This window comes from Gandjariella thermophila (genome assembly GCF_005405885.1).
Classification (GTDB): domain Bacteria; phylum Actinomycetota; class Actinomycetes; order Mycobacteriales; family Pseudonocardiaceae; genus Gandjariella; species Gandjariella thermophila.
Map to the genome: position 1 here is coordinate 1 of NZ_BJFL01000009.1, position 55125 is coordinate 55125.

Below are 55125 nucleotides of genomic sequence, written 5' to 3' on the forward strand. Positions count from 1 at the left end.
GCGGCCACTCCGCCCGAACCCACGGCCACGGAACTGGAATCCAACCGGATCGCCGGCAACCTGGGATGCTTCGGAAACACCGTCAACGGTGTCGTGGTGGCCAACAACCCGACCAACGACGGTCAGCCGAACATTGTCGCTGGCACCCGCAGTGGGCAGTGCGTGGGCCTGTAGCTGAACCCTCCCACGACATCTGACCACGCGAAACCGCCGGTCTCCGGCGGCCGAGTGCGCACCTCCTCACGCCCGGCCGCCGGAGACCCGCGTTGCACCCGGTTGGCGTATGTCTGTCCTGCGTTGTCGGACGGTTCCTGTCGTCAACATGCCCGGCTGCTGATCCACCCCGGCCGCGATTCGTTTCATTTTTTTCCGAAAACCGGTTGAAATGTCAAAAGTTTCTGGAGAGAACACAATGCGACTCAGGACCTGTCTGCGCGGTGCCGCCGCCACCGCCGGCGCGATGGTGGCCGTGCTGGCCATTCCGTCGACCGCGCAGGCCGCCGTGACCAACGTCATCTGTGACCCGGTTGCCCTGCAGACAGCCATCACCTCGGCCGCCAGCGGCGACACCCTGGTGCTTGCGCCGGGCTGCACCTACACGTACACGGACCTCAACAAGGCCACGGCCGACAACGCCCTGCCGGTCATCAACAAGACACTCACCATCCTCGGAAGCGGCGACACCATCCAACGTGCCTCAACCGCCGCCACCAAGTTCCGCCTCTTCCAGATCGACAATCCCGGAAACCTGACCCTGACCAACCTCACCATCCGCAATGGTCACTCGGCGGGTGATGGTGGTGGCATCCTGCTGAACGGTGCCGGCACGGCACTCAAGGCCAGCGTCGTCACGGTTACCAACAACTTCGCCGACATTGTGGGCGGCGGTATCGCCGACCTCGGTGGTGCGGCAACATTCAACAGCAGTACTGTCACCAGCAATACCGCGGGTTTGGATGGCGGTGGATTCTTTGTGACGGGTCCGGGTGCCACTGGTACGTTCAACAGCAGTTCCGTGGTCGGCAATATGTCCGTCGGTACCGGGTTTGCCGAGGGCGGAGGACTTGAGGTCCTCTTTGGTTCCAAAGTGACCCTGAACAGCACCCGCGTGGCCGGAAACACCGTAAGCGTTACCGCGGCTGGTGGTTCTGTCGACGGCGCTGGTATTGCCATGAACGCCACGGTGACGCTGAACAGCAGCCCGGTGGAGAACAATACCGCCACTGGCTCGGGTGGCGGGGCCGAGGGCGGCGGAGTTTTCAACTTCGGCGGGACGCTGAACGTCACCAGCAGCCGCTTCAGCGGCAACACCGCGAACGATCCGGTGATCGGTGGTAAGGGCGGTGGCCTCTTCAACAACGGCGGGGGCACGGCGACGTTCAGGAGCAGCCCGGTGACGGGCAACAGTGCCCTTGGCCCAACGGCCACCGCTGGTGGGATCTTCCGAGCCTCGGGCACGGTGACGCTGATCTCCAGCCCGGTGACCGGCAACATCCCGAACAACTGTGGTAGCCCGAGCACCGTTCCCGGCTGCTCCTGACCACATTCCCCGACGGATTGCGCGCCCCGCCGCGGTTCGCCGCGGCGGGGCGCACGGCGTCGTGCGGGTGCCCGGCGGCGGGGGAATGTTTACGGTCGGTGGTGACGGCGACGTACGGGGAGTGGCGAGGATGAGCGCGACGGAGCGGAGCGATCGAGCCACCGCCGCCGGTCTGCTGGTGCGGTGCCTGGAGAACGAGGGCGTGTCGGTGATCTTCGGCATTCCCGGCGAGGAGAACATCCACCTGATCCAGGCGCTGGAGAAGTCGCCCATCCGGTACGTGCTGACCCGGCACGAGCAGGCCGCGTCGTTCATGGCCGAGATGTACGGCCGGGTCACCGGCAGCGCGGGCGTGGTGTCCGCGACGCTCGGGCCCGGCGCGATCAACATGCAACTCGGGGTGGCCGACGCCACCACGAACAGCACCCCGGTCGTCGCGCTGTCCGCGCAGGTCGGCCACGACCGCGACTACAAGGAGTCGCACCAGTTCATCGACCTGGTGAACCTGTTCCGGCCGATCACGCAGTGGTCGGCGAGCGTGCCGAGCGCGGCGGCGATCCCGGAGATGGTGCGCAAGGCGTTCAAGACGGCGGAGACCGAGCGGCCCGGCGCGGTGTACCTGGCCGTGCCGGAGGACGTGGAGTCCGGCGACGCCGATCCGGTCCTGGCGCCGCTGCCGCGCAACGTGGTCCGGCCGGACGCGCCCGCTCCCGGCCAGGTGCGCCGCGCCGCCGCGCTGCTACGGGAATCCCGCCGGCCGATCGTGCTGGCCGGGCACGGCGCCGCCCGCAACGGGGCGGGTGCGGCGCTGGTGGACTTCGCGCACCGGATGCGGATTCCGGTCGCCACCACGTTCCACGGCAAGGGCGTGATCCCGGACGACGATCCGCACGCCATCGGCACGATCGGCTTCATGCGGCGGGACTACGTGAACTTCGGGTTCGACGACGCGGACCTGGTCATCTCCGTCGGCTACGAGTTGCAGGAGTTCGACCCCGCGCGGATCAACCCGGATGCCACGAAGAAGATCATCCACGTGCACCGGTTCCCGGCCGAGGTGGACGCGCACTACTCGGTCGGCGTCGGTATCGAGGGCGACATCGGCGCGTCGCTGCGCGCCCTCGCGGACGCCGCCGAGCCGCACGGCGGGGAACCCCGGCCGGTCGCCGCGTCCTGCGCACTGCTCCGCGAGGAGTTCGAGCGCGGCCAGCGGGACGACCGGTACCCGCTGGCGCCGCAGCGGATCGTCGCGGACACCCGCGCCGCGCTCGGCCGGGAGGACGTCGTCCTGGTGGACACCGGGGCGGTGAAGATGTGGATGGCCCGGCTGTATCCCACCTACGCGCCGAACACCTGCCTGATCTCCAACGGGCTGTCGACCATGGGCTTCGCCCTGCCCGGCGCGCTCGGCGTGCGCCTGGCCCGCCCGGAGACCACGGTGCTGGCCGCGGTCGGCGACGGCGCGTTCCTGATGCATGCCCAGGAGATCGAGACGGCGGTCCGCGAGAACATTCCGCTGACCGTGCTGGTCTGGGAGGACAACGCGTACGGGCTGATCGAGTGGAAGATGGACCTCGACCTCGGCACGCACAGCAACGTGGCGTTCACCAACCCGGACGTGGTGCGGTTCGCGGAGAGCTTCGGCGCCCGGGGCTACCGGATCCGTAGCGCCTCCGAGCTGCTGCCCACGTTGCGGGCCGCCCTCGCTGACGACGGCGTGTCGATCATCTCCTGCTCGGTCGACTACTCGGAGAACCTGCGGCTCACCGAGCGCCTCGGTGAGCTGGACGCCGCGCTGTAAGCCGGCGGAGGCGACGACAAGAGCGGCGACGCAGGCCGCGACAAGCGCCGCGACGAACCCAGGACGGCGAAACGGTCGCGCAGCGTTGCAGATTCGTCTTCCTTCGTTCACCCATGTGGGGGAAGATTTCGAGATGGTGTGACGACGGGAGGATGACGTGCCCGCATGTCCGTGCCACAGCGCCCACCCCGGTCGGCTCCGCTGTCACCCCGCCGGTCACCGACGGCCCGCTTCCGGTCCCGACCTGGTCGGCTGATGCGGGTGCGGGCGCAGCTCGGCTGCGCCGGGTTGCTCACGTTGTTCGGCCTCGCCCTGATGGTGGCGCCGGAGGAAGCCGGATGCGACTGCACCTTCCGGCCCGGTGGGCTCGGTCCCGCGCTGGCCGGGCTGACCTGGTTGGCCCTGCTCGAACTGCGCTACCTGCCGGCGGCGCGGCAGCGGGTCGGCGACCGGGTGGTGTTCCTGTTCGCGCTGATCGCCGGGTTCGGCATCGGGTTGATCGTGTTCGCCTCGCTGGCCCGGGTCAACGGCTGGTGGCAGGCCGGCATGGTGCTCACCGCGGCGGCGCTCGGCGTGCTCGGCTTCGTGCTGGCCACCATCACCCCGGGCTGACCGGCCGGGTCAGTCGCCCGCGACCTCGGGACCGGCCCGGCGCGCCAGCAGTTCCTCGGCCCGCGCGGCGATCTCGCTCTCGTCCCGCGCGTCCCGGACGGACACCACGAAGTCGCCCGGCTCGCCGGACGAGGCCGGTGGCGGTTCCATGGTGAGCCCGGACAGCAGGGCGGCCGCGTCGTCCAGCCGGTCATCGGGCAGTTCGTCGATCATCCAGTGGAGGTCGTCACGACTCGCTGGCACGGCGTCGAGTCTGGCCCCCGCCCGGCCGGCCGGCAAGGAGTCACGGGCGCTCGCGCTTCCCGTCGTACCGCTGACGCGTTCAGGACGCGTGCCGCAGCGGGCTGGCCGCCGGCTCCGCGCAGCCACACCCGCCGGCCACCTCGTCGCACCCGATGGTGAGGGCGTGCCGGGCCCGGTCCAGGTCGGCGCACTGGCCGTCGGTGCACTCGGCGAGGCCGTCGCCGTGGACGATCAGCGTGCCGTGGCAGTGATTGAGCCCGGTGGTGCAGGTGGAGCAAGCCATGTTCGAGTGCCTTCCGTTGCCGCTCGCCACCGTCCGCCCCGGATCGCGGAGCAGATCCCGGTCCATCCCTCTCATCTATCACCACCGGCCGGGCGGTTCGGGGACGGCACGCGGCGTGTCCAGGCCCGCTGATGCGGGCCCACCCGCTTACCGCCCCTGGGCGGAACCTGAGCGGACCGGTTAGCTACCCGGGTGAGCCGGGGGCGGCCAGCGGTGAGGCCGCGCCTCGCGTGGACGGGTGCAAGGGCGGTCGGCGTGGCGCCGAGCGATGCGAATGGACGTGAGACGGTGGGACGGGACGTTCTCGACGATGTCACCGCCGCGCTGGAAGCCCTCGTCGGCCTGCTGGAGCGCGGGAGGACGACCTGGAGGTGATCCTGCGGCAGGTGTGCCGCCAGGTGCTCGGGGCGGTACCCGAGGCCGACGCCGCCGGGGTGACGATTCTCCGCGACGGTCGGCCGGAAACCGTCGCCTGCATCCGGGACCTGGTCCTCGACGTGGAGCGCGAACAGCGGCGGTGCGGGGACGGCCCCGGCATGGTCGCGGTGTCCACCGGCGAGGTGGTGCACGTCAGCGGGGACGAGGCCGAGCGGTGATGGCCGGAGTTCGCCCGCCGCGAAGATCGGCGTTACCGGCTACCTCTCCACCCCGATGATGATCGACTCGGAGTGTGTCGGCAGCCTGAACCTCTACAGCCGGTCCGGCCACGGTTTCGGCGGCATCGACGCGGCGCTGCTCCAGTTGTTCACCACCGCCGCCGAGGGGGCGCTGCGCGGCGCCCGCCGCCACCTCGCCGCCCGCCAGCTTGCCGAGCAGTTACGGCATGCGCTGCAGTCCCGGTCCGTGATCGACCAGGCGAAGGGCATCCTGATGGCGGCCCGCGGGTTGACCGGCGGACGAGGCGTTCGCCGAGCTGACGAAGCAGTCCCAGCGGGAGAACGTCAAGGTCCGGGACCTGGCCGCCCGGTTCGTCGGCAAGGTCACCCGCTCCGCCGCCGGCAACTCGCGGCAGCGTCTCTGGCCCGCCTCGCAGGCCAGCGCGCGGTTGTTCCCCTGCGGCCGCCAGTGCGGGCGGATACCGCACTCACGGCCGCAGCAGTTGCCGCACCCGTGCGGCCTCTCGAGTGAGGTGGTCACGCTCCGGCACGCTGGTCGCCGCGCGGGAGGCCTCGGCATACAGCTCGGCGGCGAGCTCGAGGTCACCGGCGCGCTCGAGCAGGTATGCCCGCACCGCGGCGTAACGGGGCAGGTCGTGGTTCACCTCAGCCAGCGCCGCCAGGCCGGCCTGCGGTCCGTCGGCCTCGCCGACCGCCACCGCGCGGTTGAGCCGCACCACCGGGCTCCCGGTGAGGCGCAGCAGTTCGTCATACCACTCCACGATCTGTACCCAGTCCGTCTCGGAGGTGCTCCGAGCGTCCGCGTGCAGGGCGGCGATCGCGGCCTGCGCCTGGTATTCGCCCAGCCGGTCGCGGACCAGCGCGGCCTGCAGGATCGCCACCCCCTCGGTGATCAGGCCGGTGTCCCAGCGCGATCGGTCCTGCTCGGCAAGCGGCACCAGGCGACCTCCGGGGCCGGTGCGAGACGTGCGGCGCGCATGGTGCAGCAGCATGAGTGCGAGCAGCCCCGCGACCTCGGGCTCGTCGGTCAGGGCGACGAGCTGGCGGGTGAGGCGCAACGCCTCGGCCGCCAGGTCAACGTCCCCGCCATACCCCTCGTTGAACACGAGGTAGAGCACCCGCAGCACCGTCCCGAGATCGCCGGGCTGGTCGAGCCGCAGCCCCGCGATCCGCCGCTTGGCCCGGCTGATCCGTTGTGCCATGGTCGGCTCGGGGACGAGGTATGCCGCCGCGATCTGCCGCGTGGTCAGGCCACCGACCGCGCGCAGCGTCAGGGCGACCGCCGAGGCCGGGGGCAGGGACGGGTGCGCGCACAGGAAGTAGAGCCGCAGCGTGTCGTCCGTGGCGGGCACCGGGCCGGCCGGGGGCTCGCCCTCCACGGCAAGCTCCCGTCCCCGCCGTGACGCATCGGCGCGGGCGGCGTCGAGGAACCTGCGCCACGCGACCGTGACCAGCCATCCCTTCGGATCGCGCGGTGGATCGTCCGACCAGGTCTCCAGCGCCCGGATCAGGGCCTCCTGCACGGCATCCTCGGCCGACGCGAAGTCGGCTCCGCGCCGGACGAGGACACCGATCACCGCGGGCACCAGCTCCCGCAGCAGCGAGGAGTTCACTCGGTCACCGTGGGCGGCTCGGTCAGGAACGGGCGCACCTCGAGCCACTCGTGGATCGGCTCGCCGCCGGCCCCGGGAGCGGCGGACAGCTCCCCGGCCAGCTGGACCGCGCGGTCCCAGGACTCCACGTCGATGACCATCCAGCCGGCGATGAGGTCCTTGGTCTCGGCGAACGGACCGTCGGTCACCGGTGGGCGCCCCTCGCCGTCATATCGCACGAACGCGCCGTCGGGCGCCAGTGCCTGGGCGTCGACGAACTCACCCGTCTCCTCCAGGCGGGCGGCGAAGTCGCGCATGAACTGGATGTGCGCGTCGACCTCCTCCGGCGTCCACTGGTCCATCGGCACGTCGTTGACCGAAGCCGGGGCGCCGCGGTAGTGCTTCAGCAGCAGGTATTTCACGGCGGTTCTCCTTCTCTGTCGCGCGGCCCGTCGTGGCCACTCGTGCCCCTGGGACGGAGCCAGCGCCACATTCTCGACACCCGGAAGCGTGCTGAGTTCCAGCTCCGCGCCGCGGGCTCGCGGGCGGCGACGACGGCGAAGCCGCGACAGCCGCGGTCGCACCGGCACGATGTGGAGCTAGGGCGCAAAGGGCAGAGGCCCGGACGCGCGGCGTCCGGGCCTCTGCCTCCTGCGGAGGATGCGGGATTTGAACCCGCGAGGGGCTATCAACCCCAACACGATTTCCAATCGTGCGCCCTAGGCCACTAGGCGAATCCTCCGCGGAAGAGTGTAGCCGGGGCCGATCTGGCCGCCAAAAGGCATCCCCACCTGCGAGGACGTGCGCAGTCGTCGATCAGGTCGGCCCCGCCGGTGTGCCGCACCGGTGTCTCAGGCCGGCCCGCCGCGGGCCGCCTCGGCCAGTTCCTTGATGCCCCGCACGGTGGCGGTCATGTTGCGGCGCAACTCGCTCATCCGGCGGTCGAGGATGCGTGCCTCCTTCTCCGGTGCCGCCTCGATGGCGCTGCGCAGCGGGGAGGGGCCGGGGCCGATCCGCATCCACTGCCGCAGCCGGGTCCGGTCGCCTTCCGGCTCCAGCGTGATCCGCCAACGTGCCGCGGGCTGCGCCGGGTCCTGCACGGCGTATTCGAGGCACCGGCCGGGCTGGTACTCGACGATGGTGGACGTGGTCTGCCAGGTGCCGATCGCGGGATGCTCGTTGGTGCCGACGAAGCGCGCGCCCACCGCCGGGCCGGTGGCGCCGTCCAGCCACTCGGCGCCCTGGAACTCGCCGCTGAACCGCGACGGCAGGCTCATGTCGGTGACCAGCTCCCACACTGCCTCGGTGGGTGCGTCGATGAGCACGTCCACCTCGACGGTCGGTCCGTCCGTGTACCGCAGGCCGGCGCTGTCCACTTGGCCCTCCCCACGTCGTTGTGTGCCGCGGGTTCCAGCACGGGGCCGTTCCGGATCACGCGACGTCAGCCAAGCTAGAAAAGTGGGTTCACTAGCGCAACCCACTGCGGGGTGATGCGCGTCCATGCGAGAGAGGACACGAGTCGAGATGATCTCGCCAGGGTGCTGGCGGACTGAACGCCGGGCGCCGGAGTGACGTATTCCGGAACGGCGCCGGTCCTGTCGATCAGGCGCCCTGCGCGGTTCCGGGCGCGGCGAGGAGGGCGGCACGTGGCGGACCCGATGGAGGATGTGACCAGAGCGTTCGAACGGTTCAACGCGTCCGCCCGGCGCGCCCGGGACGCGATGGCGAGATACGTTGGGATGCGCGAGCGGATCGCCGAGGCCGTGGCGCATTCCGCCGATCACGGTGTCGCCGGGGTCGCCGGCCCGGGCGGCGCGATCAAGGACATCCGGTTCACCGCGGACGCGCTGCGCCAGCGCCCCCAGGCGTTACGCGGTGCGGTGCTGTCCACGCTTCGCGCGGCGGTGGCCGACGCGGCCCGCACCGCCGAGGTGCCGGCCACCTCGTGGGGGCTGGTCGGGCAGCCGCTCGGCTGGACGGCGTAGAAGTCCACATTGGATGAATTCGTCGATCACCTGGACCGGATCGGCGAGAACGTCGGGCGCATGGGTGAGGAACTGGCGGACACCGCCGAGCAGTACCGCACCGCCGAGGACGCCAACCGGGACGTGCTGAACCGGATCGCGGCGTGGCTGGGCCGCCGCACCGCCACGGTTCGGTCCGAGCGTCACCCGGAGGTGGCCGCCGAGATCGGGCGGTCCGACTTCACCCGGTGGATGCGGCGGAACCGGTGGGTGGCCCGCAGCATCCGGGTGGAGCGCGACGCCCTGTCCGCGCAGTGGCGGCACGGCCTGTACGGGGCGGCGCTGCTGCGGCGGCTGCGGTTCCTGATGGCGGCGGGTGACCGGCTCGACCGGGTGGTGGGCGCCCGGTAGCGGCGGGTCAGCGGTCGAAGCGGCCGGCCTTGACGCTGGTGAGGAAGTCCATGACGCGCTGCGGCTCGAAGGTGAGCATCGGCCCGGCCGGGTTCTTGGAGTCCCGGATCGCGGCGGCCTCCGGGTGCCGGCCCAATTCCACGCAGTCGGCGTGATTGGCGCTGCGGCTGCTCTTCAGCCACATGAAGGCCAGCTCGACGCAGGTGGCCTGGTTGGCGCTGCGGCTGCTCTTGCGCCAGGCGAGGCTGCCGGGGTCAGGAGCTGTCATCGGGTTCCTCTCGGGTGCCGCCGAACTCGGATGCCACGTGGGAGATCAGCTTCCGGGATTGTGGCAGGTCGAGTGCGGTGAGGTCGAGCGAGGTGAGGATGGCGAGGTAGGCGGCTAGCTCCGCGGTTTCCTCCAGGAACAGGCTTGCCGTGTCGTGCTCCAGGTAAACCACCGGCGGGGTCTCGGCGAACTCCAGCAGTTGGAATGCCCCGCACGCGCCCGCATGCGCCCCGGCGGCGGCCGGAATCACCCGAAGGGCCACATAGGGGCGCACGGACATGCGCAGCAGGTGGTGCAGTTGGTCGGACATCACCTCGGGACCGCCGACCGGTAACGGCAGCGCGAACTCGTGCACGAAGTAGGTGAACCGGGGCGACCGGAACCGGTCGAAGATGGCCTGCCGGGCCAGCCGCGCGGCGACCCGCTCCTCGGTTTCGTCCACCGGGAAGGTGGCCGAGGCACGCATGACCGCACGCATGTAGTCGGCGGTCTGCAGCAGCCCGGGCACGAGTTGCGGCTGGAAGCTGTGGATGGCCACCGCCGCGCTCTCGTGGTCGATGAAGGTGCGCAGTTCCTTCGGCAGGTGCGAACCGTGCCGTTGCCACCAGCCGACCTGTTTCGCCTCGCGGCAGAGTCGCAGAAGTCGTTTGCGTTCCTCGCCTTTCACGCCGCAAATTGCAAGTACGGCGGAAACGTCCTCCACCGGCGTGCTGCGCTCGCCGCTGAGCATGAGACTGACCTTGGTGTCCGACCAGCCCAGCCTGCGCGCCACGGTCCGGTTGTCGAAACCGGCCTCGTTCATCGCTCTGCGCAGTGCGGCGCCCAGTTCGCGGGCGCGAACCGTCGACTTCCGCTCCACGACCATGCGCCAAACATATGGGTGCATACGGACGATTCCAGACGTTCATCCGATGATCACCCGAAGAGAACTGGTTTGACGAATAGTGAAAACGCCTGGATTACGCCAGCGCGGTGGGACGGAGGTACGACGTGGATGCCGGAGTCGCCTCGGTACTGGTCGTGGTGGCGGGCGCGGTGGTGATCGCGGTGGTGGCGGCGGCCGTCGAGATCGTCCGCACGGTGCGGGAACGGCGGGCCGTGGAGCGGCCGCACCGGCGATCCGGCTGAACGGGGCGTTTCTCGCGGCGGCGGGCAGACCCCCGGCGGGCCCACCGCGGAACCCGCCGGGGGCCGGACGCGGACCTATCGGATCAGGAACACGGCGACCGCCGCGAGGGCGACAACCGCCACCAGGATCACGGCCAGGACGATGCCCTTGCTGGACCTGCGCTCTGCCGGGTCGTCGTTGGCCCGGGCGCGCTCGCGCTTGCGCCAGTCGACGAAGCTGGTCTCCTCACTCATGCGCTGCCTCCTGCGTTCGCTCGCAGCCGGACGGAGATGCCGGCCAGCGTAGAGGGCGGGACAATCCCCACGGCGCCTGCATGCTTTTCCCGGAGACGGCGGTCGGCCTTGCCCGGGGACAACTCGGGGTCTTCCCCGAGTGCGGCGGCATCGCGGGCGGCCACACTGGGGATATGCGCGTGCTGCTCAACATCATCTGGCTGGTGTTCTGCGGGTTCTGGATGGCCGTGGGGTACGCCTTCGCGGGCCTGCTGTTGGCGATCACGGTGATCGGCATCCCGTTCGCCATCGCCTCGTTCCGGATGGCCAACTTCGCGTTGTGGCCGTTCGGGCGGCGCCTCGTCCACGAGCCGGGCGCCGGTGCCTTCTCCACCCTGGGCAACATCCTCTGGCTGGTGCTCGCCGGATGGTGGCTGGCGCTGGGCCACATTCTCACCGGCATCGTGCTGTGCCTGACGATCATCGGGATCCCGCTGGCGGCGGCGAACTTCAAGCTGGTGCCGGTGTCGCTGATGCCGCTGGGCAAGCGGATCGCGGACGTGGAGGGGCCGGGCATGTTCGCCGTCGACGCGGCGGGCCGGCCGCGGGTCCGGGTGTGACGCCGGGCCGCCGTTGATCCGTCGGGTGTGGGGGCGGCCGGCGCGGTCGGTACGGACCGGTAGACTGTTCGTGGACCCCGCGCGGCGTCCATCCCGTGAACCTCCCCAGGGCCGGAAGGCAGCAAGGATAAGCGGGCTCTGGCGGGTGCGCGGGGTCCCCTTGTGCCTGTTGTGTCGGTGGTCCCCAGTAGGGTCGGTGCCGTGGCGCTCGCGCTCTACCGCAAGTACCGCCCGGCGAGCTTCGCCGAGGTGGTCGGGCAGGAGCACGTCACCGAGCCGTTGCGCACGGCGCTCGCGGCCGGGCGGGTCAACCACGCCTACCTCTTCTCCGGGCCGCGCGGCTGCGGCAAGACGAGCAGCGCCCGCATCCTGGCCCGCTCGCTGAACTGCGTGCAGGGCCCCACGCCGGACCCGTGCGGCGAGTGCGACTCCTGCATCGCGCTGGCCCCGGAGGGCAGCGGCAGCGTCGACGTGGTGGAACTCGACGCGGCCAGCCACGGCGGCGTGGACGACGCCCGTGAACTGCGCGACCGCGCGTTCTACGCGCCGGCCCAGTCCCGGTACCGGGTGTTCATCATCGACGAGGCGCACATGGTCACCACGCAGGGCTTCAACGCCCTGCTGAAGATCGTGGAGGAGCCGCCCGAGCACCTGGTCTTCATCTTCGCCACCACCGAGCCGGACAAGGTGCTGCCCACCATCCGCTCGCGCACCCACCACTACCCGTTCCGGCTGATCCCGCCCGGCCCGATGCGGGCGCTGCTGGAGAAGAACTGCGCGAACGAGGGCGTCACCGTCGAGCCCACGGTGTACCCGCTGGTCATCCGGGCCGGTGGCGGCTCGGCGCGGGACACCCAGTCGATCATGGATCAGTTGCTCGCCGGTGCCGGTCCGGAGGGTGTCACCTACGAGCGCGCGGTCGCGCTGCTCGGGGTCACCGACGTGGCGCTGATCGACGACATGGTGGACGGCCTGGCCGCGGGGGACGGCGCGGCCGTGTTCGGCACGGTCGACCGGCTGGTCGAGGCCGGCCACGATCCGCGCCGGTTCGCGGCCGACCTGCTGGACCGCTTCCGCGACCTGGTGCTGCTCAGGTCGGTGCCGGACGCGGCGCAGCGCGGGCTGGTGGCCTCCCCACAGAGCGAGCTGGACCGGATGGCGGCGCAGGCGGAGCGGATCGGCGCGGCCACGCTGTCCCGGTACGCGGAGATCCTGCACACCGGGCTCACCGAGATGCGCGGCGCGACCGCCCCGCGGCTGCTGCTGGAACTGCTGTGCGCCCGGATGCTGCTGCCGGCCGCGTCGGATTCCGAGGCGGCGCTGCTGCAACGGCTGGAGCGGCTGGAACGCCGGGTGACGCTGTCCGGCGGCGAGCCGGGCGGGGCCGGGGGTGCCGCGCCGCCGGCCGGGTTCGCGCGGCCGGGAGCGGCCGGTGGCGCCGCGGCCGCCGGGCCCGCAGCCGCTCCCGAAGCCGCCGGATCCGCCGCTGGTTCGGCCGCGCCGGCGCGGGACCGGCCCACCTACCGGCGGCCCTCGCAGCGCGCGGCCGCCGACGCGGAGCAGCCCGCGCCTCCCGCCGACGCGGAACAGGGGCCGTCCGCCGCGGCACGGGGTGCGCCGGCCGAAAGCGCCGCCCCGCCCGCCCCGGGCCGGGAGTCCGCACCGGCGCGGCCCGCTGGTGAGGCCGCCGGCCCCGAGCCGTGGCCGGCCGAGGCCGGCGCGGCGCAGGGCGCGGCCGGGGTGTCCGGACCGCCCGCCGAGGGCGCGCAGGCACCCGGCGGGATCGACGCGACCAGGCTGCGCCAGGTCTGGCCGGAGCTGCTGCGCGAGGTCGGCCAGCGCAGCAAGCCGGCCTACACGCTGCTGTCCAACGCCACGGTGCAGGCCGTCGAGGGCAACACGCTGGTGCTGGCCATGCCGACCGCCGGGCTGGCCCGGCAACTCGGCCAGGAGTCCCGCACCGAGGTGATTCGCGCGGCCCTGCAGGCCCTCCTGCTCGGCGAGGACTGGGTGATCCGCTGCGTGCACGCCGACACCACCGGCCCGGGCGCGGCCACCGCGCCCACCGCGGCGGTGCGGCCCCGGCCGGTGCCCGCGCGGTCGAGCCAGCAGCGTTCCGCCGAGCCCCCGCAGCGGCGGGAGCCCCCGCCCCGGCCGGCGGCCCCGGTCGACGACGTGCCCCCTCCGCCGGAGCCTCCCGAGCCCGACGAGCCGCCGCCACCGGACGAGGATCCCGGCGCACCGCCGGGGCCGTCCGCACAGGCCGGCGCGGAGCCGGAGGGCACGCCGGCGGTACCCCCGCGGGAGGCCGCGATCCGGCTGCTCACCACGCAACTCGGCGCCCGCCCGGTGGACGGCGGCTGACCGCCGGGTCCGGCCGGGTCGGTGTCGCGCGAGGTGGCTGCCCAGCAGGCGCGTCAGTGCCGGGCGAGGTGGCGGCCCAGGAAGGCGATCGCCTTGGGGAAGGCGTCCAGCCGGTTCGCCCGCCTGGCCAGCCCGTGGCCCTCGTCGGAGTACACCAGCAGCTCGCACTCGATCCCGTTCTCCGCCAGCGCGTCGGCCACCTGCTGCGCCTCGGACAGCGGCACCCTCGGGTCGTTCGCGCCGTGGATCAGGAACAGCGGGGCACGCACGTCGTCCACCCTGGTCAGCGGGGAGATCTTGTGCAGGAACTCGCGGTCGTGCGCGAGCGAGCCGTACTCCCGCTCGCGGTGCGCCCGCCGGTACGGCGAGGTGTTCTCCAGGAACGTGACCAGTGAAGAGATGCCGACGATGCTTACCCCGGCCGCCCAGCGTTCCGGCTGGAACGCCAGCCCGGCGAGCACCATGTAACCGCCGTACGAGCCGCCCCACAGCGCCGCCCGGCGCGGGTCGAGACCCAGCGACGGCAGCCAGTCGTGCAGCGCGGCCAGGTCGGCCACCGCGTCCGGGCGCTTGTACACGTCGTCCGCGGCGTACCAGCGCTTGCCGTAGCCGATGGAGCCGCGCACGTTCGGCGCCAGCACGGTGTGCCCGGTGGCGGTGAGCGCCTGCACCACCGGGTTGAAGTAGCGCACCGCGTGACCCTCCGGCCCACCGTGCACAAGCACCACCGCCGACCCGTCCAGCTCTGCGCCGCAGCCGGTGGGCGGGTAGCGGAAGCACGGGATGCGCTCGCCGTCCGGCGCCTCGATGCGGTGCGTGTCCGGGGTGGAGAGCGGTACGCCGGCAAGCTGCTCCGCCGAGTTGGTCAGCGGCGTGCACCGCACCACCGAGGCGCTCTCGCCCGCCGAGACGGCGGAGGGCGCGGGCGACGTGCGCTGCTCCGCGGAGGTGGCAGCCGGCACCGCCGAGGCGGCGGCCAACCCGGTGGCAACGTCCAGCCGCAGCACGTCGCCGGGCACCGTGGGGGCGCTGAACGACAGCGCGACGAACCGGGAGTCCGGCGACCACACCGGCTCCGGCTGCGGGTAGCGCACCCAGCCGTCGGTGGGCAGCTCCACGTCCCGCAGCCGCTCGCCGGTGCCGGCGTCGTGCAGGCTGAGCCGGGAGGCGCCGTCGTCGTCCGCCATCACCAGCAGCAGCCGCCCGTCCGGCGAGGGCCAGGCGAGCAGGTCGTGCTCGTCGGAGGTGACCAGCCAGGTCCACTCCCCGGTGTGCACGTCGTAGCGGGCCACGCCGGTGAAGTCGCGATCGCGGTTGCTGCTCACCAGCAGCGTGCGGCCGTCCGGCAGCCAGTGCGGGTGGGTGTTGCGCGCGTGCTCACCCTCCCCGGTGAGCGGGCGGACCCGGAGGTTCTCGGTCTCCGGCATGGTGTCCACCAGGACGAGCTGGTCGGACAGCGGCGGGATCGCCGGCCGGGCCAGTACCACGTACCGGCTGTCCGCGGACACGGTGGCCGCGCTGACCATGCCGCCCCGGTCGTAAACGGTTTCTTCCTCGCCGGTGAAGACGTTGCGGATGACGATGTCGAAGTCCACGCCGTTGCGCCGGTTGGTCCGGTAGACCACCCGGCCGGGTAGCACGTCGACCATGTCGTGCTTGTGCTCCGGATCGTGGACCAGCGGTTGCAGCGCGTCCGGCGGGGCGGGCAGGTCCGCGCCGTCCGGGCGGAGCAGGGAGAGTTGGCTGCGCTCGTTGCCCTCGGCGTCGTGCTGTACCACGATCGCCCGCTGGCCCGGCAGGTAGCGCCCGGAGCAGGGGCCGGGCAGCGCGGTGAGCGGTGTGTTGGCCCCGTCCGGGCCGATCTCGACCAGTTGCACCGACCCCGACTCGTCCCACCCGGCAAGGACGCGCCCCTCGCCGTCCACGTCGAACGCCCGCCACGTGCGCACTTCCAGCAGCCGCGCGATGTCCAGCCCCATGACTCCACGATGTCACACAGCCGGGTGAAACAGCTGCGCTCCGTTTTCACCGACGTGGGCGTGTCTTCACAGTTGCCCGAGCACGGTCAGCGACCGAGGTAGGCCAGGACGGCCATGGTGATCGCGTCGGCGTAGCGCTGCCGGCCCACCGGGCTGGACAGCACCGCCCCCTCCCGCGCGTCGCGCATGTTGCCGCACTCCACCAGGGCGGCGGGCCGGGTGGACAGGTTCAGCCCGGCCAGGTCGGCGCGGGGCGCCAGGCCGTCGGCGCCGATGTAGTTGGCCGGCGTGAACCCCGCACCGCGCAGCGCGTCCCGCAGCGCCCGGGCCAGCGCCGCCGACGGCGCGCCCTGCGCGTCGTTCAGTGGCGGCGCGGCGTAGGCGACGTGGAAGCCCCGCGCCCCGGCGGCGTCCGAGCCGTCGGCGTGGATGGACACCACCGCGGCAGCTCCGGCCCGGTTGCCGATCGCCGCCCGGTCGTTGACGCACGGACCGACCCCGGCGTCGTCCGGCCGGGTCGTCACCGCCCGGACGCCCCTCGCGATGAGCGCGTCCCGCACCCGCACGGCCACGTCCCAGGTGAACGCGTGCTCCGGGTAGCCGGCGGCGGTCGAGGTGCCGGTGGTGTTGCACGGCTTGGTCTCGCCGCGGCCGGCCGGCACCGGCCGGTTGATCTCCGCCGGGTGGGCCGCGTTGCCGCCGTCGTGCCCGGGGTCGAGCACCACCACCGGCGCGTTCGCCGGGCGGCTGGCCGCCGCCGCGGCGGGGGAACCGGGTACCCCGGGCCCAGACGAACTCGTGGCCGGCGGCGCGGTGGGCATCGGTGCCGGCGTGGCCGCCGATCCGCAGGCGGCCAGCGTCGCCACGGCGGCCAGGACGGCGCCGGTCACCCGGGCGGTGCGCCGGGGATGCGGCGGTCTCAGCACGTCCGACAGTCTCCCAGCGTCCGGCACGACTACCCTGACGAGTAGGTCAAGGGCGGCGCGACGAACGACGAGAGGAACCGCGGTGCAACCCGGTCAGCCGAACATGCAACAGATCGTCCAGCAGGCGCAGAAGATGCAGGAGCAGCTCATGGCTGCCCAGCAGGAGCTTGCCGACGCGGAGGTGACCGGCAGCGCCGGCGGTGGGCTGGTCACCGCGACCGTCTCCGGCACCGGCGAGCTGAAGGGCCTGGTCATCGACCCCAAGGCGGTGGACCCGGAGGACACCGAGACGCTGGCTGACCTGGTCGTGGCCGCGGTTCGCGACGCCGGGCACAACGCGCAGCAGTTGGCCTCGGAGAAGATGGGGCCGCTCGCCGGCGGCCTGGGTGACCTGGGCGGCCTCGGCCTGCCCGGCATGTAACGCGGGAATCCTGGGGTGTACGAGGGACCGGTTCAGGACCTGATCGACGAACTGGGGCGGCTGCCCGGGATCGGTCCGAAGAGTGCCCAGCGCATCGCCTTCCACCTGCTCGCGGCGGACCCGGCGGACATCGGGCGGCTGCAGGACGCGCTGCAGCGAGTGCGCGAGGGCGTGGTGTTCTGCGAGGTGTGCGGCAACGTCGCGGAGCAGAGCATCTGCCGGATCTGTGCGGACCCGCGGCGGGATCCGAAGCTGGTGTGCGTGGTCGAGGAGCCTAAGGACGTCCTGGCCATCGAGCGGACCCGCGAGTACCGGGGCCGCTACCACGTGCTGGGCGGTGCGCTGGACCCGCTGTCCGGGGTCGGCCCGGACCAGTTGCGCATCCGCGAGTTGCTCAACCGGATCGGCACCGACGAGATCACCGAGATCATCCTCGCCACCGATCCGAACACCGAGGGTGAGGCCACCGCGACCTACCTGGTACGGCTGCTGCGCGACTTCCCCGGGCTCGCCGTGACCCGGCTGGCCTCGGGCCTGCCGATGGGCGGTGACCTGGAGTTCGCCGACGAGTTGACGCTCGGCCGCGCGCTCACCGGCCGCCGGGCGGTGTGACCGTCCCGCCCGGCGAACGCGCACTGTGAGCGTTCTCACCCGCCTGGTGTTCGATTTGCGGACGGTGCCGGTCACAGTCTTGTTTCGGACGGCTAACGGTCCCTCGTTGATCCGGATTACTGACGGCCGCCATCTGGCCGCGAGAGCGCTGGTCCGGCCGTCTTGGGTACAGACCACCACCGTTAACAGTTCACCGGGCGCCACTGCCTGGTGATTTGCGTGGCCGGATCGTGACCTTCGGGAACTCAGCGGGGCTTGTGGATGCGGTTAGTGTCACCGACCACCGGTGCGGGTGCCGCAGAACCGTCCGCGACCACGGGCAACAGACCGTGCGAGCGGCGGGTCGCCCGAACCGCCACACGAGCACAGAGACGCCCAGACTCTCGAGGGGTGCGCGATGGTCCATACCCGGACGGCGCGATGGCGCCGGCTCGCCGTGATCGGCGTGACCGCTGCCGTCGCACTCTCGTTGTCTGCCTGCGCCCAGTCCCAGCGCGGGGCTGGCGGCTCGGGCAACGTCGGCGGCACGATGGTCTTCGGTGTCGCGGGTGCGCCGAAGAACTTCGATCCGATCTTCAACGATGACGGAGAGAGCTTCCGGCCGATCCGGCAGATGTACGAGACCCTGGTCACGTACAAGCCCGGCACCGCCGACCTCGCGCCCGGCCTGGCGAAGAGTTGGGAGTCCACACCGGACGGCAAGACCTGGACCTTCCACCTGCAACAGGGCGTGAAGTTCCACGACGGCACCCCGTTCAACGCGGCCGCGGTCTGCTTCAACTTCGACCGCTGGTTCAACATGAAGGGCGCCGCCGCCCAGAGCCAGATGATCTACTACGGCGACGTCTTCGAGGGCTTCGCGCACAACGAGGGCGACACCACCGGCCAGCCGTTGTACAAGTCCTGCGAGGCCAAGGACGACGGCACCGCCGTGATCAACCTGAACAAGTACAAGGGTGCGCTGCCCGCCGCCTTCGGGCTGACCTCGCTGTCCATCTCCAGCCCCGACGCGCTGAAGAAGTACGACGCGGACAAGGTCACCCAGAGCGGGGACTCGTTCGAGTACAGCTCGTACGCCACCGAGCACCCCACCGGTACCGGGCCGTTCAAGTTCGGCGGCTTCGACAAGGCCAACGGCACGATCACCCTGGTCCGCAACGACGACTACTGGGGCCAGAAGGCCAAGCTGGACAAGGTCATCTTCAAGATCATCCCAGATGAGAACGCGCGCAAGCAGGAGCTGCGCTCGGGCACGATCGACGGCTACGACTACCCGTCGCCCGCCGACTACAAGTCGCTGAAGGACGACGGTTTCAACGTCGCGGTCCGCCCCGCGTTCAACATCCTCTACCTGGGCATCAACCAGAAGAACAACCCGGCGCTACGGGACCTGCGGGTGCGCCAGGCCATCGCCTACGCGCTGGACCGCGACTCGCTGGTGCGTAACAAGCTGCCCGAGGGCGCGACCGTGGCCACCCAGTTCATGCCCAAGGCGGTGGCCGGCTACGCGGACGACGTGCAGCAGTATCCGCACGACGTGAACAAGGCCAAGCAACTGCTCGCCGAGGCCGGCGCGTCGAATCTGACGCTGCAGTTCTACTACCCGACCGAGGTCACCCGGCCGTACATGCCCAACCCGCAGGAGATCGCCACGGTGCTGGCCGAGAGCCTCAAGGAGGCCGGCATCAACGTCCAGCTCGTGCCCCGGCCATGGAACGGCGGCTACAAGGACGACGTGCAGAAGGCCGGCAAGCAGGACCTGCACCTGCTGGGCTGGACCGGCGACTACAACGACGCGGGCAACTTCGTCGGCACCTTCTTCGGCCGGGAGAAGGCCGAGTTCGGGTTCAACGACCCCTCGCTGTTCGCCGAGATCGCCGCCGCGGACGGCACGGTCGACCCGGCCCAGCACGCCGCGGCCTACCAGCAGGTCAGCCGCGACCTGATGAGCAGGTACCTGCCCGCTATCCCGATCTCGAACTCGCCGCCGGCGTTCGTGGTGAACAAGAAGATCCACGGTCTGGTGCCCAGCCCGCTGACCGACGAGAGGTGGGGCCCGGTCAGCAAGGACTGATCGGCTGACGGAGAACCCCGCGGGGGCGGCACCCGGCCACACCGACACGTGGCCGGGTGCCGCCGCCCGCCGGTCGTCGAGGATGGCTCATGCTCCGATTCGTTGTTCGCCGACTGCTCCAGGCGGTTCCGACCCTGCTGGTGCTGTCGATCCTGCTGTTCGCCTGGCTGCGATCGCTGCCGGGCGGGCCGGCCACCGCGATGCTGGGGGACAAGGCGACACCCGCCAAGATCGCCCAGCTCAACCAGGTTCTCGGCCTGGACCAACCGATATACCTGCAGTACCTCCGCTTCCTCCGCAGGGTGCTCACCGGGGATTTCGGCAACTCGCTGGTCTCCGGTGACCCGGTCGTCGAAGAGATCGGCCGGGCCTTCCCGGCCACCATCGAACTGTCCGTGGTGGCACTGATCATCGCCGTCGGGCTGGGCATCCCGCTGGGCTACCTGGCCGCCCGGTACCGCGGCCGGATGCTGGACAACGTCACCGTGGTCGGCACCCTGGTGGGCGTCGCGGTGCCGGTGTTCTTCCTCGGATACCTGCTCAAGTACGTGTTCGCCAACACGCTCGGCTGGTTCCCGCCGTCCGGCCGCCAGGCGGTCGACATCGACGCCACCCACGTCACCGGTTTCTTCGTGCTGGACGGGATGATGACCGGCGAGTGGGACGCGGCCTGGGACGCCCTGGTGCACCTGGTTCTCCCGGGCCTGGCCCTGGCCACCATCCCGCTCGCGGTGATCGTCCGGATCACCCGGGCATCCGTGCTGGACGTGGTCAACGAGGACTACGTCCGCACGGCCAACGCCAAGGGGCTGGCACCGGGCACGATCCGGGGGCGGCACGTGCTGCGCAACGCGCTGCTCCCGGTGTCCACCACGATCGGCCTGCAGACCGGCCTGCTGCTGGCCGGGGCCGTGCTCACCGAGAAGGTGTTCAACTGGGGCGGCCTGGGATCGCTGCTCGCCGAGGGCATCGACCGCAAGGACTATCCGCGCCTGCAGGCCCTCATCCTGCTCGCCGCGTTCGTCTACGTGGTGGTGAACCTGCTGGTGGACATCTCCTACGCGATCATTGATCCGAGGGTGCGGGTGCGATGACCTCTCTGCTGAACATCCGCAGGCGGCGGGTGGACGAACTCGCCGAGACGGCCGAGGGCGGCACCAGCCTCACCGTCGACGCGCTGCGCCGGATGGCACGCAACCCGGTGGCGATCATCGGCGCGGTCATCGTGGCCGTGTTCGTGCTGCTCGCGCTGTTCGCGCCGTGGATAGCGCCCGAGGACCCGTACACCCCGTTCCAGGTGCTCAAGGACCAGTTGCGGGCGGACTCGATTCCGGGGCCGCAGCCGGGCTTCCCGCTGGGCAGCGACGAGTTCGGCCGCGACTTCCTCAGCCGGCTCATCGTCGGCGCGCAGCAGTCCCTGGTGGTCGGCGTGATGGCCACGCTGATCGGCCTGGCGGTGGGCATGGTGATCGGCGGCCTGGCCGGCGCGCTCGGCGGCTGGGTGGACACCCTGCTGATGCGGTTGACCGACATCATGCTCTCGGTGCCCAGCCTGCTGCTGGCGATCTCCATCGCCGCGCTGGCCCGCCACCCCAGCCAGTGGACGGTGATCATCGCGGTGGCCATGGTCAGCGTGCCGATCTTCGCGCGGCTGCTGCGTGGCTCGATGCTGGCCCAGCGGGCGAGTGACCACGTGCTCGCGGCGACCGCGCTGGGCGTGCGGCGGCGGACGATCGTGTTCCGACACATGCTGCCGAACTCGGTCGGCCCGGTGATCGTTCAGGCCACGCTGACCCTGGCCACCTCGATCATCGACGCCGCCGCGCTGTCCTTCCTCGGCCTCGGCGATCCCGACCCGGCGCGCGCCGAGTGGGGCCTGATGCTCGGCAACGCGCAGCGCTACCTCGACGTCCGGCCCGAGTTGGCGTTCTACCCGGCCGTCGCGATCATCGTGGTGGCGCTCGGGTTCACCCTGCTCGGCGAGTCGATGCGGGAAGCCCTCGACCCCAAGAACCGGCGGTGAGTTCCTTGGCACTGCTCGACGTACGCGACCTCACCGTCACCTTCCACCGCAAGGGCGCACGGCCGTTCACCGCGGTGGACGGGGTGAGCTTCGACGTGGAACCCGGCCGCACGGTCGGGCTGGTCGGCGAGTCTGGCTGCGGCAAGTCGGTCACCTCGCTGGCGATCATGGGATTGCTGCCCCGGCGCGGGGCCACGGTGGGCGGCTCGGTCACCTTCGAGGGCACCGACCTGCTCACGCTGTCCGCCTCGGCGATGCGCGAGCGCCGCGGCCGCGACCTCGGCATGGTGTTCCAGGACCCGCTGTCCTCGCTCAACCCGGTGGTGTCCATCGGGTTGCAGGTCAGCGAGGTGCTGGAGCGGCACCGTGGCCTGCCGCGCAAGAAGGCCATGGTGGAGGCAGCCGACCTGCTGGACAAGGTCGGCATCCCGGATCCGCGGCGGCGGCTGTCCGAGTACCCGCACCAGCTTTCCGGCGGCATGCGGCAGCGCGCGCTGATCGCCATGGCGCTGGCCTGCCGGCCGCGGCTGCTGATCGCCGACGAGCCGACCACCGCGCTGGACGTGACCATCCAGGCGCAGATCCTGGCGCTGCTCGCCGAGCTGGTTCGGGACACCGGCACCGCGCTCATCCTCATCACCCACGACCTCGGCGTGGTCGCCGGGCTGTGCGACGAGGTCAACGTGCTCTACGCCGGCCGGGTGGTGGAACGCGCCGAGCGGCACGCCCTGTTCGCCCGGCCCAGGCATCCGTACACCAACGGGCTGCTCGCCTCGATTCCCCGGCTGGACGGGGCCCGTGGCGAGCGGCTGCGCCCGGTGCGCGGCTCGGTGAACGACAACATCCCGTGGCGCAGCGGGTGCGCGTTCGCCCCGCGCTGCCCGAACGCGCTGGACGTCTGCCGCCTGGTCACCCCGGAGATGGTCGCCGACGGTCCGGGTGGCCTGCTGCGCTGCCACAACCCGGTGGTGCACACCGAGGAGGTGACCGCATGACCGAGTCCACCGAACCCACCTCGTCCACTGTGGACGGCGATGTGCTGGTCGACGTGCAGGGCCTCGAGGTGCACTTCCCGATCAAGGGTGGGCTGGTGCTGGACCGCACCATCGGCCATGTCCTCGCGGTGGACGGGGTCAGCCTGCGGGTCACCCGCGGCGAGACCTACGGCCTGGTCGGCGAGTCCGGCTGCGGCAAGTCCACGCTGGGCCGGGCGATGCTGCGGCTGGTCGAGCCGACCGGTGGCCGGGTGGTCTTCGACGGCACCGACCTGTCCGCCCTGCGCGGCGAGAGCCTGCGCCGCATGCGTCGCCGGATGCAGATGGTCTTCCAGGACCCGCTGTCCAGTTTGGACCCTCGGCAGTCGGTGGAGTCGATCCTGGTCGAGGGCATGCGGGCGCACGGGCTGGACCGGGACCGGGCCGCCACCGCGACCCGGCTGCGCGAGCTGCTGTCCTCGGTCGGCCTGCCGGCGAGTGCGCTGCGCAAGTACCCGCACGAGTTCTCCGGCGGGCAGCGTCAGCGCATCGGCATCGCGCGGGCCCTGACCGTGCGCCCCGACCTGATCATCGCCGACGAGCCGGTGTCCGCGCTGGACGTCTCGGTGCAGGCCCAGGTCATCAACCTGATGGCCGACCTGCAGCAGGAGTTCGGCCTGACCTACCTGGTCATCGCGCACGACCTGGCGGTGGTCCGGCACATCTCCGACCGGGTCGGCGTGATGTACCTGGGCGGCCTGGTCGAGGAGGCCGGCTCCGAGGCGCTGTACGCGGACCCGCTGCACCCGTACACCCGGGCGCTGCTGTCCGCGGTGCCGGTGCCCGACCCGGCGGTGGAGGACCGGCGGGAACGCATCCTGCTCGCCGGTGACCTGCCCTCGCCGGCCGCGCCGCCGCCCGGCTGCCGGTTCCACACCCGCTGCCCGTGGCGGCAGCCCGAGCGGTGCGACACCGAGCGGCCGGAACTGCGCGAGGTGCTGCCCGGGCAGCGGGTGGCCTGCCATTACGCCGAGGACATCCGGGCCGGCCGGATCCAGCCGCACGAGGTGCGCCCAGAACTGGTCGAGGCCGGTGCCACCGGCCCGCTGGACACCTCGGCCGCTGGCCCCGCGTCGGTCACCGAGATCCTCGGCGGTCCCTGAGGGGCGGCGGTCCCGCATGCGGCCGGGTGCGCCACCCCGGTGCAGGATGGCGGCGTGCGGTACGCGGAGGAGCGGGCGGCCGTGGTGGCGACCTGCCGGCGGATGGTGGCCGAACGGCTGGTCGTGGGCACCGCCGGCAACGTCAGCGTGCGGGCCGGTGAGCTGGTCGCGGTGACGCCCAGTGGGCTGGACTACGCCGAGCTCACCCCGGAACTGGTCGGCCTGCACCGGCTGGACGGCGAGCCGGTGGACGCCCCGCTGGCGCCGACCAGTGAGCTGCCCATGCACCTCGCGGTCTACGCCGGCACGGGCGCGACCGCCGTGGTGCACACCCACTCCACCGCGGCCACCGCGCTGTCCTGCCTGGTCGACGAGGTCCCGGCGGTGCACTACTACCTCGCCCCGCTGGGCGGCGGCGTGCGGGTCGCGCCGTACGCCCCGTACGGCACCCCGGAGCTGGCCGACGCCGTGCTGCACGCCCTGCACGGCCGGGTCGCGTGCCTGCTGGCCAACCACGGCGCGGTCACCGTCGGCCCCAGCCTCTCCGCCGCGTACGAGCGAGCCCGGCAGCTCGAATGGGTCTGCGAGGTGGCGCTGCGGGTGCTGGCCACGCCAGGCCCACCGCGGTTGCTCACCCCAGACCAGCTCGCCGACGCCGCCGCCCGGCTGGCCGGCTACGGTCAGCGCCCACCCGGCCGCTGACCCGGCGCGGAGCCTCAGGCGGGCAGCGAGCCGGCGGTCGCGGGTGCGGGCACCTCGTCGTCAACGCCGGAACCGGCGCGGGAGCCGGCCCGGACCAGCGCTCCGGCCAGCACGCTCAGCGCGGTGGCGACGGACACGGAGAGCAACATGCCCAGCACCGGGTCCTCCAGCAGCGTGCCGCCGGCGTACCCGAGCATGAAGGCGTACACCGTCCACAGGGTCGATCCGGCCGCGGAGATGGGCAGGAACCGGCGCAGCGGCCAGCCCAGCGCCCCGGTCAGCACCGCGCCGGCGATCCCACCGCCGGGCACGAACCGCGCGGCGACCAGGATCGGCGCGCCGTGCCTGGCCAGCCGCCTGGTCAGCCAGTCGAGGGCGGCACGGCCGGCGGGCTTGCGCCGCAGCCGCCTTAACGCCCCGCCGCCGACGATCCGGCCGACCCGGTAGTTGATCAGGTCGGACGCCGCGCAGCCGAGGGCGGCGACGGTGAGCACCGGAAGCAGCGACAGCCGCCCCGACGCGGCCAGCACGCCGCAGCCGACCAGTACGGCCTCGGTGGGGGCGAGCGGCACGACGGCGACGAGAAAGACGGCGGGCAGGGAGACGGCGGCGGAAAGGCTCACAACCAGGCCAACGTTCCGACCCCTCCCACCGACGCCCGAGTTCGGCAAAAGCTCAGCCAACGCACAGCTCGCCGTCAACCCGCGTTCGGCCGGCACCGTGCGAAGGCAGCGGCGGATCGACGCACCGGCACCGGGCCGCCCCGCACCCCGTGACGATCGGCCAGCGGCACCGGCCGATCCGCACGCCGCCGCGATCCGCCAGCCGCGCCGGTCGGGCGACACCAGGGGCGGTGACCGCGCCGGACAGCCGGCCGGGTTCGGCTACTCTGGCGGATGTCTTCTTCCACTCGCCGGGCTGCCCCCGACCTGGCACGACATCGGAGAGCGTCGCACGCGGAGGTAGCTTTCGAGTGCAGGTCCACGACATCCTTCAGGCCATCCCACCGCTGGCGGTGTACGCGCTGGTCGGTTTCGTGATCGGCCTGGAGAGCATGGGCATCCCGCTCCCCGGCGAGGTGGCACTGGTCAGCGCCGCGCTGCTCTCCACGCAGCACTTCGTGAGCCCGCTGTGGGTGGGGGTGGCGGCCAGCGCCGGCGCGATCGTCGGCGACTCCATCGGGTTCGCCATCGGCCGTAAGGGCGGCCGCCCGCTGCTGGACCGGCTCGGCCGCCGCTTCCCGAAGCACTTCGGCCCGGCCCACATCGCCAAGGCGGAGCACGTCTTCGCCCGCTACGGCATGTGGACCGTGTTCTTCGGGCGGTTCGTCGCGCTGCTGCGCATCCTGGCCGGCCCGCTCGCCGGCGCGCTCCGCATGCGCTACCCGCGGTTCCTGCTGGCCAACGCCTCGGGTGGGATCTGCTGGGCGGGCGGCACCACGGCGGTCATCTACTACCTGGGCATCGCCGCGGAGAAATGGCTGTCCGGCTTCTCCTGGGTGGCCCTGGTCGTCGCCCTGCTGTTCGGCGCCGGCGTCACCCTCTTCCTGCGGCACCGGGCCAGGCATCTGGTTCCGCCGGCACCGCCCGCGACCGAGGCGGACGGCGACCGGGTGAGCAGCCACTGACCATCCGCGGGCACGCGTTCGCGGCGCAGGCACCGAACCCGCCCGGACCCCGGCGCCGGCCCCGGGCCCGGGCGGGATGGTGGTCAACGGGAGGCGCGGTTCACCGCGGAGATCACCGCGCGCAGCGAGGCGGTGACGATCGAGCTGTCCACCGCCACGCCGTAGAGCACCCGGTCGTCCACCGCGCACTCCACGTACGCCGCGGCGGCGGCGTCGTCCCCGGCGGTCAGCGCGTGCTCGGAGTAGTCCAGCACCCGGGCGTCGTAGCCGATGCTGGCCAGCGCGTCCACGAACGCCGCGATCGGGCCGTTGCCCACCCCGGTGATCTCGTGCTCCTCGTCCTCCACCCGGACGGTCGCGGTCAGCTCGTCGCGGCCGGCGCCGTCGTCGGTGATCCGGTGCCGCAGCAGCGACAGCGGGCCGCGCGGCTCGAGGTACTCGGCGGCGAACGCGTCCCACATCCGCTGCGGGTCGACCTCGCCGCCGTTGGTGTCGGTGTAGGCCTGGATCACCTTGGAGAACTCGATCTGCAGCCGGCGGGGCAGGTCGAGGTGGTGCTCGGTCTTCATCACGTAGGCCACGCCGCCCTTGCCGGACTGCGAGTTGACCCGGATCACCGCCTCGTAGGTGCGGCCGACGTCCTTCGGGTCGATCGGCAGGTACGGGACCTCCCACGGGTACTCGTCCACGACCATGCCGGCGTCCTTGGCCTCGGCCTCCAGTGCGGCGAGCCCCTTGTTGATCGCGTCCTGGTGGCTGCCGGAGAACGCGGTGTAGACCAGGTCACCGCCGTACGGGTGCCGCTCGTGCACCGGAAGCTGGTTGCAGTACTCCACGGTGCGCCGGATCTCGTCGATGTCGGAGAAGTCGATCTGCGGGTCGATGCCCTGGCTGAACAGGTTCATGCCGAGGGTGACCAGGCAGACGTTGCCGGTGCGTTCGCCGTTGCCGAACAGGCAGCCCTCGATCCGGTCCGCCCCGGCGGCGTAGCCCAGCTCGGCGGCGGCCACCGCGGTGCCCCGGTCGTTGTGCGGGTGCAGCGAGAGCACCACCGCGTCCCGCCGCTCCAGGTTGCGGTGCATCCACTCGATCGAGTCGGCGTAGACGTTCGGGGTGGCCATCTCCACCGTGGCCGGCAGGTTCACGATCGCCGGCTTTTCCGGCGTGGGCTGCCAGATCTCGGTGACCGCGTTGCAGATCTCCGCGGCGAAGGACAGCTCGGTGCCGGTGTAGGACTCCGGCGAGTACTCGAACCGGAAGTCGGTGTCCGGCTGGCGGGCGGCCAGGTCCAGCACGTAGCTGGCGGCCTCGGTGGCGATCTTCTTGATGCCCTCCTGCTCCTCGCGGAACACCACCCGCCGCTGCAGGATCGAGGTCGAGTTGTAGATGTGCACGATCGCCCTGGGCGCGCCGCGCAGCGCCTCGAAGGTGCGCTCCAGCAGCTCGGCGCGGCACTGGCTGAGCACCTGGATGCTGACGTCCTCCGGGATCACGCCGTCCTCGATGATCTCGCGGACGAAGGTGAAGTCCGTCTGGCTGGCCGCCGGGAAGCCGACCTCGATCTCCTTGTAACCCATCCGGACCAGCAGCTCGAACATCCGCCGCTTGCGGGCCGGGGACATCGGGTCGATCAGCGCCTGGTTGCCGTCCCGCAGGTCGACCGCGCACCACTGCGGGGCGCGCGTGATGACCCTGTCCGGCCACGTGCGGTCGGGTACCGATACCCGCTCCACCAGTTCGTGGAACGGCCGGTAGCGGCGGAACGGCATGGACGAGCCGCGCTGGGTATTCCAGGCCGGCTGGTCGTCCGGCGCGGGCCGGCTCGGACCGGTGAGGTTGCTGGCCGAGGCGACGGTGTACGCGTCGGGATTGGTGGTCACTGTTCAGAACTCCTGCTGTGTCGACGGGTGCGAGGTGACCGGCGACAACGCTGAACTCCGCGACGGGGTGCCGGTCTGATCAGGCCCCGTCACGGCAGCGAAGCAGCAGGAGGGCGAAAGCCACGAGACCCAGGGTAACCATGACGGCGAGTGATCGTGAAACCGGTGTTCCAGATCGTGGACGGGATGGTTACGCGAGACGCGAAACCGGGTACCAACGGCTCGATCGACAGCCGAAGGGGGAACAGCCCGCGGGGGTATGAGTCTCAGGATTGAGGTGGACTCGATGATCGCCCGTTCCGTCCACAGCGGTCGCGGCACCGCCGCGGCCATCATCAACGCCATCGGCACCATCGTCGCGGTGATTCTCGCGTTGCACATCATCTTCGGGCTCACCGGAGCGAACCCGGCGAATCCCGTGGTGACCTTCATCGCGCAGTGGGCCGGCGCGTTCGCGCTGTGGTTCCGCGACCTGTTCGCCACCGGAAACGCCACCGTGGACATGATCGTGAACTACGGGATCGCCGCGGTGTTCTGGTTGTTCGTCACCGGCCTGCTGGCCCGCCTGGTGCGCCGGGTGGGGTAACCCCGATCGGGTGGTTACCGGGCCGTAGCGCCCGGCTTTCCCGACGTGCCAGACTTCCTGACATGGCCGAGGAGACCAGGTCTGCCGCCCGCGTCGGCGCGGATGTGCGTCGCACCATCGTGGGCATCGTGGCCGGCGTGGTGCGGTGGGCCGGCGCGATCTTCGCGCTGTTGCTCGCCGCCCACGTCGTGCTCACCGTCGGCGGCGCCAACCCGAGCAACGGCATCACCCGCTTCGTGGCCAACTGGGCTGACCCGCTGACCCTCGGCTTCCGTGACCTGTTCACCCCGGACGACCTCAAACTTCGGGTACTGGTCAACTACGGCCTCGCCGCGCTGTTCTGGTTGATCATCTCCGCGGTGATCGCCCGCCTGGTGCGCCGCCTCGGGTGAGCCGAGCTAGATCGCGTACGGCCAGCCGGTGAGGGCGTAGGCGCCGAACCACGCGCTGAACAGCGCCAGCCCGGCCAGCACTGCCACCGCGGTACTCGGCCGGCGTTTGGCCAGTGCCAGCGCGACCGGCAGGAGCAGGGTGAACGCCGGCAGGGCCAGCCGCGCCTTGGAGTTCATCAGCCCGTTCGAGCCCAGGTCGATGGCCAGCACCAGCGCGCCGTAGAGCAGCAGCGGCCAGTCCAGCCGCTGCCGAAGCCCGATCACCAGCAGCAGAATCAGGCCCAGCAACAGCCACACGGTGGTGGCCTCCAGCACCGAGCGGCCGGTGGCCAGGGTGTCCAGGCCGAACCGGACGGTGGCCGCGCCGCCGTCGAAGCGGGAGTCCCAGCCGCGCTGCTGGAGCACGAACCAGCCGTCCCAGCGCCCGGTCCGCATCGCGACCCAGGCCAGGTAGCCGACCAGGCCGAGCGGGGCGAGCAGCGCGGCGGCCAGCGGCCGCCAGCGGTCCCTGCCGTGCAGCAGGGCGGCACCCGCGGCGGCGCCGACGGCCAGCATCACCGCCACCGCGGTCGGCCGGACCAGCCCGGCCGCCGCGCAGCACGCGCCGGCCGGCAGCCACCGCCGCCGCAGCACCGCGACCAGCGACCAGGCGGCCAGCGCGCAGAACGTGGCCTCGGAGTAGGTCATGGACAGCACGACCGCCATCGGCGACGCGGCGAACAGCGCGACCAGCGCGAGACCGGCCCCCGGCGACCCGCCGCGCACCAGCCGGCCGATCCGGTCCAGCGCGTAGGCGCACGCCACCCCGCTGCCCAGGGTCACCACGAACGCGCAGGCGAGTGGGGCGACGCCGGTGAGCTCGGACAGCAGACGCACCAGCAGCGGGTAGCCGGGGAAGAACGCCAGCGGCGTCTCCGGCCGGCGCTGGCCGAAGGCGTCCACCAGGCCGGGCGGCACCTTCGCGTACCCGCCGGTCGCGATGCCCAGGTACCACTGGCCGTCCCAGGACGTCAGCGCGGAGGTGGCCGAGACGTGGTGCCGGCCGGCCATCCAGTCCAGGACGAGCAGCCCCAGCTCGCGTACTGTGAGGAAGACCACGGCCGGCGTGAGCGAGGTTACGATCGGGTGACGCAGCAGGTTGGTCCATCGGCCCAGGACGGAGTGCGCGGCGCGGCCCCGTCCGGCCCGGCCGTTCGGGTGTATGCGCTCGTCCTCAGTGGTGTCCGTGGCCCGCTCCGGCACCGGCTCCGGCGCCACCTGTGTTGCCGACACCCCGATCCTCCGAGAGCCCGATCGTTTGCTCTCCGAGGGTAATGCCCACGGCCCGTGGGGTGAGCCAACCGCGGTTCGCCGGTACGCTGCGTCGGCGACGTGGGACGACCTGAGCCCTCGACCTTGTAGTCGGCCAGAGGAGGTTCGATCGCGTGGCGGTCGTGGTCCAGAAGTACGGCGGTTCCTCACTGGAGAACGCCGACCGGATCAAACGAGTCGCCGAGCGCATCGTCAACGCTCGCAAGGCCGGCGACGAGGTAGTGGTGGTCTGCTCCGCGATGGGCGACACCACGGACGAGTTGCTCGACCTCGCCGAGCGGGTGAACCCGGTCCCGCCGGAGCGGGAGATGGACATGCTGCTCACCGCGGGTGAGCGCATCTCCAACGCGCTGGTCGCGATGGCCATCAGCGCGCTGGGCGCGGAGGCGCGGTCCTTCTCCGGCTCGCAGGCCGGCGTGATCACCGACTCCGCGCACGGCAAGGCGCGGATCATCGACGTAACCCCTGGGCGGGTGCAGCAGGCCCTCGACGAGGGTTACATCGTGCTGGTCGCCGGCTTCCAGGGAGTGAGCCAGGACACCAAGGACATCACGACGCTCGGGCGGGGTGGCTCGGACACCACCGCGGTGGCGCTGGCCGCCGCGTTGAAGGCGGACGTCTGTGAGATCTACACCGACGTCGACGGCGTCTACTCGGCCGATCCGCGGATCGTGCCGAACGCCAAGCACCTGAAGACCATCACCTACGAGGAAATGCTGGAGATGGCCGCGGCCGGCGCGAAGGTGTTGCACCTGCGCGCCGTCGAGTACGCGCGCCGCTACGGCGTTCCCATCCACGTCCGCTCGTCGTACAGCAACAAGCCCGGAACGACGGTGTCCGGGTCAGTGGAGGCACTTCCCGTGGAACAGGCACTGATCACCGGTGTGGCGCACGACCGGTCCGAGGCCAAGATCACCGTCACCAGCGTGCCGGACCACCCCGGCCAGGCTGCGCAGATCTTCCGGGTCGTCGCCGACGCCGAGATCGACATCGACATGGTGGTGCAGAACGTCTCCGGCGCCACCAGCGGCCGCACCGACATCACCTTCACCCTGTCCAAGAGCGAGGGGCCGCGCGCGGTGGCCGCGCTGGAGAAGGCCAAGCCGCAGATCGGCTTCGACCAGGTCCTCTACGACGAGCACGTGGGCAAGGTGTCGCTGATCGGCGCCGGCATGCGGTCCCATCCCGGGGTGACCGCCACGTTCTGCGAGGCGCTGGCCCGCGCCGGGGTGAACATCGAGATCATCTCCACCTCGGAGATCCGGATCTCGGTGATCTGCCGGGATACCGAACTGGACGACGCGGTGCGCGCCCTGCACGGCGCCTTCGACCTCGGCGGCGAGGAAGAGGCCGTCGTCTACGCCGGGACGGGGAGGTGACCGGGATGGCTCCCACCCTGGCACTGGTCGGTGCCACCGGCGCGGTCGGCACCGTGATGATCGACATCGTCAACGCCCGCGAGTCCGTGCCGTGGGGCGACATCCGGCTGATCGCCTCGCCGCGCTCGGCCGGGAAGAAGATCGTCGTCCGCGGCGAGGAGCGCACCGTGCAGGCGCTCGGCCCGGAGGCCTTCGACGGCGTCGACGTGGCCATGTTCGACGTGCCCGACGAGGTGTCCGCGCAGTGGGCGCCGATCGCCGCCGAGCGGGGCGCGGTCGCGGTGGACAACTCCGGAGCGTTCCGGATGGACCCGGACGTGCCGCTGGTGGTGCCCGAGGTGAACGCGGGCGCCATCGCCGACCGGCCACGCGGCATCATCGCCAACCCGAACTGCACGACGCTGTCCATGATGGCCGCGCTCGGCGCGCTGCACCGCGAGTTCGGCCTGCGCGAACTGGTGGTCGCCTCCTACCAGGCGGCCTCCGGTGCCGGTCAGGCCGGGGTGGACCGGCTGTACGCGGAGCTGGCCGCGGTGGGCGGCAAGAACGTGGGCGTGCGCGCCGGCGACGTGCGCGAGGCGCTCGCCGCCGCCGGGCTGACCGACGACTCGCCGTTCCCCGCGCCGCTCGCGTTGAACGTGGTGCCCTGGGCGGGCTCGCTCAAGCAGGACGGCTGGGCCAGCGAGGAACTGAAGGTCCGCAACGAGTCGCGGAAGATCCTCGGCATCCCGGACCTGCGGGTGTCCGCCACCTGCGTGCGGGTCCCGGTGGTCACCACACACGCGCTCGCGGTGCACGCCACCTTCGAGCGCGAGGTGACCGTCGACGGCGCGCACAAGGTGTTCGCCGCGCAGCCGTCGATCGTGCTGCAGGACGACCCGGCGGCGGGCGTGTTCCCCACCCCGGCGGACGTGGTCGGCAACGACCCCACCTACGTCGGCCGGGTGCGCCAGGCCGTGGACTTCCCGAACACGCTGGACTTCTTCGTGTGCGGGGACAACCTGCGCAAGGGTGCCGCGCTGAACACCTACGAGATCGCCGAGGTGGTCGCCCGCGAGTTCGCCTAGCTTGCCGAACGTCCGTTCAGCGGGCTCGATGGCGGTTTCGGCAGCCCACGAAACCCCGTTGAGCCCGCTGAATGCGGTGTGACGACGCCGCCGGCCGGGTGCGCGGCCTGGCCGAGCACGGTTACCCGCTGCGCGCCGAGCACCCCGGGGAGGCGGTGCAGGACCCGGACCGGGTGCTGCACACCGCGTGGCGGGCGGTGCGGGAGTGCGCCGAGGACGTCACCGCGGCCGGGTACCGGGTAGCCGGCCTGTCGTTCAGCGCGGCCATGCACACGCTGCTCGCGCTGGACCCGGACGGCCGGCCGCGGCCGCCGCGCTGCACCGGGCCACCGGCACCCCGGTGCACCCGATGTCCCCGCTGGCCAAGCTGGCGTGGTTCGGCGAGCACCGGCCGGAACTGCTGCGATCCGCCGCGCGCTGGGTGGCGCTCAAGGACTACCTGCTGCTGGCGTTCACCGGACGGCTGGTGGCCGACCACTCGTCCGCATCCGGCAGCGGCCTGCTCGCCCTGGACGGCCCGCGCTGGTACCCGCCGTCGCTGGCCGTGGCGGGGGTGCGCGAGGAGCAGCTACCCGACCTGGTGCCGCCGACCGAGGTGCTGCGGCTGTCCGCCGCGGCGGCCGAGGCGACCGGGCTGCCCGCCGGCCTGCCGGTGGTGGCCGGCGGCGGCGACGGCCCGATGGCCAACCTCGGCGTCGGCGCCGTGCTGCCCGGCATGGCCGCGCTGTCCCTGGGCACCAGCGGCGCGCTCCGGGTGGTGCGCGACCGCCCCGGAGTGGACAAGCGGGGCCGGGTGTTCTGCTACGCGCTGGCCGACGGGCTGTGGGTGCTCGGCGGCGCGGTGAGCAACGGCGGCGTGGTCGCCCAGTGGGCGGCGGACGCCTTCGACGTCAAGGTGGGGGATCTGCTCGCCGAGGCGGAGGCGGTGCCAGCCGGGGCGCGCGGCGTGTTCGCCCTGCCCTACCTGCTCGGCGAGCGGGCGCCGTGGTGGGACCCGGACCTGCGCGCCGCGCTGGTCGGGCTGCGCCGCGAGCACGGCCGCGCGGAGATCGCCCGTGCCCTGGTCGAGGGGGTGGCCCAGCAGCTTGCCCTGGTCCAGGACGCGGTGGCCGCGACCGGTGCGCCGGTCGAGTCCGTCCGGGTCACCGGTGGCGCGTTCCGCAGCCCGCTGTGGTCGGCGGTGCTCGCCGCCGCGTTGGACCGGGAACTGGCGGTGGCCGAGGAGTCGGAGGGCTCCGGGATGGGCGCGGTGCTGCTCGGCTGGCGCGCACTCGGCGGCCTGGCCTCGCTCACCGACGCCGCGGCGCTGGTCACGCCGACCAGAACGGTCCGACCGGATGCCACCACGGCCGCGCGGCTGGCCAGGGTGCGGCCGATGATCGAGCGCGCCCACGGCGTGCTGCACGAGTTGGTGGTCGAACTGTCTGCTCTGGACGACGCCTGGGACTAACGGCCCTTCACCCCTGCGAAGCGCCGCTCGCACGATGGGGACGCAGGGGGTGACCGGGGCGTTTGCCTGATCGTGCCGGTGCAGGGCGAGGGCGTGTACCACTCGGCGGCAGGGGGACCGCCGGTGATGAGGTACCACCGGAGCGCGCCCGGCGTGCCCGGCCGGCACGGTCACGGCCGTCCGTGGTTCCGGGGGGAGGCAGCCTGATGCGTGAGTCGAGCCGCGACGCCGTGGCTGACCGCGGGCGAGACCATGTCGATTCGCTTGAAGTGCCCGAGATCACTTTCTTGACTGATTCCAGAAAACATGGTGGGCTGGGATGGCCATGACCCAAGACGTGACCAGGGGATTCGAGTCACCGCGCGACCGGCTGCGGGCGGAGGGGCTGCGGGTCACCGCGCCTCGGCTCGCCGCGCTCGAGTGGCTGGCCGATCACCCGCATTCCACGGCCGAGCAGGTCGCCGCCGGGGTGCGGGAACGGCTCGGCGCGGTGTCCACCCAGGCGGTTTACGACGTGCTGAACACCTGCACCCGGGCGAGCCTGATCCGGCGGATCGAGCCGGCGGGGCACCCGGCCAGGTACGAGACGCGGACCGGGGACAACCACCACCACCTGGTGTGCCGGCGGTGCGGGCGGACCGAGGACGTGGACTGCGCGGTCGGCGCCGCCCCGTGCCTCGAACCGTCCAATGTGGATGGTTTTGCGGTGGACGAGGCCGAGGTCGTGTTCTGGGGTCTGTGCCCCGACTGCCGCTACGGTGGGCAGCCAGGCAGCAGCCATCGCCCGGAGGTGACGCGGTCCGCGGTCAGGACGTGACCTGGTCCGCTCCGTCGCCCGGGGAACCCCGGTCCGCGGCGGCACCGGCCGCCGGGCCACCGTTGCCCGTCGCGCCGGCCGGGCTCAGGGCCAGCCCGGCGCGCAGCGCACCGACCGCCTCGAACACCGCCTCGCGGAACCGCCGGCCCACGCCGAGCATGTTGGCGTAGCCGTGGATGAGGTCGTCGTGCCGGCGCACCACCACAGACACTCCGGACTCGGCGAGCCGCTTGGCGAACTCCTCGTCCTCGTCGCGCAGCGGGTCGAATCCGGACATGGCCAGGTAGGTCGGCGGCAGCACGCCGAGGTCCTCGGCGAGCAGGATGGACAGCCGCGGGTCGCGGTGCGACTCCGGGTCCGGGCAGTAGTGGCCCATGAACCAGTCCATGTCGGAGTCGGTGAGCAGGAACCCGTGCCCGAACAGTTCCCGCGACCGCCGGCGGGTGCTCGCGTCCACCGCCGGGTAGATCAGCAGCAGGAAGGTCGGCCGGGGCTCGCCGCGGGTGGCCGCGCCGTGCGCGGTGACCGCGGCCAGGTTGCCGCCCGCGCTGTCCCCGCCGAGCGCGATCCGCGCCGGGTCGACGCCGAGTTCCTCGGCGTGCGCGACGGCGTAGCGGTAGGCGGCCAGCGCGTCGTCCACCGCGGCCGGGAACGGGTGCTCCGGGGCCAGCCGGTAGTCCACCGCGAGCACCCGCACACCGGCGTGCTTGGCCAGGAACCGGCACAGGTTGTCATGGCTTTCCAGGTCGCCGATCACCCAGCCGCCGCCGTGGTAGTAGACCAGCAGCGGGGAACCCTCGGCCAACCCCTCCGGTTGGTACAGGCGGGCCGGGATCGGCCCGGCATCGCCGGGAATCAGCAGGTCCCGCGCATCCACCGGCTCGATGCGCTCGCCCGCGACCATGGGCACCGACGCGGCCATGGCGGCGCGCGCCGCCTCCGGCGTGTCCGCGGCCAAGCCGTCCTGCTCGACCAGGCTCTGCAGGCGCAGCAGCAACTGCGCGTCCAGGGCGAGTTCCTGCCCGTCGATGCGGAGCGGTGGCCCAGCGATCAGCCGCCGCACCGGCTCCGGGAGGGCGAACACGGCGCGCAGCACGGCGGCCTGCACGCGGTACGGAATCGAGCGAGGCAGTGTCGGCATCGGCCCCTCCTCCTTCTCCCACCGCGGCTCCGCGCCGCCGCGATCGTGTCCGCGGGGCGGCCCGTGCCGGTCGCGCACCCGCCAGTCCACCCCCGGATGCTACTCGCCGGTAATGCCGTTCGTCCGCCCCCGGCGACCGATCTCCACCGACCGCGAACTGTGCGTTACGCCACGCGATGGCGTCGAGGTGATGCGCGGAGTATGCGGTCCTCGCCGGTCAGGGCACGCCGACGCCTCGTCCGGGTGACACCGCCCTTCCTCGGCGACCGCGGAACGCGTTTGGCAGGATCGGCGGCCATGACGGTCACCGTGGTGGGCATCGGCGGTTCCCTCCGCGCGGACTCGCAGTCCGAGCGGGCCCTGCGCATCGCCCTGGGCGGAGCGGAGCGGGCCGGTGCCCGGACGGTCGCGGTCACCGGCGCCGACCTGGTGCTGCCCTTCTACGACCCGGCGGTGCCCGAGCGCCCGGACGCGGCCCGGCGGCTGGTGGCGGCGCTGCGTGACGCGGATGGCGTGGTGCTGGTCTCGCCCGGCTACCACGGCACGGTGTCCGGGCTGGTGAAGAACGCCCTGGACTACGTGGAGGACCTGCGCGAGGACCGCCGCCCGTACCTGGACAGCCGCGCGATCGGCTGCGTCGCCACCGCGCAGGGCTGGCAGGCGGCGGTCACCACGCTCACCGCGCTGCGGTCCATCGTGCACGCCCTGCGCGGCTGGCCGACCCCGCTCGGCGCGGCGCTGAACTCCCGGCAGGTCGAGTTCGACGCCGAGGGCGGCTGCTCGGACCCCACCGTGGCGGACAACCTGCGCACCATCGGCGCCCAGGTCGTCGAGTTCGCCCGCTCCCGCGGCGGGGTGTGACCAAGGACCTGGTTCTGCGGGACCAGTAGCCGGGTACGTCCCTGGTGTCGAACAAGACTCCAGGGAGGTGTGTCGACATGTCCCACCCGATCACCACCGCACTGGGTCCCGGCGAACGCGACGCCACCGGCGGCGTACTGCAGGGCGCGCTGGTCGACCTGATCGACCTGACGTTGATCGCCAAGCAGGCGCACTGGAACGTGGTGGGCACCCACTTCCGCAGCGTCCACCTGCAACTCGACGAACTTGTCAGCGCCGCGCGCACCTACACCGACCAGGTCGCCGAGCGGGCGGCCGCGATCGGGTGCTCGCCGGACGGCCGCGCGAAGACCGTGGTCGACCAGTCCGGGCTGCCCGAGTTCCCGAGTGACTGGCAGAAGGACAACGACGTGATCCGGGCGATCGTCGACAGCCTGGAGGTGGTGGTGCGCCGCATGCGCCAGCGGATCGAGGAGACCGACAAGACCGACCTGGTCACCCAGGACCTGCTGCTGGACCTCACCGCCAAGCTGGAGGAGGCCCACTGGATGTGGCAGGCCCAGCTCGCCTGACGGCGGGTGGTCAGCGGCCGAGCGCCCGGCGGGCGAAGGCCACCTCGACCGCGGCCTGCGTGATCGTCTCCGCGACGACGAGGGAGCCGTGCCCGGCGTCGTACCGGTACACCTCGTACCGGGCGCCGCGCTCGGCCAGCCGGTCCAGGTAGTTCTCGATCTGCCGGATCGGGCAGCGCGGGTCGTTCTCCCCGGCCAGCAGCAGCACCGGCGCCCGCACCCGGTCCACGTAGGTCAGCGGCGAGCACTCCCGGTACAGCTCCGGCTTCTCGTCCGGGGAGCCGCCGAACAGCGCGCGGTCGAAGGCCCGCAGCGGCTCCATCTCGTCGGCGTAGGCCGCCAGGTAGTCGGCCACCGGCACGCCGGCCACCCCGGCGGCCCACCGCTCCGGTTGGGTGCCCAGGGCGAGCAGGGTGAGGTACCCGCCCCAGGAGGAGCCGGCGACCACGCAGGCCCGCGGATCGGCCAGGCCGGTGGACACCGCCCAGTCGTGCACCGCCGCCGTGTCCGCCAACTCGGTCAGGCCGGGCCGGCCCTCGATCGCGTCCCGCCACGCCGAGCCGTAGCCGGTGGAGCCGCGGTAGTTGACGTGCACGACGGCGAACCCGGCGTCCAGCCACACGGCGCGGTAGGCGGAGTAGCGGTCCTCGTCGGCGTGGTGCGGCCCGCCGTGCAGCAGGAACACGGTGGGCAGCGGCCCGCCGGGCGCGCCGTCCGGTCGCGCGTGCAGCGCGTGCACCTCGCCGGCCGGGCCGGGCACGAACGCGTCGGCCAGCGGGTAGGCGGGTGGTGCCTTCGCACCGGGCGGCGCCAGCACCACGCCACCGGTGCCGTCCGGGTACAGCGCGCGCACCACGGGCGGCCGCTCCCCCGACGACCAGGAGTACTCGACCGTCCCATCCGGACGGACGGCCGCCGAGCCGATCGTCCCCTTCGGAACATCCAAAGTGGTCAGTTTGCCGGTGCTCAGGTCGAACCGGTGCAACGTGTTGCGGGCCTGGAAGGTGTGCACCACCAGCAGCGCCGAGCCGTCCGGGTACCAGTCCGCGACCAGCTCACCGGGCAGGTCGATGGAAAGCTCCGTCTCGGTGTCCGCCTCGACGTCCCAGATCAGCAGCTCCTCGCGGCCCCGCCGCTCGTGCAGCACCAGCAGCCTGGGATCGCCGGCGACCGGGCTGAACGCCAGCGCTTCCAGCCCCTTGCCCGGGCCGTCCCACCGGTCCGCCACCGTCGAACCGTCCACCGAGGACACCACCCGCAGCGCCGGATGCCGGCTGTCCCCGTGCTCGGAGTGTGAGATCGCCACCAGCCGCTCGTCGCGGCTCAGCGCGCCCACCCCGCCGTCGTGCTCGTTCTGGTACACCACCTCGGCCGTGCCGCCGTTGCGGGAGATCCAGATGGTGGTGCCGTCGTCGGTCGACGCGCCCACCACGGCCAGGCTCCGGCCCAGTTCCACGCCGGCCGGGTAGCCGGGGCGCGCGCCCGGCACGGCGTGCGCGGCCGCCGCGCCCGCCGGTGGCCCGGCGAAGGACTCGGACCGCCAGATGCCGAACTCGTCCCCGTCGGTGTCGTCAAACCACCAGACCCGCTCACCGTCCGGGCTCACCGTCGCGTGCGACGTGCCGTTCGGCCGGTCGGTGAGCTGCCGGTGGGTGTCGGTGAACCGGTCCCAGGCGTAGACCTCCCACACCCCGCTGGCGTTGGACAGGTACACGCAGCGATCCGGGGCGTCCAGCGCCCAGTCGGGCCGGCTGACCCGGGGCGCGGTGAACCGGGCGCGCCAGCGCCCCTCGGCCGCCGGGTCGTCGAACAGCCGCTCGGGTACCTCGGTCCTCGGGTGGTCGGTCACATCCCGCATCCTGCCTCACCCACCGCGCGTGCCTCGACCGGCCCGACCCGCACCGGGCACCCGCGAACGGGGACCGCCGGGTTAACCCGTGCAGCGGGATGGTGACCAGTATCGAGGTGCCCTGGCCCAGCGGGCTGGTGACGCGCAGGTGGCCTGCCAACGCCTCGGCGCGCTCCCGCAGCCCGAGCAGCCCCGACCCGCGCGCGGGATCGGCGCCGCCCACGCCGTTGTCCCGGACGCGGAGCCGAAGGGTGGATCCCTCGGTCCCGAGTTCGACGCTGACCGCGGTGGCGTGCGAGTGCTTGACCGCGTTGGTGAGCGCCTCGGACACGATGTAGTAGACGGCGGTCTCGACCCGGTCGGAGAGTTCACGGTCGATACGGACGTCGAGTTCCACCGGCAGCGGGCAGCGCTGGGCGAGCATCCGCACGACGGGTTGGAGTCCGCCCAGGGTGAGCATCCGGGGCCGCAGTCCCCGGGAGATCTGCCGAAGGTCGCTGACCAGGCCGGACAGCAGCCGATCGATCTCGGACAGCTGCTCGATCCGCTGCTGCGGTTCCACCTCGTCGCGCTGCGCGGCGCGGACCCGGAGGGCGAGGGCGAACAGGTTCTGCTGGACGCCGTCGTGCAGGTCCCGTTCCAGACGGTGCCGCGTGTCGTCGACGGCGGCGACCACGCGGGCCCGCGCCTCGACGAGTTCGCTGCGGTGCTCGGCGTTGGCGATCGCGGTCGCGGTGAGCCTGGTGAACTGCGCCATGCGCGCCTCGGTGCCCTCCGGCTGCGGGGCGGGCGCGGAGAAGCCGCACAGCATCACGCCCCACACCCGCCCCTCCACCACGATCGGGCAGCCCACCGCGGCCCCGATCTCCGGGCCGTGCGGGAACGGCACCATGCGGTCGCCGATGTCGCCGTCCCCGAGACGGTCGATCCGCACCGCCTGGCCGGTCCGCCACACCGACTCGACCAGCGTCTCCGCGGCCGTCGGCCAGCGCGAACCGACGTCGGGCAGGTCCTTGCGGCCGGGATCGTCGCTCCACGCCCCGACCACGGTCACCGTGGCGTCGGGGGAGCACCGGCCCAGCGCGGTGTACCGCGCCGCCAGGACGCGGCCAACCTCGCGGCACACCGCGGCGAAGACCTCCTGCGGCGCGGCCTCCCGCGCGGCCAGCGTCGCCACCCGGTGCAGCGTGGCATGCTCCCCGGCCAGCCGGTGGGCGTACTCGGCGGCCTCCCTGGCCTCCCGGCGAAGCTCGCCCGCCTCGACGGCCCGGGACCGCGCCGCGTACGCGATTGCCGCCACCACAACCGCTACCAGCAGGAACAGCGGGATCACCGGCCACTGGCCGGTGTAGTAGATGCCGATGCTGCCGAGGGGAGCGGAATGGAAGTAGTCGAAGGCGAGCGCGCTGGCGACCGCGGTCACCGCACCCGGCCACCAGCCCCAGAGCGCCGATACCAGCACCACACCCAGCAGGTAGAGAGCGCTCAGCGGTTCCGGGGTCGCGGCATGCCTGAGCGGGTAACTGAGCAGGGTCACCGCGGCGACCAGGATGGCCCCGGTCGTGACTCCCAGGGCCAGCCGCGCCCACGGCCGGCTCGGGCGCCACACCGGCGGGAGAGGGAAGCGTCGAAGGACCGTCACGGTCCGTGACAGGCGTGCGGCCGGCGGCCCGATGCGCAACCTCAGCGGCATGGCCACACTCCTTGCCGGGGTCCCGAGCTCACGAAGCCAACCTACGCCTGGTCAACGGCACGCAACCACGAACGGCCGTGGCGGAGCGTCGGCGGCCGCCGGCCGGAAAGAACGACCCACGCGGCGTTACCGACGGTATTGGCCCGCCTCGCCTCGGCCGGCACCGCGTGGGGTCAGCCCGGCAGGTCGGGCCAGCCGATCATGGCTGCCCGCTCGGCCTGCCGGGACGACCTCTCGGCTCACCGGGCTCACGGCGTGGCAACGGTCGGTCGAGAGTGGGGTCATGGGCATTCTGGACGGCAGGGCCGTGGTGATCACCGGAGCCGGCCGGGGGCTCGGCCGGGCGTACGCGATGCACGCCGCCGAGTCCGGGGCGGCGGTCGTGGTCAACGACGTGGCCGGCGACCTCGCCGAGCAGGTGGTCGAGACCATCCGGGCATCCGGTGGCCGCGCGGTCGCCGGTGTCGGGTCGGTGGCCGACCCGGGGCAGGCCGCCGCACTGGTGGAAAGCTGCGTCGCACACTTCGGCGCGATCGACGGCCTGGTCAACAATGCCAGGGTCCGGCACGACGCGGTGTCCTGGGAGGACGATCCCGACCGGATTCGCCAACTCTTCGACGTCAACGTGCTGGGCACGATGTACTGCGGTCACGCGGCGGCGAGGGCGATGCGCGGGCGGGGCGGCGTGATCGTCAACGTGGCGTCCGGCTCGATGCTGGGCCAGCCCCGGGCCGTCGCGTACTCCGCGTCCAAGGCCGCTGTCGCCTCGCTGACCTCGGCCTGGGCGGTGGAGTTCGCCGAGCACGGCATCCGGGTCAACGCCGTCTGCCCGCTGGCCTGGACCCCGATGGCGGCGGCCGATCCCAGGGCACGTACCACCCCGCAGGACTCGCCGGAGCGGATCGCGCCGCTGGTCACCTACCTGCTCAGCGACCTGGCCTCGGGAGTCACCGGGCAGATCGTCCGGTTCGTCGGCGACAAGCTGTGCGTCGTTCGGCAACCCGCGATCAAGGAACCCGTGCTGGTGCGCGACTCCTGGGACGTGGAACAGATCGCCAAGGCCTTCGACGGCGACCTCGCGGGTGCCTTCGAACCGCCACCGACCGACCGATGGACCGTCACCGCCGGGGGAGACTCCGCATGGCCAGGCTGATCTACTCGGCGATCGTCTTGGCCGGGCGTGGCTACTGGCCGCGGCGTGGGGCGACGGGGACCGGGGTGCCGGCGAACTCCAGCAGGTCCGCGTTGAGCGTGTCCTTGTGCGTGGCGGTCAGCCCGTGTGGTGCGCCCGGATAGACCTTCAGGGTGGCGTCCGGGATGATCTCAGCCGACCGGCGGCCCGCGGCGTCGATGGGCACGATCTGGTCGTCGTCGCCCTGCACGATCAGCGTCGGGACGTCAACGCGCCGCAGGTCGTCGGTGAAGTCGGTCTCGGAGAACTCCCTGACGCAGTCGTACGCGGCCTTCAGCCCCACGGTCATGCTCATCAGCCAGAACGCGTCCCGGACGCCCTGCGACACCGTCGCGCCCGGCCGGTTGGCGCCGTAGAAGGGCGCGCTGAGGTCCTGGTAGTACTGCGACCGATCGGTGGCAACCCCGTACCGGATCGCGTCGAAGACCTCGATCGGCTGGCCGGCGGGATTGGTCGCCGTCTTCAGCATCAGCGGCGGCACGGCGGAAACCAGCACGGCCTTCGCCACCCGGGACGAGCCGTGGCGACCGAGGTAGCGCACCACCTCGCCACCGCCGGTCGAATGGCCCACCAGGATCGCGCCGTGGAGATCCAGCGCCTCCAGCAGTTGCCCGAGGTCGTCGGCGTAGGTGTCCATGTCGTTGCCGTTCCACGGCTGGCCGGAGCGGCCGTGACCACGGCGGTCGTGTGCGATGACCCGGTAGCCGTTGGAGGCCATGAACATCAACTGGTCGTCCCAGGCGTCGGCGGTGAGCGGCCAGCCATGGCTGAACACCATGGGCGGCCCGGATCCCCAGTCCTTGTAGTAGATCGGCGTGCCGTCGGTGGTGGTGATCGTGCTCATCGGTGCCCCCAGAGCAGGTGAGCGGTCTGGCACTACCGACGCTCGCACAGCGCCCACTCCGCGGCCCGGGTCCTCGGTTGGGTTCGCGGCGGGCCGTTGGTCATGGGTGACGTGGAGCAGGCGGCCCCTGATGACCCGGCATGGCCGGCCGCGGCAGTTGGCCGTCGTTACCTACCTGGGAGGCACTCCGCCGGCAATGATGCCGCTGATGACTCGGTAGAAGTCACCGCATCCCAGCGCGGTGAAGATTCCGCCAAGCCCACCCGGGGTCGTGGCGTATCTGGATGTCCACGCCACCAGTGCGCGGCGAACATCATTGAACCGGCCCTGTCGCAGGAGATCAATCGCCGCGGTGAGCGTGTTTCGAAGAGCGATAATTGCGGTCCGCTGTGCCGGCGTCATGTTCGGGAGCCTGTTATGCGCAATGATGGCAACAAGGTTCTGGCCGCATCTTTTACTGGACTCCGACCACGAGTCATGGACGGCGCCGCCACCCCCACGATCGCGACCCCTGACGAGCTGGTGGCCCCTGTCCCCGCCCGGCGGCAGCAGGGTCGCGCTCGGTGTTCCGGCGTGCTGTTGAGTGTCGGTGGGGCCGCCGTCGACTCCTTGTTGATCGTCATCGCCCGCCGCTACGGGCGCTGGCTCAGCCGTCGATGCGGCGGCGGAACCTGAACCTGCCGTAACAACGAGCGTGGTAATCAGGCACAATGCGAGAATGTTGATGAACCTGCCCCAGAAGCTTGAGAACATCACTCCAACCGCCCCCGCGGATCGCGCCCTGCATGGGCGTCGGGTTATGTGGCCAGAATGCCAGCGACTCGATACTCATCCAGGGCATTTGGTCCTCTGGAAAGGGGTCTCCGCGTCATCCCGTAGACCTGGGCGCCCCATCACGTCGCCGGTAGGGAGCAGCCCCTGGTCAGGTAGCGCGGCCGGTATCCGCCTCCGGTGCAGAAACCGGAGACGATCCGTGCTCCGCACCGACTCCGGCACCGACGGCGAGGGGGACCTTCGCCTCTGTGCGCCGCATGCCATCGTCGGTGACGGTGGGCGTCAGTCTCGCGGGGTGACGAGAATGCTCGACTTGTCCACCCGGTTGTCGAACCTGCCGGCGGTACGGGGTCAGGCGCACTGGGCAAACCATGAGTACGTCAGGGGTTGGGGCGTGTTCGGGTTGCCGTTCGACTCCGGTCACGTGCTCGTACTTCGCGTCTTCCCGGAGAACGACTTCGGTCCTTACCGCACGGTGTGGTATCGCGACCCGGGCGGCAGTTGGTCGATCTACGTCGATGAGGCACGACTCGACACGGTATGTCCCAGGTACTATGGCGCCGCGTCCAAGCACGTGGGACACGCCGATATCTCGCTCACCTGGACGGGCCCTACGTCCCTGCGGGTGACGATGGAATCTCCGGCGCTGGACTGGACACTTACCGCTTCGTCGACCCGACTTCTCGACTTCCTCAACACCATCAGCACGGCACTACCACTGACCACGTGGCGATCGCGGTCCATTATTCGGGCCCGGGAAGCACCGGCTCGCGCGCTGGGAATGGATCACATGCGCCTGTCGGGCGTGATGCCAAGCGGACACCGGAACAATCACGCCTCAGCGGATGTACTTTATCGATGACTCACGAGCCACCCTCGACGGCGTCGACCTCGGACGCCCGGTCCGGTTGCGGGAGAATCCGCGTATCGGTGACGTGACCCTGCCGGCCCGCGGTGTCCTGGCAATCGGGCAGGCAGCCTAGGTAGGGGGCACCGCCGCCACCGCAGCCGGCGCTTCCACTGCAGCCGCCGCGTGGACATGCTTTCCTGTCTATTACGTCTTCGATGACCCAGGCGTGCTCAGCCCGCACGATGTGCCGAGCATGGTCGGATTGGCCCGCACACTCGGGGGCGGCTCAGGCACGCCTACTACCTCGGCCCGGCGTCGCTGGCCCGACCATGCCCCAAGACGTGCCAGGGGCCGTCCACCTCGCGGTGAACGGCCCCTGGCCTGCAGTGTCCCTTGTCGGGGTGGCGGGATTTGAACCCACGACCTCTTCGACCCGAACGAAGCGCGCTCCCAAGCTGCGCCACACCCCGTTGGACGCCGGAAAGTTTAACGGATGTCCGCGTCCGCCTCGAAACCGACCCCGCGCATCGCGGGATCATCGTCGTGACCAGCGGGATTGCGCCGCGGCACGAGGGTGAGCAGGCTCGCCTCGGGCGGGCACGCGAACCGGACCGGCGCGTACGGCGAGGTGCCCAGGCCGGCGGAGACGTGCAGCCACATGTGCGCGCCCCAGCGGGAGGCCCCGCGGGCCCGGGAGCGGTCCAGCTCACAGTTGGTCACGATCGCGCCGTAGCCGGGCAGCCGGAGCTGGCCGCCATGCGTGTGGCCGGCCATCACCAGGTCGTAGCCGTCGTCGGCGAAGGCGTCCAGCACCCGCGGCTCGGGGGAGTGGGTCAGGCCCAGCCGCAGCGCCGCGGACGGGTCCGGGGTGCCGGCGATGTCGGCGTAACGGTCCCGCCGGAGGTGCGGGTCGTCCACCCCGGCGACGGCGATCTTCTGGCGGTTCACCGTCAGCGTGCGCCGGGTGTGGGTCATGTCGTGCCAGCCTCGCTCGACGAACGCCGCGCGCAGGTCCCGCCAGGGGAGCGGCACGCCGTGGATGCGCTTGCGGCTCTTGGTCAGGTACCGCACCGGGTTCTTCGGCCTGGGCGCGTAGTAGTCGTTGCTACCGAAGACGAACAACCCGGGACGGTCCAGCAGCGGACCCAGCGCGCGCAGCACGGCGGGGACGGCCTGCCGGTGCGCGAGGTTGTCACCGGTGTTGACGACCAGGTCCGGTTCCAGATCGGCGAGCTCCGCCACCCAGCGCTGCTTGGACTTCTGTCCCGGCATCATATGCAGGTCCGAGATGTGCAGCACGCGCAGCGGCGGAGCGCCCTCCGCCAGCACCGGCAGCGTCGCCTGGCGCAGTGTCCAGCGCCGCCGCTCCAGTCCGGCGGCGTAGGCGAGCGTGCCCGTGCCGAGGGCGAACGTCCCAAGGATGACCCGGCCAAGCGTGTTCACGACGTGGCAGCCTACGGTGCGTGGGCACCTGTTGGGCAAGTCGACCCCGCTCGGGGTCCGGCACGCCCGGCCGGGTGACGGCATCGGGTAAACCTCCGGCCCGGCCGTGGCGGCGGGTAACTTTTGTGGTCATGGCGGAGCTCAAGGCACGGCTGCAGGCGGATCTCGCCCACTCGATCAAGACGCGTGACACCACCAGCGTCGACACCCTCCGGATGGCGCTCGCCGCGGTGACCAACGAGGAGGTTTCCGGCGCGCAGGCCCGCGCGCTCAGCGACGACGAGGTCGTCCGGGTGCTGGCCAGAGAGGCGAAGCGGCGCCGGGAGGCCGCCGAGGCGTTCGCCGCGGCCGGGCGGGAGGACCTGGCGGCCAAGGAACGTGCCGAGGGCGAGGTGCTGCAGCGGTACCTGCCGGCGCAGCTCTCCGACGAGGAGTTGGGCGAACTGGTCGGTCAGGCGATCGAGGAGGTCACCGCCCGGCTCGGGGAGCGGCCGGGGCCGAAGCAGATGGGCCAGGTGATGAAGGCGGCGCAGGCGAAGGTCGCCGGCCGTGCGGAGGGCGGCCGGGTGGCCGGGCTGGTCCGCGCCCGCCTGCACGGCTGAGCCGCCCATCCAGGGTGCCGCCGATGCCGCACGGCCGCGCCTCGACCCCGGCGGTGCCGCCACGGCCGGGTTCGACACTGGTGGGCCGCTACCGGCCGCGCCCTGGCCACCAGCCGAACGGGCCCGGCGGTGGGATGCCGGGACCGGGACCGGGAACCACGACCGGTGGCGGTGGCGGTGGCGGCGCGGCCGTGGTCTGCGGCACCGGCAGGTACCCGGTGCTGACGAACAGCGTGACCGTGGTGCCGGGCAGGGCGTTGCCGCGCGGGCTCTGCGCGACCACCGTGCCGCCGGGAGCTGCGGAGTTGCGGGCCCGGGTGACCACGTCGTAACCGGCCTGGTGCAGCCGGTTGGTGGCGTCCTCGACGTCCTCGCCGACCACGTTCGGGATCTGCGTCTCGTCGCCGCCGTGCTCGTAGCGCGGGTCGCCGGGCGGCAGCGGCAGCACCGGCTGCCCGGCGAGGATCTTCGTCATGGCGTCGTACCAGGTCGGCGCCGGCACCGTGCCGCCGAAGATGCCCTTGCAGTCGACCGCGAGGCGGGGCGGCGTGGTGGCGCAGATCGTCCTCGGCCGGGGGCCGTCGTTGAAGGTGAGTACCGCGCCCGCGTACTGCGGCACCGCGCCGACGAAGCCCGCCGAGTAGTTGGTCTGCGTGGTGCCGGTCTTGGCCATCAGCGGGCGCTTCCAGTGCGCCGCCGCGGCGGCGGCGGCCGAGGTGCCGGCCATGGCCGGGTCGTCGTCCCGGCTCAGGCCCTCCACCAGGGTGTTCGCCAGCGGTTCCGGGACGGCCGCCTCGCACGGCGCCTCATTCACGGGCACCGGCCGGCCTTCGGCGTCCAGCACCGCCTCGATCGGGGTGGGCGGGCACCACCGGCCCCCGCTCATCAGCGTGGCGGCGACGTTGGCCAGTTCCAGGGTGCTCACCGGGGACGGGCCCAGGGTGAACGACGGCTTGTCCCGGAAGTACTCGATCTGCGGCTGGCTGATCTCCTGGCGCTCCGCGCCGGCCCTGGGCGGCTGGCCGAGTTCGTTGGTCTGCAGGCTGTCCCGCAGGCCCAGCCGCCGAGCCATGTCCAGCACCGGCTCCATGCCGATCTGGTCGACCAGGCTGACGAACCCGGTGTTCGGCGAGCTGGCCAGCGCCTGCTGCATGGTCATCGAGCTGGGATAGCCGTTGGAGGCGTTGGTGACGCAGTACCAGCGGTCGTCGTAGTGCCCGGTGCGCGGGCAGTCGGCCCGGCCGCCGGTGACGTACCGGTGCGAGACGTAGACCTGCGGCACGTCGATCCGGTTGAAGATGCCCATGCCCCTGTCGAGCGCGGCCGCCGCGGTGAAGATCTTGTAGATCGACCCGGCACCGAACATGTTCTGCACGCCGCTGGGCAGGTCCAGGGTGGTCTGGCCGGCGTCCTGGTCCAGCCCGTAGTCCCGGTTGGCGACCAGCGCCACCACCCGGTGCCGGTCCCGGCCCGGCTGGACGATGGCCATGGTGTTGGCGATGCCGTCGGTGGTCTTGGGTACGTGCGCCTCGGCGGCCTGCTTGGCCACCAGGCTGGCGTTGCGGTCCAGCGTCGTCCTGATCGTGTAGCCGCCGGTGCGCAACTGTTGCGCGGTGAACCCGGAGCGTTCCAGGTAGTCGACCACGTAGGCGCAGAAGAACCCGAACGCCGGGCCGGCGCCGATGCAGTTGCTGCTGGGCACGTGCATCGGGTTGACGATGCCGAGCGGCTCGCGCCTCGCCTCGGCCGCGAGGCCCGGGTCCAGGCTGCCGCTCTCCACCATCTTGTCGATGACGACGTTGCGGCGCTCCAGCGCGCGTTCCGGGTAGTTCAGCGGGTTGAGCGCGATCGGGCTGTTCACCATGCCGGCCAGCAGCGCGGCCTGGGCCACGCTCAGCTTCTCCGGGGTGGTGCCGAAGTACGCCTGCGCGGCCGCGCCGACGCCGTAGATGTTCGCGCCGAACGGGACGATGTTCAGGTACCGGGCGAGGATCTCGTCCTTGCTCAGCCGGTGTTCCAGTTGCAGCGCGATCCGTGCCTCGCGCAGCTTGCGCGCCACGGTCTGCTCCTGCGCCCGCTGCTGCTCCTCCTTGTTGTTCCTGGCCACCACGGAGACCAGGTAGTTCTTGACGTACTGCTGGGTCAGCGTGGACGCGCCCTGGGTGACCGTGCCCCTCATCTCGTTGGTGAGCATGGCGCGCACGGTGCCCCGCCAGTCCACGCCCTGGTGCTCGTAGAAGCGCCGGTCCTCCACGGCGACGATGGCCGCCTTCATCGCCGGCGCGATCTTGTCCGGCGGGGTCAGCACCCGGTATTGCTCGTACAGGTAGGCGATCGGCACGCCGTCGCGGTCCGTGATCGTGGTCATCAGCGGCGGGTCGGTGCCGGCCAGGTCGGTGGAGGTGGCGTCGACGGTGTCGCTGGCCCGGTTGGAGACCATGCCGGCCGCGCCGACGGCGGGGAAGAGCACGCCGGCTACCAGCACTCCGGCCAGTCCGCAGAGCCCGAGCAGTTTCAGCACGCCGTCGGTGTGACGCACGGCGATCAGCGTACGACGGTCAGCGCAGCGACACCCGCGATCCCACTACAAGGAGTGACGGAAGATCACAGCTAGGCAACCCGGTGTTGGCCGTGGAACCGGATGCCTCTACAGTCCGTCAACGTCTGTCGACAGCACCCGTACGGTGGCTCGTCATGCTGACGGGCAGCCTAGGGGACCTCGTTGCCGAGGGGGGCATCGAGGGGAAGTCGGGAAGACCCGTAGGAGCTGGGGGTCATGAGTTCTGCACAGGGGGACTGGCGACTCGACGCGGCGTGCCGGGACCGAGATCCCGACCAACTCTTCGTCCGGGGGGCCGACCAGCGCCGGGCCAAGGTGGTGTGCTTCGGCTGCCGGGTCCGCACCGAGTGCCTGGCCGAGGCGCTGGATCACCGGATCGAGTTCGGCGTCTGGGGCGGCATGACCGAGCGGGAGCGCCGGGCGTTACTGCGTCGCCGGCCGGACGTGCCGTCCTGGCGCGAGCTGCTCGAAGCGGCCCGCCGGGAGCACGCCATGGAGGAGGAGTGCCGGGTGAGCTGACCCGGCTCCGGATACGCCCGGCCCAGCCGCCGGCTCCACCCGGCGGCGGCCGGCCCCGTCACTCACCGGCCATCCGGCGGGCGATCTCCCTCAGCCCGTCCAGGTCGTGCACGTCGGTGGGCAGCGCCGGCACGCCCACCACCGCCACCGAGGGGTGCGCCCGGGTGAAGCGAGCCAGCATGCGCTTCTCCCGGTCGGCCACGGCCACCCGGTCGGCGTGCAGCCGCAGCACGGCCGCGGCCAGCGGCGCCTCGCCCTTGCGTTCCAGGGCTTCGGCCGCGGCCAGCGCCCGCGGCGCGGGTAGCGGGGCCAGCACCGGGTGGGTGCGGTTGACGACCAGGCCGGCCAGCGGCATCTGCTCCGCGGCCAGCCGCTCCACGAAGTAGGACGCCTCGCGCAGCGCGTCCGGCTCCGGAGCGGCGATCACCAGGAACGCGGTGCCCGGCGAGCGCAGCAGCTCGTATGTCTGCCTGGCGCGTTCCCGGAAGCCGCCGAACATGGTGTCGAAGGCCTGCACGAACGCGGACGCGTCGGCGAGCATCTGGCCGCCGACGATGGTGGATACCGCACGGGCGAACAGCCCGAACCCCGCCCCGACCAGCCTGCGGATGCTCCGCCCACCGGCCCGGGCCGGCGCGGAGAGCATCCGGATCAGCCGGCCGTCCAGCACGGCGCCGAGCCGCTGCGGCGCGTCCAGGAAGTCCAGCGCGGAACGGCTGGGCGGGGTGTCCACCACGATCAGGTCCCACTGGCCGGTGGCGGCGAGCTGACCCAGCTTCTCCATGGCCATGTACTCCTGCGTGCCGGAGAACGACGTGGAGATGGTCTGGTAGAAGGGGTTGGCCAGGATCTGCTCGGCCCGGCCGTCGCTGGCGTGCGCCAGCACCATGTCGTCGAAGGTGCGGCGCATGTCCAGCATCATCGCGTTCAGCTCGCCGCCCGACGGCAGGTTCGCGACGTGCACCCGGCGCGGCTGGTTGTCCAGCTCCCGCAGGCCCAGCGACTGGGCCAGCCGGCGGGCCGGGTCGATGGTGAGCACCACGGTCCGCCTGCCTCGCTCGGCGGCCCGCAGGGCCAGCGCGGCGGCCGTGGTCGTCTTGCCGACCCCGCCGGACCCGCAGCACACCACGATGTGCGTGCCCCGGTCGTCCAGCAACGCGTCCACGTCCATCCGAGGTGGACGGTGCGGGTGCGGGTGGCTGCCCGCCTCGACCGGCTCCGCCCGCTCGACCATCTCCTCGGCCGGCTCCTGCTCCTCGATCGGCTCGCTCACCGCTGTTCCTCCGCGACCCTGGGCGTCGGGCCGGCCGTGGCTCGGGGCATGGCTACCGCACTCCCTGGTCGGTCAGCGCCTCGGCCAGCTCGTAGAGCCCTCCGACGTCCACCCCGCCGTTGAGGTCGCGCAGCTCCAGCAGCGGCAGGTCGATCTCGGCGATCTGCTGCCTGGCCTGCTGCTCGACCTGCACCCGGACGGCGTGCTCGACGGTCTCGTCGACCAGCCCGTCCAGGCAGGCGGGGTCCAGCTCCAGCCCGGCCGCCTCCAGCCCGGAGCGCACCCGGGCGGCATCCACCCGGCCGCTGGCGGCCGCGGTGGTGGACCGGGCGGACAGTCGAGGCGGGCGCACCCGGTTGATCATCACGGCGCCCGGTCGTAGGTCGGCGATGTCCAGTTCGGCCACGGCGTCCATGGTCTCCCGGACCGGCATCTCCTCGAGCAGGGTCACCAGGTGCACGGCGGTGTCGCCGGAGTGCAGCAGCCGCACCACGCCGTCGCTCTGCTCCTTGATCGGCCCCACCTTGGCCAGGTCGGCCATGGCCCGGGTGACGTCCAGGAACTTGACCAGCCGGCCGGTCGGCGGGGCGTCCAGCACCACCGCGTCGTAGACGTGCCTCCCGCGGTTGTCGGTGCGCCCCACACACTCCTTGACCTTGCCGGTGAGCAGCACGTCGCGCAGGCCGGGGGCGAGCGTGGTGGCGAACTCGATCGCGCCCATCCTGCGCAGGGTCCGGCCGGCGAAGCCGAGGTTGTAGAACATCGACAGGTACTCCAGCAGCGCCGCCTCGGCATCCACCGCCAGGGCGCGCACCTCGCCCCCACCCGGCGCCGCCGCGATCCGCTGCTCGGCGTAGGGCAGCGGCGCGGTGTCGAACACCTGGGCAATGCCCTGGCGCCCCTCCACCTCGACGAGCAGCACCCTGCGGCCGCCCGTGGCGAGCGCCAGCGCGAGCGCGGCGGCCGCGGTCGTCTTCCCGGTGCCACCCTTTCCGGTGACCACGTGCAGCCGCACCCGGGCGAGTTCTTCCGTCCAACCGGCGATCGGCAGGGCCACCCGACCAGACTAGGTGGGCCGGATGCGGCGAGCCCGCCGGAGGAGTGGTGGCGCATCTCTCTTCCACCGGCGTCGCACCCGGCCCGGTGGTGGATCGTTAGGCTTGCGGGCCATGACGAAGTGGGAGTACGCCACGGTTCCGCTGCTGGTCCACGCCACCAAGCAGATCCTCGACCAGTGGGGCGAGGACGGCTGGGAACTGGTCACCGTGTTGCCCGGCCCGACCGGCGAGCAGCTCGTCGCCTACCTGAAGCGGCCGAAGGAGTCCTGAGTGGCCACCTGGTCGCAGCGCCTGGCCGAGCTGGGCATCGAGCTTCCCCCGGTGGCGGCGCCGGTGGCGGCGTACGCGCCGGCGATCCGTACCGGGAACCACGTCTACACCTCCGGCCAGCTGCCGTTCGTGTCCGGCACGCTGGCCGCGACCGGCAAGGTCGGCGACGAGATCGGCCCCGAGGAGGCCAAGCAGCACGCCCGCACCTGCGCGCTGAACGCGCTGGCCGCGGTGCATGGCCTGGTCGGCATCGACGCCGTGGTGCGGGTGGTGAAGGTGGTCGGTTTCGTGGCTTCCGCGGAGGGTTTCACCGGCCAGCCCTCGGTGCTCAACGGCGCCTCCGAACTGCTCGGCGAGGTGTTCGGCGAGGCCGGCCAGCACGCCAGGTCGGCGGTGGGCGTGGCGGAACTGCCGCTCGGCGCGCCGGTCGAGGTGGAGCTGGTCGTCGAGGTCTCCTGAACCGCTCGAGCTGCCTGCCCGGGATGACTCGGCGCGCGTTCAGTGGTCCGATCATCTTGCGCCGGTATCACCCATACGGGGTACGGTGACCGCCGCACGACGTTGGGGGCGTACGGGCCGGTGCGCGCGGCGCCCGCTTCGAGAAGGGGCAGGGCATGGCGGAGAGCGCGGAGCTGGCCGGCCACGAGCTGCTGTTGCGGTTGGCCGGGCGGCTGCCGGACCGGCGGCTGTGGCGGTTACGGGACTGGCTGGCCGGCGGCGCGATCGGGTCGCTGGCACGGGAACTGCCCAGAACGCTGCTGCGTGACCGCATCCCGGTCACCGAGCGGGAGCGGGACCTGATGTTCATGGCGCTGCGCGAGCCCGGCGCCGACGGCGGACTTATCAGTTCGATTCCAGGGGTGGACGAACCGCCGTCGCTCCGCTACACCTTCACACCGGAATCACCCGATCGAGTTGACATGGGTGACTCCGCCGCCGCAGTGCTCGGCGCCACGCTCCGTGGCCGCCAGGAGGTGGGCGAGGTCCGTGGCTGCTGGCGGCAGAGCCGCTCCCAGGAGGGCGGTGCCAAGCGAATCATCCTGGTGAGCGCCTTGGCCGGGCAGGCCCAACTGACCGGCGAGCTGCAGCGCGTGCTCCGCGCGCTGGGCGAGCACGAGCCCTGTGTCGAGGTGCTGCCGCCGGATATGGAACTGCCGTCCTACCACCGGGAGGCGCTGGGGGCTTCGGAGCTGGTGTGCACCGGTGCCGCGGCTGGCGCCGGGCTGCTGGCGTCCGGCTGACAGCCTGTTCCGGAAGTGGACTGACCTGCGATGACGAGTATGAGAACGCGCCAGGGCGTGTTCAGGAACAGGCACTGAGGCGTGGCCACTCGGCGGTTCGGGAAAAAGGAGACGTGGCGTGGCGGAGATTGACGGCACCGAACTACCCGTCCGACTGCATGACCTGCTGCTGGCGATGGCCGGCCGGATCGACGACGACGCGCTGTCCGAGATCCGCGAGCTGACCGCCGTCGCGGAACTCGACCGGGCCGTCGACCTGCTGGTCGGCACGCTGGTCGCCGGCCGGGTGCCGGTGACCGCGCGGGAGCGGGTCGAGATCAGCCGGATGCTGGACGAGGTTCGCTCCGATCCCAGGCTCGCCGACGACCTGGTGGTCGCCGACTCCGTTCCGGTGGTGCGGCACCGGTTCTCCGGTGGCTCCGAACCGGGCGGCGGGTTGGCGGAGACGCTGCGCGGTGTGCTGGACGTGCTGCCGGACGTGCTCGCGGTCGGCTCGACGTGGCGGGTGACGCCGGCCGGCGCCGCACCCGGGCCGCTGCCGCAGCGGGTCGTGCTGGTCGAGGTCGGCCCGGACGGTCACCCGCCGGCCACTGCGTACCGGGTGGAACACGTGCTGCGCCGGGCCGGGGTGCGCGCCGTGGTGGAGGTGCTCCGCCCCGGCGTCGAGCGCACCGAGTATCACCAGCAGGCCGCTGCGGCCGCGCAGCCGGTGGCGTTCACCGGCGGGCAGAACGGCTCCCGGCCATTCGAGTCGGCGACCCGGCACGCCTCCCGCCATCACCGCGCCGAGCCGGATGACTCGGAGCGTGTTCCGGACCGTGCCAGCGCGCCCGACGTCGAGGTCGACGCGGCCACGTCGACCAGGATGCTGCGGGCGGTCCCCGTGCTGCCGGACCGGATCGAGGTCCGCGGGCAGGCTGGGGAGCCGCTCGCGGAGTCCATATCGGACGATCCGGCCGGGCACCGGCCGGAGGACCACACCCGCGTCGCCGAACCCATCGGCGCGTCGGCGGACGACGCGATCTCCGCCGAGGCCGAACTCGCCGAGCCGGCGATCGACCCGGTGCCCGCCGGCGACGAACCGTCCGATGTGGACTTCCGGGACGAGCCGGCCCCGGTGCCGTCGTTGCCGCCCTCGGTGGACGGCCGGCTCAACGACAAGGAACGCGAGCTGCTGCGGCAGTTGCACGAGGAACTCGCCCAGCGCGAGCAGCAACGCGCCCGCCGCTCGGCCGGTGGGGCCGCGTCGAGCAACAGGTGGCAGGTGGACCGCTCCGGCGAGCGCGGCGGGTTCAGCCAGACCGTGCACGGCCTTGGCGGCCGGTCCGGGCCGGAGCTGGTGAACGGCCACCGCCCGCCGCCCTA

56 protein-coding genes, 2 tRNA genes and 1 other RNA gene (1 of these 59 only partly in view) are annotated in these 55125 nt (G+C 72.0%); 36 read left to right on the top strand and 23 right to left on the bottom strand.

Features of this window, described 5'->3' with window-relative positions; all coding sequences use genetic code 11:
- The first annotated feature begins 460 nt into the window (after positions 1-460).
- The 3 genes from FFT21_RS11315 to FFT21_RS11325 all read left to right on the top strand — a co-directional run bounded on the left by FFT21_RS11315 (position 461) and on the right by FFT21_RS11325 (position 3953).
- Complete coding sequence (locus FFT21_RS11315) at positions 461-1540, top strand: right-handed parallel beta-helix repeat-containing protein (RefSeq protein WP_137813787.1); 1080 nt, start codon at positions 461-463, stop codon at positions 1538-1540.
- A 130-nt stretch (positions 1541-1670) separates the two neighbouring features.
- On the top strand, positions 1671-3341 hold the full coding sequence (locus tag FFT21_RS11320; RefSeq protein ID WP_137813788.1) for an acetolactate synthase large subunit: 1671 nt from the start codon (positions 1671-1673) through the stop codon (positions 3339-3341).
- Between the two features lie 255 nt (positions 3342-3596).
- Positions 3597-3953: a hypothetical protein gene (locus tag FFT21_RS11325; protein WP_137813789.1), complete on the top strand. Its 357-nt coding sequence runs from the start codon at positions 3597-3599 to the stop codon at positions 3951-3953.
- Positions 3954-3962: 9 nt separating this feature from the next.
- Here FFT21_RS11325 and FFT21_RS11330 read toward each other — a convergent pair whose 3' ends face one another.
- Complete coding sequence (locus FFT21_RS11330) at positions 3963-4196, bottom strand: hypothetical protein (RefSeq protein ID WP_137813790.1); 234 nt, start codon at positions 4194-4196, stop codon at positions 3963-3965.
- 79 nt (positions 4197-4275) lie between these two features.
- Positions 4276-4554, bottom strand: a complete 279-nt coding sequence (locus FFT21_RS11335; RefSeq protein WP_307722921.1) for a hypothetical protein — start codon at positions 4552-4554, stop codon at positions 4276-4278.
- A gap of 296 nt (positions 4555-4850) precedes the next feature.
- Between FFT21_RS11335 and FFT21_RS29710 the strand changes: the two genes are divergently transcribed.
- Both FFT21_RS29710 and FFT21_RS29715 read left to right on the top strand, forming a co-directional pair.
- The gene (locus FFT21_RS29710) at positions 4851-5075 is read left to right on the top strand and encodes a hypothetical protein (RefSeq protein ID WP_225978310.1); all 225 of its coding nucleotides are present in this window, start codon (positions 4851-4853) and stop codon (positions 5073-5075) included.
- A gap of 58 nt (positions 5076-5133) precedes the next feature.
- A complete protein-coding gene (locus FFT21_RS29715; RefSeq protein WP_225978311.1) occupies positions 5134-5607 on the top strand; it encodes an ANTAR domain-containing protein in 474 nt (157 codons plus the stop codon).
- Here FFT21_RS29715 and FFT21_RS11345 read toward each other — a convergent pair.
- The 4 genes from FFT21_RS11345 to FFT21_RS11360 form a co-directional block, all read right to left on the bottom strand.
- Positions 5564-6709 carry an RNA polymerase sigma factor gene (locus tag FFT21_RS11345; protein ID WP_137813791.1) on the bottom strand — a complete coding sequence of 382 codons (1146 nt, stop codon included), beginning with the start codon at positions 6707-6709 and terminating at the stop codon, positions 5564-5566. The two genes, FFT21_RS29715 and FFT21_RS11345, sit on opposite strands and share 44 nt — an antisense overlap.
- Entirely contained in the window at positions 6706-7110 is a 405-nt protein-coding gene (locus FFT21_RS11350) for a YciI family protein (protein ID WP_264081640.1), read from the bottom strand. Before FFT21_RS11350 ends, FFT21_RS11345 begins: the two co-directional genes overlap by 4 nt.
- A 232-nt stretch (positions 7111-7342) precedes the next feature.
- Positions 7343-7430: transfer RNA gene (locus FFT21_RS11355), tRNA-Ser, on the bottom strand.
- Between the two features lie 109 nt (positions 7431-7539).
- Positions 7540-8064, bottom strand: a complete 525-nt coding sequence (locus tag FFT21_RS11360; protein WP_137813792.1) for an SRPBCC family protein — start codon at positions 8062-8064, stop codon at positions 7540-7542.
- Between the two features lie 270 nt (positions 8065-8334).
- On the opposite strand from FFT21_RS11360, the gene FFT21_RS11365 reads away from it, so the two are divergent.
- Entirely contained in the window at positions 8335-8673 is a 339-nt protein-coding gene (locus FFT21_RS11365) for a hypothetical protein (protein WP_137813793.1), read from the top strand.
- A gap of 9 nt (positions 8674-8682) precedes the next feature.
- The gene (locus FFT21_RS11370) at positions 8683-9063 is read left to right on the top strand and encodes a hypothetical protein (protein ID WP_137813794.1); all 381 of its coding nucleotides are present in this window, start codon (positions 8683-8685) and stop codon (positions 9061-9063) included.
- Positions 9064-9070: 7 nt separating this feature from the next.
- Here the strand turns inward: FFT21_RS11370 and FFT21_RS11375 are convergent, their stop codons facing one another.
- Both FFT21_RS11375 and FFT21_RS11380 read right to left on the bottom strand, forming a co-directional pair.
- Positions 9071-9331: a DUF397 domain-containing protein gene (locus tag FFT21_RS11375; protein WP_137813795.1), complete on the bottom strand. Its 261-nt coding sequence runs from the start codon at positions 9329-9331 to the stop codon at positions 9071-9073.
- Entirely contained in the window at positions 9318-10196 is an 879-nt protein-coding gene (locus FFT21_RS11380) for a helix-turn-helix domain-containing protein (protein WP_137813796.1), read from the bottom strand. The genes FFT21_RS11375 and FFT21_RS11380 overlap by 14 nt, the downstream gene beginning before the upstream one ends.
- A 107-nt stretch (positions 10197-10303) precedes the next feature.
- Between FFT21_RS11380 and FFT21_RS28830 the strand changes: the two genes are divergently transcribed.
- On the top strand, positions 10304-10459 hold the full coding sequence (locus FFT21_RS28830; protein ID WP_153816551.1) for a hypothetical protein: 156 nt from the start codon (positions 10304-10306) through the stop codon (positions 10457-10459).
- A 75-nt stretch (positions 10460-10534) separates the two neighbouring features.
- On the opposite strand, the gene FFT21_RS28835 is transcribed toward FFT21_RS28830, so the two are convergent.
- A complete protein-coding gene (locus tag FFT21_RS28835) occupies positions 10535-10693 on the bottom strand; it encodes a hypothetical protein (protein WP_153816552.1) in 159 nt (52 codons plus the stop codon).
- A gap of 173 nt (positions 10694-10866) precedes the next feature.
- Here FFT21_RS28835 and FFT21_RS11385 point away from each other — a divergent pair, with 173 nt between their 5' ends.
- From FFT21_RS11385 to FFT21_RS11395, 3 genes are all read left to right on the top strand, one after another.
- Positions 10867-11292: a YccF domain-containing protein gene (locus FFT21_RS11385; protein WP_192909488.1), complete on the top strand. Its 426-nt coding sequence runs from the start codon at positions 10867-10869 to the stop codon at positions 11290-11292.
- A gap of 69 nt (positions 11293-11361) precedes the next feature.
- An RNA gene (gene ffs / locus FFT21_RS11390) (signal recognition particle sRNA small type) lies at positions 11362-11456 on the top strand.
- A gap of 37 nt (positions 11457-11493) precedes the next feature.
- The gene (locus tag FFT21_RS11395; RefSeq protein WP_137813797.1) at positions 11494-13656 is read left to right on the top strand and encodes a DNA polymerase III subunit gamma and tau; all 2163 of its coding nucleotides are present in this window, start codon (positions 11494-11496) and stop codon (positions 13654-13656) included.
- Between the two features lie 53 nt (positions 13657-13709).
- Here the strand turns inward: FFT21_RS11395 and FFT21_RS11400 are convergent, their stop codons facing one another.
- Positions 13710-15635 (bottom strand): S9 family peptidase, encoded by a 1926-nt coding sequence (locus tag FFT21_RS11400; RefSeq protein ID WP_137813798.1) that lies wholly within the window; start codon positions 15633-15635, stop codon positions 13710-13712.
- An 86-nt stretch (positions 15636-15721) separates the two neighbouring features.
- Complete coding sequence (locus FFT21_RS11405) at positions 15722-16456, bottom strand: N-acetylmuramoyl-L-alanine amidase (protein WP_137813916.1); 735 nt, start codon at positions 16454-16456, stop codon at positions 15722-15724.
- 208 nt (positions 16457-16664) lie between these two features.
- Here FFT21_RS11405 and FFT21_RS11410 point away from each other — a divergent pair, with 208 nt between their 5' ends.
- The 8 genes from FFT21_RS11410 (at position 16665) to FFT21_RS11445 (ending at position 24530) form a co-directional block, all read left to right on the top strand.
- Complete coding sequence (locus FFT21_RS11410) at positions 16665-16982, top strand: YbaB/EbfC family nucleoid-associated protein (protein ID WP_137813917.1); 318 nt, start codon at positions 16665-16667, stop codon at positions 16980-16982.
- Between the two features lie 15 nt (positions 16983-16997).
- Positions 16998-17594, top strand: coding sequence for a recombination mediator RecR (gene recR / locus FFT21_RS11415; protein ID WP_137813799.1), 597 nt, complete (start codon positions 16998-17000; stop codon positions 17592-17594).
- Positions 17595-17991: 397 nt separating this feature from the next.
- Complete coding sequence (locus tag FFT21_RS11420; protein ID WP_137813800.1) at positions 17992-19668, top strand: ABC transporter substrate-binding protein; 1677 nt, start codon at positions 17992-17994, stop codon at positions 19666-19668.
- Positions 19669-19757: 89 nt separating this feature from the next.
- On the top strand, positions 19758-20762 hold the full coding sequence (locus FFT21_RS11425) for an ABC transporter permease (RefSeq protein WP_137813801.1): 1005 nt from the start codon (positions 19758-19760) through the stop codon (positions 20760-20762).
- The gene (locus tag FFT21_RS11430) at positions 20759-21691 is read left to right on the top strand and encodes an ABC transporter permease (protein ID WP_137813802.1); all 933 of its coding nucleotides are present in this window, start codon (positions 20759-20761) and stop codon (positions 21689-21691) included. Before FFT21_RS11425 ends, FFT21_RS11430 begins: the two co-directional genes overlap by 4 nt.
- Positions 21692-21696: 5 nt before the next feature.
- Positions 21697-22686, top strand: a complete 990-nt coding sequence (locus tag FFT21_RS11435; protein ID WP_137813918.1) for an ABC transporter ATP-binding protein — start codon at positions 21697-21699, stop codon at positions 22684-22686.
- Positions 22683-23828, top strand: a complete 1146-nt coding sequence (locus FFT21_RS11440) for an ABC transporter ATP-binding protein (protein ID WP_137813803.1) — start codon at positions 22683-22685, stop codon at positions 23826-23828. The genes FFT21_RS11435 and FFT21_RS11440 overlap by 4 nt, the downstream gene beginning before the upstream one ends.
- Positions 23829-23882: 54 nt before the next feature.
- Entirely contained in the window at positions 23883-24530 is a 648-nt protein-coding gene (locus FFT21_RS11445; protein WP_137813804.1) for a class II aldolase/adducin family protein, read from the top strand.
- 14 nt (positions 24531-24544) lie between these two features.
- Here the strand turns inward: FFT21_RS11445 and FFT21_RS11450 are convergent, their stop codons facing one another.
- On the bottom strand, positions 24545-25153 hold the full coding sequence (locus tag FFT21_RS11450; RefSeq protein WP_192909489.1) for a DedA family protein: 609 nt from the start codon (positions 25151-25153) through the stop codon (positions 24545-24547).
- Between the two features lie 350 nt (positions 25154-25503).
- On the opposite strand from FFT21_RS11450, the gene FFT21_RS11455 reads away from it, so the two are divergent.
- Entirely contained in the window at positions 25504-26157 is a 654-nt protein-coding gene (locus FFT21_RS11455) for a DedA family protein (RefSeq protein ID WP_137813805.1), read from the top strand.
- A gap of 83 nt (positions 26158-26240) precedes the next feature.
- On the opposite strand, the gene leuA is transcribed toward FFT21_RS11455, so the two are convergent.
- Positions 26241-28037: a 2-isopropylmalate synthase gene (gene leuA, locus FFT21_RS11460; protein WP_225978312.1), complete on the bottom strand. Its 1797-nt coding sequence runs from the start codon at positions 28035-28037 to the stop codon at positions 26241-26243.
- A 286-nt stretch (positions 28038-28323) separates the two neighbouring features.
- On the opposite strand from leuA, the gene FFT21_RS11465 reads away from it, so the two are divergent.
- Positions 28324-28623 carry a hypothetical protein gene (locus FFT21_RS11465; protein ID WP_137813806.1) on the top strand — a complete coding sequence of 100 codons (300 nt, stop codon included), beginning with the start codon at positions 28324-28326 and terminating at the stop codon, positions 28621-28623.
- Between the two features lie 62 nt (positions 28624-28685).
- A complete protein-coding gene (locus tag FFT21_RS11470) occupies positions 28686-29015 on the top strand; it encodes a hypothetical protein (protein ID WP_137813807.1) in 330 nt (109 codons plus the stop codon).
- Between the two features lie 6 nt (positions 29016-29021).
- Here the strand turns inward: FFT21_RS11470 and FFT21_RS11475 are convergent, their stop codons facing one another.
- Positions 29022-30287, bottom strand: a complete 1266-nt coding sequence (locus tag FFT21_RS11475) for a putative hexosyltransferase (protein WP_225978313.1) — start codon at positions 30285-30287, stop codon at positions 29022-29024.
- Between the two features lie 152 nt (positions 30288-30439).
- Between FFT21_RS11475 and FFT21_RS11480 the strand changes: the two genes are divergently transcribed.
- From FFT21_RS11480 to FFT21_RS11495, 4 genes are all read left to right on the top strand, one after another.
- Positions 30440-31705 (top strand): aspartate kinase, encoded by a 1266-nt coding sequence (locus FFT21_RS11480; RefSeq protein ID WP_137813808.1) that lies wholly within the window; start codon positions 30440-30442, stop codon positions 31703-31705.
- Between the two features lie 5 nt (positions 31706-31710).
- On the top strand, positions 31711-32772 hold the full coding sequence (locus FFT21_RS11485) for an aspartate-semialdehyde dehydrogenase (RefSeq protein ID WP_137813809.1): 1062 nt from the start codon (positions 31711-31713) through the stop codon (positions 32770-32772).
- Positions 32773-33121: 349 nt separating this feature from the next.
- The gene (locus tag FFT21_RS11490; RefSeq protein ID WP_264081641.1) at positions 33122-34222 is read left to right on the top strand and encodes a gluconokinase; all 1101 of its coding nucleotides are present in this window, start codon (positions 33122-33124) and stop codon (positions 34220-34222) included.
- A gap of 319 nt (positions 34223-34541) precedes the next feature.
- Complete coding sequence (locus FFT21_RS11495) at positions 34542-35039, top strand: Fur family transcriptional regulator (RefSeq protein WP_371856770.1); 498 nt, start codon at positions 34542-34544, stop codon at positions 35037-35039.
- Here the strand turns inward: FFT21_RS11495 and FFT21_RS11500 are convergent.
- Complete coding sequence (locus tag FFT21_RS11500; protein WP_137813810.1) at positions 35029-36180, bottom strand: alpha/beta hydrolase; 1152 nt, start codon at positions 36178-36180, stop codon at positions 35029-35031. The two genes, FFT21_RS11495 and FFT21_RS11500, sit on opposite strands and share 11 nt — an antisense overlap.
- Before the next feature lie 297 nt (positions 36181-36477).
- Here FFT21_RS11500 and FFT21_RS11505 point away from each other — a divergent pair, with 297 nt between their 5' ends.
- Positions 36478-37041 (top strand): NADPH-dependent FMN reductase, encoded by a 564-nt coding sequence (locus tag FFT21_RS11505; protein WP_137813811.1) that lies wholly within the window; start codon positions 36478-36480, stop codon positions 37039-37041.
- 77 nt (positions 37042-37118) lie between these two features.
- The gene (locus FFT21_RS11510; protein ID WP_137813812.1) at positions 37119-37592 is read left to right on the top strand and encodes a Dps family protein; all 474 of its coding nucleotides are present in this window, start codon (positions 37119-37121) and stop codon (positions 37590-37592) included.
- Between the two features lie 10 nt (positions 37593-37602).
- Here FFT21_RS11510 and FFT21_RS29720 read toward each other — a convergent pair whose 3' ends face one another.
- On the bottom strand, positions 37603-39300 hold the full coding sequence (locus FFT21_RS29720; RefSeq protein ID WP_225978333.1) for a S9 family peptidase: 1698 nt from the start codon (positions 39298-39300) through the stop codon (positions 37603-37605).
- Entirely contained in the window at positions 39182-41134 is a 1953-nt protein-coding gene (locus FFT21_RS11520; protein WP_137813814.1) for a DUF4118 domain-containing protein, read from the bottom strand. Before FFT21_RS11520 ends, FFT21_RS29720 begins: the two co-directional genes overlap by 119 nt.
- A 283-nt stretch (positions 41135-41417) precedes the next feature.
- Here FFT21_RS11520 and FFT21_RS11525 point away from each other — a divergent pair, with 283 nt between their 5' ends.
- Positions 41418-42287 carry an SDR family NAD(P)-dependent oxidoreductase gene (locus FFT21_RS11525; RefSeq protein ID WP_137813815.1) on the top strand — a complete coding sequence of 290 codons (870 nt, stop codon included), beginning with the start codon at positions 41418-41420 and terminating at the stop codon, positions 42285-42287.
- A gap of 31 nt (positions 42288-42318) precedes the next feature.
- On the opposite strand, the gene FFT21_RS11530 is transcribed toward FFT21_RS11525, so the two are convergent.
- Positions 42319-43170: an alpha/beta fold hydrolase gene (locus FFT21_RS11530; RefSeq protein ID WP_137813816.1), complete on the bottom strand. Its 852-nt coding sequence runs from the start codon at positions 43168-43170 to the stop codon at positions 42319-42321.
- Positions 43171-44248: 1078 nt separating this feature from the next.
- On the opposite strand from FFT21_RS11530, the gene FFT21_RS11535 reads away from it, so the two are divergent.
- Positions 44249-44806 carry a hypothetical protein gene (locus FFT21_RS11535; RefSeq protein WP_137813817.1) on the top strand — a complete coding sequence of 186 codons (558 nt, stop codon included), beginning with the start codon at positions 44249-44251 and terminating at the stop codon, positions 44804-44806.
- Positions 44807-45190: 384 nt separating this feature from the next.
- Here the strand turns inward: FFT21_RS11535 and FFT21_RS11540 are convergent.
- Positions 45191-45264, bottom strand: a tRNA-Pro gene (locus FFT21_RS11540).
- Positions 45265-45280: 16 nt separating this feature from the next.
- Positions 45281-46237 (bottom strand): metallophosphoesterase, encoded by a 957-nt coding sequence (locus FFT21_RS11545; RefSeq protein WP_225978315.1) that lies wholly within the window; start codon positions 46235-46237, stop codon positions 45281-45283.
- Between the two features lie 131 nt (positions 46238-46368).
- Between FFT21_RS11545 and FFT21_RS11550 the strand changes: the two genes are divergently transcribed.
- The gene (locus FFT21_RS11550) at positions 46369-46839 is read left to right on the top strand and encodes a GatB/YqeY domain-containing protein (protein ID WP_137813819.1); all 471 of its coding nucleotides are present in this window, start codon (positions 46369-46371) and stop codon (positions 46837-46839) included.
- Positions 46840-46927: 88 nt separating this feature from the next.
- Here the strand turns inward: FFT21_RS11550 and FFT21_RS11555 are convergent, their stop codons facing one another.
- The gene (locus FFT21_RS11555) at positions 46928-49378 is read right to left on the bottom strand and encodes a transglycosylase domain-containing protein (protein ID WP_137813820.1); all 2451 of its coding nucleotides are present in this window, start codon (positions 49376-49378) and stop codon (positions 46928-46930) included.
- A 237-nt stretch (positions 49379-49615) separates the two neighbouring features.
- Between FFT21_RS11555 and FFT21_RS11560 the strand changes: the two genes are divergently transcribed.
- The gene (locus FFT21_RS11560; protein WP_137813821.1) at positions 49616-49918 is read left to right on the top strand and encodes a WhiB family transcriptional regulator; all 303 of its coding nucleotides are present in this window, start codon (positions 49616-49618) and stop codon (positions 49916-49918) included.
- 58 nt (positions 49919-49976) lie between these two features.
- Here the strand turns inward: FFT21_RS11560 and bagB are convergent, their stop codons facing one another.
- Together bagB and bagA are read right to left on the bottom strand one after the other, a co-directional pair.
- Complete coding sequence (gene bagB / locus FFT21_RS11565; protein ID WP_192909500.1) at positions 49977-51089, bottom strand: ATPase BagB; 1113 nt, start codon at positions 51087-51089, stop codon at positions 49977-49979.
- A 154-nt stretch (positions 51090-51243) separates the two neighbouring features.
- Positions 51244-52248: an ATPase BagA gene (bagA, locus tag FFT21_RS11570; RefSeq protein ID WP_137813822.1), complete on the bottom strand. Its 1005-nt coding sequence runs from the start codon at positions 52246-52248 to the stop codon at positions 51244-51246.
- Positions 52249-52360: 112 nt separating this feature from the next.
- Between bagA and sp36 the strand changes: the two genes are divergently transcribed.
- The 4 genes from sp36 to FFT21_RS11590 form a co-directional block, all read left to right on the top strand.
- Positions 52361-52519, top strand: coding sequence for a Sp36 family protein (gene sp36, locus FFT21_RS11575; RefSeq protein ID WP_137813823.1), 159 nt, complete (start codon positions 52361-52363; stop codon positions 52517-52519).
- A complete protein-coding gene (locus FFT21_RS11580; protein WP_137813824.1) occupies positions 52520-52978 on the top strand; it encodes a RidA family protein in 459 nt (152 codons plus the stop codon).
- 155 nt (positions 52979-53133) lie between these two features.
- Positions 53134-53760: a hypothetical protein gene (locus tag FFT21_RS11585; protein WP_137813825.1), complete on the top strand. Its 627-nt coding sequence runs from the start codon at positions 53134-53136 to the stop codon at positions 53758-53760.
- 118 nt (positions 53761-53878) lie between these two features.
- On the top strand, positions 53879-55125 hold the 5' portion of the coding sequence (locus FFT21_RS11590; RefSeq protein ID WP_137813826.1) for a hypothetical protein. The gene runs 16 nt beyond the window's last position; 1247 of the gene's 1263 nt are visible here — the first part of the coding sequence; its start codon is at positions 53879-53881; its stop codon lies off the right edge, out of view.

Excerpts from the sequence above, each read along its gene's own strand:
- FFT21_RS11470 (WP_137813807.1), top strand. The coding sequence starts at position 28,686 with ATGGCCGAGGAGACCAGGTCTGCCGCCCGCGTCGGCGCGGATGTGCGT.
- FFT21_RS11510 (WP_137813812.1), top strand. The coding sequence starts at position 37,119 with ATGTCCCACCCGATCACCACCGCACTGGGTCCCGGCGAACGCGACGCC.
- FFT21_RS11375 (WP_137813795.1), bottom strand. The coding sequence starts at position 9,331 with ATGACAGCTCCTGACCCCGGCAGCCTCGCCTGGCGCAAGAGCAGCCGC.
- FFT21_RS29715 (WP_225978311.1), top strand. The coding sequence starts at position 5,134 with ATGATCGACTCGGAGTGTGTCGGCAGCCTGAACCTCTACAGCCGGTCC.
- FFT21_RS11400 (WP_137813798.1), bottom strand. The coding sequence starts at position 15,635 with ATGGGGCTGGACATCGCGCGGCTGCTGGAAGTGCGCACGTGGCGGGCG.
- FFT21_RS11530 (WP_137813816.1), bottom strand. The coding sequence starts at position 43,170 with ATGAGCACGATCACCACCACCGACGGCACGCCGATCTACTACAAGGAC.
- FFT21_RS11440 (WP_137813803.1), top strand. The coding sequence starts at position 22,683 with ATGACCGAGTCCACCGAACCCACCTCGTCCACTGTGGACGGCGATGTG.
- FFT21_RS11560 (WP_137813821.1), top strand. The coding sequence starts at position 49,616 with ATGAGTTCTGCACAGGGGGACTGGCGACTCGACGCGGCGTGCCGGGAC.
- FFT21_RS11490 (WP_264081641.1), top strand. The coding sequence starts at position 33,122 with ATGTCCCCGCTGGCCAAGCTGGCGTGGTTCGGCGAGCACCGGCCGGAA.
- FFT21_RS11465 (WP_137813806.1), top strand. The coding sequence starts at position 28,324 with ATGATCGCCCGTTCCGTCCACAGCGGTCGCGGCACCGCCGCGGCCATC.
- FFT21_RS11380 (WP_137813796.1), bottom strand. The coding sequence starts at position 10,196 with ATGGTCGTGGAGCGGAAGTCGACGGTTCGCGCCCGCGAACTGGGCGCC.
- FFT21_RS11535 (WP_137813817.1), top strand. The coding sequence starts at position 44,249 with ATGCTCGACTTGTCCACCCGGTTGTCGAACCTGCCGGCGGTACGGGGT.
- FFT21_RS11430 (WP_137813802.1), top strand. The coding sequence starts at position 20,759 with ATGACCTCTCTGCTGAACATCCGCAGGCGGCGGGTGGACGAACTCGCC.
- FFT21_RS11505 (WP_137813811.1), top strand. The coding sequence starts at position 36,478 with ATGACGGTCACCGTGGTGGGCATCGGCGGTTCCCTCCGCGCGGACTCG.
- FFT21_RS11585 (WP_137813825.1), top strand. The coding sequence starts at position 53,134 with ATGGCGGAGAGCGCGGAGCTGGCCGGCCACGAGCTGCTGTTGCGGTTG.
- FFT21_RS28835 (WP_153816552.1), bottom strand. The coding sequence starts at position 10,693 with ATGAGTGAGGAGACCAGCTTCGTCGACTGGCGCAAGCGCGAGCGCGCC.
- FFT21_RS11520 (WP_137813814.1), bottom strand. The coding sequence starts at position 41,134 with ATGCCGCTGAGGTTGCGCATCGGGCCGCCGGCCGCACGCCTGTCACGG.
- FFT21_RS11320 (WP_137813788.1), top strand. The coding sequence starts at position 1,671 with ATGAGCGCGACGGAGCGGAGCGATCGAGCCACCGCCGCCGGTCTGCTG.
- FFT21_RS11420 (WP_137813800.1), top strand. The coding sequence starts at position 17,992 with ATGGTCCATACCCGGACGGCGCGATGGCGCCGGCTCGCCGTGATCGGC.
- FFT21_RS11385 (WP_192909488.1), top strand. The coding sequence starts at position 10,867 with ATGCGCGTGCTGCTCAACATCATCTGGCTGGTGTTCTGCGGGTTCTGG.
- FFT21_RS11405 (WP_137813916.1), bottom strand. The coding sequence starts at position 16,456 with ATGCCCACCGCGCCGCCGGCCACGAGTTCGTCTGGGCCCGGGGTACCC.
- FFT21_RS11335 (WP_307722921.1), bottom strand. The coding sequence starts at position 4,554 with ATGAGAGGGATGGACCGGGATCTGCTCCGCGATCCGGGGCGGACGGTG.
- FFT21_RS11495 (WP_371856770.1), top strand. The coding sequence starts at position 34,542 with ATGGCCATGACCCAAGACGTGACCAGGGGATTCGAGTCACCGCGCGAC.
- FFT21_RS11525 (WP_137813815.1), top strand. The coding sequence starts at position 41,418 with ATGGGCATTCTGGACGGCAGGGCCGTGGTGATCACCGGAGCCGGCCGG.
- FFT21_RS11315 (WP_137813787.1), top strand. The coding sequence starts at position 461 with ATGGTGGCCGTGCTGGCCATTCCGTCGACCGCGCAGGCCGCCGTGACC.
- bagB (WP_192909500.1), bottom strand. The coding sequence starts at position 51,089 with ATGGACGTGGACGCGTTGCTGGACGACCGGGGCACGCACATCGTGGTG.
- FFT21_RS11425 (WP_137813801.1), top strand. The coding sequence starts at position 19,758 with ATGCTCCGATTCGTTGTTCGCCGACTGCTCCAGGCGGTTCCGACCCTG.
- FFT21_RS11325 (WP_137813789.1), top strand. The coding sequence starts at position 3,597 with ATGCGGGTGCGGGCGCAGCTCGGCTGCGCCGGGTTGCTCACGTTGTTC.
- FFT21_RS11500 (WP_137813810.1), bottom strand. The coding sequence starts at position 36,180 with ATGCCGACACTGCCTCGCTCGATTCCGTACCGCGTGCAGGCCGCCGTG.
- sp36 (WP_137813823.1), top strand. The coding sequence starts at position 52,361 with ATGACGAAGTGGGAGTACGCCACGGTTCCGCTGCTGGTCCACGCCACC.
- FFT21_RS11410 (WP_137813917.1), top strand. The coding sequence starts at position 16,665 with ATGCAACAGATCGTCCAGCAGGCGCAGAAGATGCAGGAGCAGCTCATG.
- FFT21_RS11550 (WP_137813819.1), top strand. The coding sequence starts at position 46,369 with ATGGCGGAGCTCAAGGCACGGCTGCAGGCGGATCTCGCCCACTCGATC.
- FFT21_RS11485 (WP_137813809.1), top strand. The coding sequence starts at position 31,711 with ATGGCTCCCACCCTGGCACTGGTCGGTGCCACCGGCGCGGTCGGCACC.